This is a genomic window from Bradyrhizobium sp. MI1.10, assembly GCF_055811035.1.
In genome coordinates this window covers 1-54,869 of record NZ_JBVVPN010000029.1, presented here as the reverse complement: position 1 = coordinate 54,869, position 54,869 = coordinate 1, and the positions used below count along the sequence as shown (strand labels likewise).

Sequence of the window (54,869 nt, the reverse complement as noted above, 5' to 3'; positions counted from 1 at the left end):
TCGTGACGCGTTTGCTCGTTGCCGCGCCGGATGCAGACAACAACAGATAGAGCGCAGGTCAAGCCACTACCGGCCACAGACTTTACCCTCCGCGTCCGCGCGCCGACGACTCGGGAAATCTCGGCAACACGCGGAGCGGCATATGCCCATTGCAGTTGCGCGCGCGACAGCCCGCAAGATGGGCACCACGCGAGCGATTCAGGATCGTTCACCAAAGCAGAGATCGCGCGTGAGGATGTGTTGCAAAGCAGCGAGATGATCAGGCATGGTCGTGGCGGACAAAACTTGAAATGCAGAATTCCACCTGCGTCGACCGTCAAAAAGAAGCAAGAATTTGCATAGGAATGCAGGATGGAATTCCTGACGACCAGCGAAGCCGCCGATTATCTTCGGCTCGGCGAACGCAAGCTATACGAACTCGTCACCACCGGTGCGATCCCCTGCACCAAGGTGACCGGAAAGTGGCTCTTCCCGCGGCACGAACTCGACCTCTGGGTGCTGTCCGGACTGGCGCGCCCGGCCGGCATGCTGATCGCGGAGCCGCCGCCGGTCGTCGGCGGCAGCCAGGACGAGCTTCTGGATTGGGGGCTGCGCGAATCCGGCTCGGGCCTGGGCTCGATGAGCGAGGGCAGCGCGCGCGGGCTCGAGCGGTTGCAGCGTGACGAGGTGATGGCCGTGGCAATGCACTTCCACAGCCTCGATGCCGACGGCAATCTTGCCGCCGACGCCAATGCGACGGTGCTGCGAGACGCTCCGGACCTGCATGATGCATTGCTGGTCGCGTTCGTGCGCCGCGAGCAAGGCCTCGTGTTGCCGCCGGGCAATCCCAAGCGGCTGCGCGGCCTTTCCGACGTGCTCGCGCTCGGGGCCAGGATGGCGATGCGGCAACAGGGCACGGGCGCGCAGATGCTGCTCGATGTGCTGCTCAAGCGCGCCGCCGCGTCGACGCGCGATTTGCGCCGGATCGAGACGCCGGCCCTGACCGGGCCGGATCTCGCCGAGATCGTCCGCGCGGGACAAGCCGATTGCGGAATCGCGACGCGTGCGTCCGCGCGCTCGGCCGGCCTCGATTTCGTGCCGCTGGTCTGGGAAAACTTCGACCTCGCGATGCGGCATCGCAGCTATTTCCGGCCCGCGATGCAGGGCCTGATCCGGTTCCTCAGCGAAAAGCGGTTGCTCGAGCGCGCCGCGGAGCTGACCGGCTACGATCCCTCGCCGGCCGGACAAATCCGCTTCGCCGGCTGACGTTGACGCCCGCCCCCAAATAGTTGCAAAAGAAACCAATTCAGCCGGGCCATACCCGGGGCACACCGGCCAACGCGCCGGATCAGGGGAGGACAAGCATGAAGCCAACGAGATTTGGACTGCCGGTTGCTGCCGGCTTTGCAGCGACGTTCGTGGCAGCAACACTGCTGCCGGGCGCCGCAATGGCGCAGGTGTCCGACGACGTCGTCAAGATCGGCGTGCTCACCGACATGAACGGTCCGGCCTCGGCGCCGACCGGCCAGGGCTCGGTGACGGCGGCGCAGATGGCGATCGACGATTTCGGCGGCACCGTGCTCGGCAAGCCGATCAGCATTGTCGTCGGCGACCACCAGCTCAAGGCCGACATCGGCGGCGCGATTGCACGGCGCTGGTACGACGTCGACCAGGTCGATCTGATCGTCGACGTGCCGGTCTCCGCGGTCGGGCTCGCGGTGCAGAACATGGCCAACGAGAAGAAGCGTCTGTTCATCACCCACTCCACCGGCACGGCGGATTTCCACGGCAAGTTCTGCTCGCCTTATGCGATCCAGTGGGTGTTCGACACCCGCGCGCTCGCGGTCGGCACCGCTGACGCGGTGGTCAAGCGCGGCGGCGACAGCTGGTTCTTCATCACCGACGACTACGCCTTCGGCCATTCGCTGGAGCGCGACGCCTCGGCGGTCGTGACCGCCAATGGCGGCAAGGTGCTGGGCTCGGTGAAGCCGCCGCTGGCAACGCCCGACCTCTCTTCCTTCGTGCTGCAGGCGCAAGCCTCCAAGGCCAAGATCATCGGCATCGCGGCGGGTCCGCCGAACAACATGAACGAGATCAAGACCGGCTCCGAGTTCGGCGTGTTCAAGGGCGGCCAACAGATGGCGGCACTGCTTGCGCTGATCACCGACATTCACGGCCTCGGCCTGCAGGCCGCCCAAGGGCTGTTGCTGACGACCTCGTTCTATTGGGACATGGACGACAAGACCCGCGAATGGTCGAAGCGCTACTTCGCCAAGATGAACAAGATGCCGTCGATGTGGCAGGCCGGCGTCTATTCGAGCGTGATGCACTATCTCAACGCCATCAAGGACACCGGCACCGACGATCCGCTCAAGGTCGCAGCCAAGATGCGGGAAAAGCCGATCGAGGATTTCTTCGCCCGCAACGGCAAACTGCGCGAGGACAATCTGATGGTGCACGACCTCTGGCTGGTGCAGGTGAAGACGCCGGAGGAAAGCAAATATCCGTGGGACTATTACAAGATCCTCACGACGATCTCGGGCGACAAGGCGTTCGGTCCGCCGGACCCAGCGTGTGCGATGGTGAAGAAGTGAGGATCGCTTAAAGCGATCCTCATTCCGGGGCGGTGCAAAGCACCGAGCCCGGAATCTCGAGATTCCGGGTTCGGTCCTGCGGACCGCCCCGGAATGACCGCTGCGCGATCACTTCACCACCCCGATCTCGCGAAAATACTTGATCACGCCGGGATGGATCAGCTCGGGCTTCGGCGCGGCGGCGACGGTGTTCGCGGCCGTGGTCTCGCAGGCTTGCGCGAGCTGTTTGCAGAATGTCGGCTCGACGCCGTGAAGCGTCTTCGCCAGGCGATAGGCGACATCGTCGGGCAGATCTTCGCGCGTCAGCACAAAACTCCAGGACCCCAGCGAGGCGATCGGCTCGGACTGGTTCGGATAGCTGCCGGCCGGCACGGTGAGCGGCTTGAGGAACGCATGCTTGGCGCGGATGCGCGCGATCTCCTCGCTGTCAGGCGCGATGAAGCGCGCGCCTGACGCGCTCGAGGCCACCGCGGCAAAACCGGGCCAGCCGATGCCGGCGCCCCAGAGTGCTGCGACACGGCCGTCCTCGACCATCGCGGGGCCGTCGCCGGCGCGGTCGAGATAGATGGCCTTGAAATCCTCGTCCTGCTTCAACCCGAGACCATCCAGCACGTAGCGCGCCAGGATCGGCAGGCCCGAGCCTTTGGCGCCGAATGCGACGGGCTGACCGACCAGATCGCGAATGGTCTTGTACGGACTGTCCGTGCGCACCACGAACATGCCGGGGTTGGAATAGATCGCGGTGAGAATCTTCAACCGTACCGGCGCGCGGCCGATGCCGGCGAAGGCTTCATAGGCCGGCTCGCCCGCGACCAGAGCGAGATCGAGTTCGCCCTTCTCCAGCAGCGGAATGTTCTCGTTGCTGCCCTTGGTGTTGCGCGGGGTGATGATGATTTGCGGATCGGCCGCGTTCATCGCTTGCGCAAAGGCGTTGCCATAGAGCGGAAAGCCGCCGCCGGGCGTCGCGGTGCCCAAGCTGATCGTCAGGCTCGGTGTCGTAGTCGGAATGGCGTTGCCTCCGGTTTGAGCGGCAGCGGGGCTCGAAAGCAGCGCCGCGCCGAGAAGGAAAGGAAAAGCGAATCTCATGGTCGGTCCCGGCGGGGGCGCGTCAACATCGACTTGCGGCGATGTAGGCAGCGCTCCGTTTTTGTGAAAGCATGCAGCCCAACGACAATAGAACAATGGGAGGCGTCATGTTGCGAATTTTGCGTAACAGTGTTTTCGGGCTGGTTTTCCTTGCAACGCTGTTGGGCGCCGCACCTCCCGCCTCCGCCGCTTATCCCGACCGTCCCGTGCACTGGATCATCGGCTTCTCCGCCGGCGGCCCGGTCGACATCGTGGCGCGGATCATGGCGCAGTGGCTGACTGACCGCTTCGGCCAGCAATTCATCGTCGAGAACCGCACCGGCTCGGGCGGCAACATCGCGGCCGCTGCCGCGATCACCTCACCGCCGGACGGCTACACGCTGCTGTTCGTCGCGCCCAACAACGCGATCTCGACCTCGCTCTACAAGAAGCTGCCGTTCGACTTCCTGCGCGACACGGTGCCGGTCGCCAGCATCATGCAGCTCACCAACATGCTGGTCGTCTCCAACGCGTTTCCCGCCAAGACGGTTCAGGAGTTCATCGACTACTGCAAGGCCAATCCCGGCAAGATCTCCTTTGCCTCGTCCGGCAACGGCACCTCGGTGCACATGTCGGCGGAGCTGTTCAAGGTGATGACCAAGTGCGACATGGTGCACGTGCCCTATCGGGGATCTGCGATCGCCTTCCCCGACATCATCTCCAACAAGGTGCAGCTGATCTTCGACAACCTCCCCTCCGCGATGGAGCAGGCCAAGGGCGGCAATGTCCGTGCGCTCGGCGTCACCTCGCCGCAGCGCTGGCCGAGCGTGCCCGATGTGCCCGCGATCGCCGAGACCGTGCCGGGCTTCGAATCGGTCGGCTTCTACGGCATCTCCGCGCCGAAGGGCACGCCGCAGGACGTGATCGAGATCCTCAACAAGGCCGTCAACGAGGCGCTGAAGGACCCGAAGCTGGTCGCGCGCCTCACCGAGACCGGCGGCATCCCCAAGCCGATGACGCCGGCCGAGTTCGGCAAGCTGGTCACCGACGAGACCGAGAAGTGGCGCAAGGTGGTGGAGTTCGCCGGCGTGTCGGTGGACTAGGCCTGCGGAACTGCCGCGCGCCTGCAGCGCGCCGACGCGACATCGGAGGGGATCGGAAGACCCCTCCAAACGAAATGTGCGAAAACAACCCCATGCACAGTAGAAACATCGAGCGATCACAAGGGGTTACAAAATCGAAAAACGGAGCCCCCTGGCGCGATTGCCAAAGGGCGGGGCGAAGGCTCGACGAGGTGGGCTTGCGCCGTCGGGCAAAACAGGACTATAAGGGCATCATCGCCAATTTCGGTTATTCAAAAATTGCAGGCCTTGCCGCGCCGGCGTTTCCATCCGCCAGAGCCAGCATTGCACCCCCGCCTCCGTCCCTGTAAACGAACCGCGCACCGTTGCCGGCCGCGCCTCTCGTGGCCGTCTCGCGGCGGGGCCTGTAGCTCAATGGTTAGAGCCGGCCGCTCATAACGGTCTGGTTGCAGGTTCGAGTCCTGCCGGGCCCACCACCTTGGTTCTTGGGCCTTGTAATCGTTGGAAGTTTTCCTCGAATTGACTAACCGATCTCCTGATTAGTCACTTCGCGTTCGCGTTCTGTCTGACGAGCGCCGCCATACCTTGGCGTGCCATCCGCACCTGATCGGCTGCACGCGTGTACAACTCGATCTCATCAAGTGACCTATGGCCGCTGATTGAAGCGATGATGTTGGCGCTGCATCCAGCTTCCGCGAGACGACGACATGCCGCCTTTCGCAGACCGTGCGCGCTAAATCCCTTCGGCAGTCCGGCCGCATTGCAGGCATCACGAAACCAATTGGTGAAACCAGCACTGCTGAAGCCCCTGCCCTGATGCGTCGTGAGAAACGTCATGTTGTCGGACGCCATCGCATCCAACGCCTCCTGCAAATCGGGGTGCACCGGGATCGCCAGCGATGTACCGGTCTTCTGCTGGCGCACATCGATCAAGGCACCATCCTTGCTCTTGCGCAGATGCTGCCTTCCCATTTTCACGATGTCACTGCGGCGCTGAGCAGTGCAGAGCAACAATTCCAGTGCCAGCCGCTGGCGGCTCCCAACTGAATGGTGCGCGCGAAACGTTGCGATGTGCTCCTCGCTCCACGTCGCGTAACCATCGGTCTTGCCGGATAAATTCTTCACACCAGCGGTCGGGTTTTCGCGCAATGCGCCGTTATCGACCGCGAAGGCCATGAGCACGCGTAAAGTCTTCAGGAAGTTGCGCGCGGCAAAGCGCTTCGTAGACTTGCCGTTGACCAGCGCGATGATGTGCTCGCGCCGCAGCGTCGCCACGCGCTTACTGCCATGCTCCTTAGCGAACCGAAGCAGGATGTTGCGGCGGGTGCGTTGCGTCTCGGTGGCGAGATGGCGGAAAGTACCGGAGTTCAGATATTGATCGACCAGCGTGGCAATAGTGCCCGACTTGCTCCGGTTAACGACTGAAGGTGCGTCGGACATCGCCTCTTGATAGGCGCGCTGGAACTCCTCCGACCATGGCGAACCCGGCAACGGCACGAGCCGTTGGCCGCGACGGCGCAGATAGAAACGCGGCGTGCCGCTTCGGTCGGTGTAGGCATTGACGTATTTCGGTAGCTTCCACCTCATTGCAGCACCTCGTCCCACTCGCTACCCGTCGCGCCATCGCTCTGTGGCGCGGCTTCACCGAATAAAAGCGTAACGCTGCCGTCTGCGTTGACGGTCGCGCTGTTCACCGCAACTCCAGCCTCGCTTGCCTGCCGCATCGCGCGCGCCAGTGTCATCCGGCGCTTCCGCCCACGCTTCTTTTTGGGAGGAAATGTTTCGATGTCCCAACGCTCACGGTCATCGCCGAGTACAAATCCCCGCTTGCTGAACTCAATGAACGCCTGCCAGGCGTCGTCGCGGCTGTCCATGGAGATGGCCTTTCGCTCCTCAATATAGCGTTGGCTTAACTCGACGTACATTGTCGAAAGCCGGTAATGAAGCGGCCTCGCCGACCTTGACCCCCAAAGGACCGACACAGCAGGGAGGTATTGGCTTTCCGTTGTTGGGCTGGCCGCGTCGCCCTCAGTTGCCCTGTGCCGAAGCTCAATAACCTTTCGTCGAGCGCACGACGCCGACAATCGGCGTCGTCGTGCCCATGATCTGCGCAATCTCGCTCTGAAGCGAAGCGATAGCCGCGCGCATCTCCTCGCCGTTCGTATAAGTAATCGAACGACCGTCGTACTCCAGCGAGCGCGTGCCTGAACGGTACGCGCGCTTCAGCACGTCGAGTTGCGCCTGCAATACCGCGAGATCGGCCATCACTTACTGACCCGCATTCGTGACAAGGCCACGCCACTCCACGGCACCGCAACCGTAGTCCAAGCGGACCTTGGTCTGAACGCCATCAACCTCGAAACCCGCGCGGCTCTCAGTCTGCGGACCCGGCGCGCCCGCCAGATAGGCGAATTCGACGCAGGGCAGCAGCGCCGGATCAGCCGACAAGTACCAGCGATGGGTGTCGGTCAAACGCGGCTCGACGATCAGATCGAGGAACGCGAACGGGTTGACGTTGGCGGTCTGCGTCGCCTGCACCGACGTGATCAGCTTCTCGGCGCTGGTCTCCAGCGCGCTCGGCACGATCAGGTAGCGCGGCACAACGCTGATCCCGCCGCCGCCGGGACCGGTCTGATTGCGCATCAACAGACGCGCTTCCGACAAGGTCGTCTCGCTCGGCGCACCGCCCGTGCCGACGTTGCCGTGCGCGGCGTTGAACAGCGCGACGCTGTCACTCATGGTCGGGCCAAGGCCCGAATTCTGCACGATCAGATCAACCAGCTTCTGTCGCTCGAATTCAGCGGCAGCAAGGCCAAGGCGCTGGGTGATGTCGCCGAGGCCGCCGAGATCATCATTGATCAACGCCTGCCGCGAGATCGGAAAGATTTTGCCGTAAGTCGCGATGCTGTAGCTCTCAGCGGTGTCAACAAACGAGCCATACTGATACTCGCCGCTCTCAGACACTGCCGCGAGCTTGAAACCGGAATGATCGAGCTGAATGCGGCTCTTGGCGCGGAAATCATTGGCCGTCGTCTCCCGCGCAATGCGACGGATGCCGCTCGGCGCGATCTGGTAGGCTTCACGCAGCGACTTGTTCATCAGATTGGCGAGCAATGCCGGATAATCCGAGGTGGTCTGCAATGCGCGAGTGATCAGGCTCGGCGCGGCCATGCCCAGCGTCGAGATGCCAGCGCGATGCAGACACTCGCGGGCCATGTCGGCGCAGCTCATGCCGACGTACTGGCGAGCCTGCGGCATCGGCGTGAAGTTCGGCACGATCCGCGTGTACATGGCGTCGGCGGCGGCGCGCTGAAAAACGTCGGGGTTATCGAGCGTCATAACGTTGTGCATATTGGCGGTTCCTGCGCTGCGAACGGTGACAGACCGATCCAGCATGTCATTGAGAAAAGCGCGGCGCGCATCGTCGATGCTCGCGCCGCATTCGATCAGGGCGGTGACGCGGTCCGTCGCAGCACCGGCCCGGCGGCCGAGTTCACGGATGGCGCGGTCACCGTCGGCGGCGCGGGTGCGCGCGGTCGGATCGGCGGGCACGGCGACAAAGCTCGCCTCGCGCACCGACCAGCGGACGGCCGTCATGGTGCGCACGCCATTGGCATCCTTGCCCGCTTTCCACTCGCCGACCTCATAGCCGACAGACAAATTGCGGATGATGCCGTTGCGGATGTCGGTGATGACCGGCGCGATCTCAGGACGCGACGAGAAGCGCAAGCGCGCAATCACTTCGCTGCCGTTGATCCAAACGTCGTCAATCGTGCCAAGCACGTTGTCGATGCCGCCCTGCATGTGGCTGTCGAGCACCGACGCGCCACGGGTGACGCCGAGGTCCAGCCCCGAAGGATCGAGGATTTCCATGAAATCGCCACGCGCATCACGACGCCGAACCGGCGCGGTCGATGCGATGATGGCTTCGATAGTGCCCGCCTCCGGGTCGAAGGTACGCGGTCGCGGGATCGCGTCGCGGCGGGTGAGGTCAACTGCGCTTTCGCGCAGCAAGAGGGCAGTGGAATTACGCATTCTCATTCTCCGTTTCATTTTGGCTCGCGATACCGCCAGCGCTTGCCGACAGATCGTCGGCGGCAAAGGGATCGTTTTCGATTTCGGCATCAACGTCGGTGGGATCGCGCCCGCCTTCGCTGATGATTTCTTGACGCGAACGCAGCTTGGCCGCGACCGCGAGCGTGTCGGCTTTCGCCTTCTTGAGTTCGTCGATGGCGGGCCAGCCCGGAAAGAGGAACGTGGCGGCGTAACGCTCGGGATTGCTCTCATAGTCGGGCGCGCGCATGCGGCCGGACAGCACTTCGAGCAGCACCAACCGATCCCAAATCGGTGTGAGCAGTTGCGCGACCATGTGATTTTGCTGGATCGCCTTCACGCGACGCTGGAACGTCGCCAAACCGAGCTTACCAGCGCTGTAGTTGATTGCGCCGAAGTCCCCGGTTGCCATGAACGCGGGCACGCCAGCGCCCGCGCAAATCAGCCGCTCAATGTGTGACAGCACTTCCGGAACGGTATTCATCTCGGAGGTCGGCGGAAAGCTGACATCCGCGCCGGGCGGCAGACGCAAGGTCGCGCCGGGTTCGAGATAGAGCGACGCGGGGTCGGTGCTCTCATCGAACGCCATTTCACCGTTGGGATCGCGCACGACCATGCCCACGAGGCAAGTCGTTCGCAATTTCACGACCGCCGCGTCGATGCAATTGTCCAGCTCCATCGCCAACGGCGCGACAGAAGTCAGCGAGCTGATGCCGCGCGGGACGCCGGGGTGGTGCGGTTCGAAAACATGCGCAACGTCAAGCGAGGAGACGCGAACGGGAGGCGAGACGCTGGCCCAAGGCGCGTCCGGCGGCGTGGGGAGAACCCAGAAGGCAACGCGGCGGCCGGTGCTGTCGAATTCGACACCGGCCACGATCATGGGAATATCGCCGGTCATGCCGAGCGACGGAATGGTTTTGGAGCTGTCAACCTGATCGGCCGTCAACAGATGCAGCTTCAGCCGCATGGTGGCCGGATCGGTGACAAGCTGAGTGAAGCTCTCGCCATCGACATAGAAGCCGCGAGCCACGCGAGAGAGGTAGCCACCGAGCGACATGCCGCCCTCGACGGTGCAATCTTGAAAAAAGTAATTCCAGGCGCGTTGCAACTTCGCGGCGATCTCGGCGTCAGGATGCGCGGCGCGCACCGTCGGACCGTCGGCGACCACAGCGGTGACCGCGTGCTGAATGATGCTCGCCATCAAGGCGTTGTTTTCGGCTTGATGCGCGATCTTGCGTGACGCCAGCCGACCAGCCGCGAGCTGTTGCGTGATGGGAGACGGCAGCATGTACTGCGTCGGCCAGCGGCCCGAACCGCCGGTGATGTCATAGCCGGAGAATGCGCGGGTGAAGGCGCGGAAGGCGTTACGTGCGCGGGTGATGATACCCATCACGATGACTTCTTGTTCTGCTGTTCGAAGTGATTGAAAACGTGCTCGGCGATAACGGTCAGGTCAAAAACCGTCATGATGCCGCCGCTACGCTCCATCTCGTAGTGGAAGTGTTCAGGGCCAAACAGGCTGAACTCAAACGTTTCGTTCTGGCTCTTGCCCGACCGGATGCTAAGCAAAGTCTGAACGCGATGGGATTTGCTCAAAAGCGCGGCGAACAGCTTGCGCAAGCCCATGGGGTGATTGGCGAGATAAATCGCGTCGCGAGCGCTCAGGCCGTAGTCGGTCAAAACCTTGATGGCGCGAACGACGCAGATATCAGACAGAGAGAAGCGCTTGACTTCCATGCCGCCGGTAACGGTGTTCTCAAGAAACGCATAACGGTTTCGCCACTGACGAAGCGTGGCTTCGGAGCAGCCAGCGGCGGCGGCCACCTTGTCCGACGTGAACACCTCTTCATTGGTGTCGATCTTCATGGGAATTTGCCCTGCTAATTCGAATAGATTGTCACGTAACATAATCTGTATTACGTTTCAAGCTATTCGTAACGAAAAACCCGCCTACGGTTGTCGCACCGGAAGCGGGCTGGAAAGGCAAATCACTAATGGAAGCAGCAGCTTACAGCATCGGCGCAAACGCGTCCACCACCGGGCCGGTGAAGATCGGCGACTACTGGGCGTGTTCAGCCGGGTTTTCGACCGAGGACTTCGGCGACCCGATCCCGGACAATATCCAGCGCAGCCAAGTGGAGATCGTCAAATCCGTGTTTGCTCAGTGTCGCCCGATGCGCACCGTGCAGCCCGATGAGTACCTGACTATCGGTTGGCTCAAACATGAAGTCGAGCGCTTGGGCCGCCGTGGCCACATCTCGCGCGGCGCGGTGCTGGTCGCGGCGTCAGAGATGGGCATCAACATCATCCCCGTGTTCGGTGAAGACGGTCCGGCCGACGAAGGGTTCGCGCCGGTCAGCGCTTACATCGGCGTCAACCGTCGCGACGTTGATCGCTTGCTGCGCGAGGTGCGCGCATGAACGAGATCGTAGAAGCCGAAAAGATGTTCTTGGCGCAACTCAAGCGCCGAACGTCGTTAATCGTGCAATCGAATAACATGGCTCAGGTGATCGAGGAACTGATCCAGGCTAACGAAACCGATCACGACATCCACGCATTCTGCGCATCGTTTCGCCGTCACACCCCGGCCGATATCCGCAAGATGATTGCCGATGCGCGCACGACACTCAAGATTTCGGAGCATATGTCGCGCGGCCAGATGCGCGCAACACCGTATCGCTGGACGCCGCCGGAGCAAATTCCGATGAGGGAGTTTCTTTACGGCAAGCATCTCATCCGTGAATATGTCAGCGCTACGATTGCGCCGGGCGGCCTCGGTAAATCGTCGCTCATCATTAGCGAAATGCTCTCGACGGTGTCGGGTCGGGCGTTGCTCGGCATCGGCTCCGAACAGCTCCGCGTCTGGTACTTCAACCTTGAAGATCCTGCCGTGGAGACGACGCGTCGCATCCAAGCGACTGCCAAATACTTCAAGCTCACGGAAAACGACATCGGCGACCGCTTGTTTATCGACCATGGCCGTGAACGTCCCCTTGTCATCGCCAAGACGGAAGGACGTGATACGGTGATCTGCGCGCCTGTCGTTGACGCCTTGATTGCGGAGATCAAGGCGCGCAGCATCGACGTTGTCATCGTCGATCCGTTTATTTCGTCGCATAAGGTTCCTGAGAACGACAACAACGCCATCGACATGGTGGTGAAGGAATGGGGCAAAGTCGCCGATCAGGGTAACTGCGCGGTCGAGCTCATCCACCACGTTCGGAAGGGCGAACAGGAGGTCACGGTGCAAAGTGCACGTGGCGGCGTCGCGCTGACTGATGGTTGTCGCTCCGTTCGCGTGCTCAATCGCATGACCGAAGCTGAAGCGAAGAAAGCAGGCGTCGATCAGCATCGGTCGTATTTCTCTGCCTATGCCGACAAGGCCAACCTGACCAAGCCAGCCGACAAGCGAGACTGGTTCAAGCTGGTTTCGGTCGATCTCGACAATAACCCGCTGACCCGTCTCAGCGGCAACCCCTTCGGTGATCTGAAGGGCGACGACATCGGCGTTGCGACCCGTTGGGAGTGGCCCGACTTGCTGGCCGGGGTCACCGGATCGGACTTCGAGCGGTGTGCTCAGGCGATTAAGGCAGGCCAATGGCGCGCCGACCAGCGGGCGAATAGCTGGGTCGGCATCGCGATTGCCAAAACATTGGGCCTCAGTCTTGCCGACGAGCACGACCGCGCCAAGGTGCTCGCGCTGATCAAGACATGGCGCAAAACGGGCGCTCTGGTCGAGGTCGAGCGGCCGGATGAGCGCCGCAAGCCGAAGAAATTTATCGAGGTCGCCGACGACGACTGAGCCGGTAATCAGACCTGCTCCAGTTGCTCCAGTTGACTGGAGCAGAAGTGGAGCAACTGGTCGCTCTGATCTGCTCCGCTCCAGTTATATCCCTTTAGGGATAACTGGAAGTGGAGCAAGAGCAGGAAACTCGAACGGACTGGAGCAGATCGGGGGTGTCGGAAATGAAAAAATCAATCTGGGCGGCGCGCGCGTCGTCCGTCGCAACGAAGGAGCCAACCGAATGTATGTGATGCCCACGAACCTGTTCGAGCAGTACTTCCTGCACTTCGCAGGCAAGCTCGCTGATGCGCCCGGCGCGGCGCACCTGACCAACCTGGCTGCGACGGCCAAGGCCATTCCAGTGCCGGTTCTGGCGAGCCTGACGGCGAAGATGGTCCGGCTCAATCCACGCGCGGTCAACTGGACCTTGGCGACGCTTGCCGAGGAGATCGCCGACGGCTGCGCCGACTATGGCGACGCGACCGGCTTCGCGCGTGCGCTGGACCGTGATCTGGACTGGCCGGAGCTGGTGGAGTTGGCGGAAGCCGAGGTGGAGCGCTGGGAGGGTGGCAGCCTACACTAAGGTGTCGGTTTGCACCTACCGCTGGTTTTGTTAGGCTGGACCCTCTACTTTATCTATTTGGAAACCCGACCATGGCTTTGACCATCATCTGCGTGACCGGACCGGGCTCGACTGGCAAGAGCGGCACCATTCGCGAATTCACCTCAAAACACCTCAAATATGTAAAAGCAAAAGGCGACATACTCGGCGTCTTTCCAATGCCGGGACCGCGTTATGCAGTCGGTGTAAGCGGAACCGGAGACCAACTCGATTTCATCATCCAACACCGGAAGTTCCTGACCCGGTACTATGGCCTCAGAGCTATGATTGTCGCCAGCCGATCAGAGGGAAAGACCATTCAAGAGGTCGAGCGCTTTGCAAGCAAAGCAAAGGCTGTTCTCCATCTCATTCGCACGAAGAAGCTCGGCAGCGCACGTGAACAGAATGCCGCTATCAAGGCGAACGTCGCGAAGATCAGACGACTTCTGCCTCGCTGATTACTGACGCAAAGTTGCGGGCTCGACCCTGCCGCGCTCGATCTCGCATGATTGAAAACCAATAAACAGAGAGAAAGAAATGCCCGAAAAACCTCGCGGCGTTACAGTCCACGATGTTGAGCAGTTTGTTTTTTTGCATAAACTTTCAGCGAAGGGACACGCGAGCGACGTGCTGCTGACAGCGGCAATTTTGGATCAGGAATTGCGACGCGCGATCCGGCAGAAAATGAGACCGGAGCTGTCAGAGAAGAAGCAGGAACGCCTCTTCGAAGGTTATGGCCCGCTCGCGGAATTCGGCGACAAGATCGAGGTCGCTTATGCCCTCGGTCAAATCAACGATGATATCTACGGGAAGTTGCGGATTATCAAAGACATCCGCAACAAGTTCGCTCACCTCCCGATAGAGTGTACATTCTGGACGGGCGACATCTCGAAGCTGATCGCCAAATTCGAGTGCAAGGAGAAAGCAACTCACCCGGAGATATTTGGCATGATGGCGGAAGATTGCTTCAGCTATCTCGCCCGAAAAGTTGCCGATACGAAGCGATAACCAAAAGGGGTCCTGTGCCAAACAACAGGTGCGGTTGCGGCGCGCGCGCCTAGGTTCCGTAGAGATGGAATTTTCCAAGGGGGTTGATATTAAATTCCAAATATTTGCATAATTTCGCAATTATGTTGTTGTGGGCCGTGGACATTTCTGGCGCTGGGGGTAGCTGGCGCGCAGCGCGCAACCGCATTCTCTCTTGGGTACAGTACCTGCGTGGGAACTCGCTTTCGGAGAGCGAGCGCCGGAGCGCGTCACGTTGCTGGATTACCTCGGGAAAACGAGCTTTTGGCTGTAACGCTCTCCGGTAGTGTAGGCTACAAATATCAACCGGTTCTGTCGGGGGACACATGGGGCGATGATGGTCGGGCAGGAAGCAATTTGGCATGTGTTGATTGACGACAAGCAGAGGGGTCCGCTGACTAAGGCCGAAGTCCTCGAATACCTCGATGACGGCCTCCTCTCGGCGAGTAACTTCGTCTGGCGTCCGGGCTTCTCCGATTGGAAGTTGGTTAGCGAGATCGGCGAGTTCTGGCAGTCACCACCGCCTATACCTCAGTCGCGAACTTCGGTTCGGTCTGCCCCTGAGCACGCTCACGAACCGGATAGGATTGATACGCCGTCCACGCGTAAACAGTGGAGCCTGTGGAAGAGCGCGAATATCGGACTTCTAATGGGTACCTTGACCCTTCTGCTTCAGATCGGGAACGGTCGAGGGTTCGAGCTTGCCAACTACGCTCACAGCGCCAACGCCGAGACAGTCAGTCGATTAGTCGGCCAAGTCCTCGGCGCACCGCTCATCTTTGTATTGATCGCAGTGGTGCGAAATCTTTTAAATAGGCAGCAACCGAAATCGAGCGTCAATGCGCTTTGGGGTGCACTCACGTTCGCCGGTCTATTTGCGGGGATTATGGGCGGCCTTGTGGTCTACGGCGAAATCTTCTTCTCCAGCACTGAAGCAATCAGCGGAGAGGCCAGAAAATTCGTTATCACTACGATGCACCGCTCATGCGTTCAGAAACAACGGTCGCTCGGTCAGAATATTACCGAAGCTCAAATCGACACGTACTGCACCTGCGCAAGCGAGAAGTTGGCTGACAACACAACGTATCAACAATTGGGCAGGCCACTGAACGTGAGTGCGACTGCCGATCTAAAGCAGAAGGCCGAAGCAGTTGGCTACGCATGCCGCCAATGACCTTTGTTGCTTACAAAAGTCGGTGATCGTGGCACTCGCATGGCCGCCCGTTGGTAGGTTTTTCCACAGCCTCGCAGACGATGCGGTTTGTCGCTGGCCGATGCGCTCTTCAGGTGCGACATATGTCGCACCTAGTGTTACCTAACACTTTTGGGCCAAGTGAGGCGCGCTGCGGGAGTAAACATCCGCACGGGTCCATTCGAGGGGGAATTTTCATCTATGACAATAACGGCGGCGGAAGCCAACCGGATCGTTAACCTATACGATCCGCTGCACAAGGACTTTGGCACTTCGGCGCGCCTAGATAGCGCCCCACCTCTTCTCGCCCACTACACCTCGGTTCAGGTGGCCGAACAGATCATAAAGAACGAGGAGATTTGGTTTTCTCACCCATTCTATATGAACGATCTCGAAGAACTCCGTTATGGAATGAACATCGGAATTCAGCACCTGCCGAGCTATGTGCAAGCTGCGACTGACACGTCAGCTAAGCAAGAAAAGCTGCTAGAGGCGTTCAATCACTACATAGGTCACATGAATGAGACGACCTTGGTCAACACCTACGTTCTGTGCCTATCGGAACACGATAGAGCGGATACTGATGGCGTGCTCTCGATGTGGCGCAGCTACGCAAGCCAAGGTCACGGTGTAGCGCTAATTTTTGACAGCACCAAAATTCCCCACCACAAGCCACAAGCCCCCCTGTGGATTGGAAAAGTAAAGTATTGCACCCCAGATGTCCGCCTAAAGTTTCTTCAAGACAAGCTCGCTGAATGGGCTCGGATCACCGCCGGTCAAAATCTTCCGGATGATCAGCTTTATCTCGCAGCCTACGGTGCATTCTACTTCATCAAAGCTTTTGCGCTGATCACTAAGCACATCGGCTTTCGTGAGGAGAATGAATGGCGGATCATCTACGTGCCGGAAATGGACCCGAATGGCCTGCTCACAAGCCAGTTCGGTTACCACATCAGCCCGCGCGGCGCAGAACCGAAGCTCAAGCTGAAGATTGCGCCAGTGCAGAATTATGACGGCACTGGTCTCCGTTTGTCGCTTGCAAATCTCTTTCATTCAGCTCTGCTAGGTCCCAGCATCTCATCCCCCCTCGCAAAAGAAGCGTTCCGTCGTCTCCTCAGATCGACCAGCCTCAAAGAATTCGAGGATCAAGTACACGCCTCAACAATTCCGTTGCGGCCATCAATAGGCTAGGTGACAATCCGCGTTTGGGATTTTTATGGGCTGTGTCGTTTTTCAAAACACTTTCTAATTTTTAGGGAAACGGTGGGGATAGCTGTGACACGTGCGGGGAAACGCGCGCGGTTGGTTTGCGAAGCCATTCAAAAAAAGGATATCGCAGAATGACTAAATTCCTACTCGCCGCTGCTGGCCTCGCTCTCTCGACCCATTCAGCGGTCGCTGGCATGCCTCATTGTAGTGAGTTCTTTTCGGACATCGATGTCCAGCGCCAGTGTGTTCGGTTTGAGAGGATCACCAAGGACGAAGCGAGTGCTCTTTTGCACACGTGTGAGGCGCTAAAAGCCATCATGGTAGATCATCTTCCTTACCAACTATTTTCTGCATATGACCTATCCTCTTCGAAAGATTTGAACGCATGCAAAAACATTCGGGATGTTATTGAACCAAACCTCCCAGCGCCTTCACCGCGCAATCTTATCGAACCAACCCCCCCACCGCCTTCACCACGCAATGTTATCGAACCGCCCCCTCCACCGCCTTCACCGCGCAATGTTATCCAACCAACTCCGCAGCCGTCCGCTTCGCCATATGAGAAGGGAGTTGCGGCTCTTAAGGAGGGCAACTTTGATGTAGCCATCACAGAATTTAGTACGGTGATAGCTGATGATCCAAAAAATCCCTTTGCGTATATAAGACGAGGGACAGCTTACGAGAAAAAGGGTGATGCTGCTTCGGCGATCAGCGACTATCGCAAGGTCCTGAAGCTTGTTGACGCCGATACCGGCGCCGAATACGCCGCCAAGATACGGAAACTGGAAAAAACAAAAAAATGAGCTGCCGTTCCGCCTCATCGCGCGCACGGGGATGACGCGAAGATGTTCGATGTCGCCGGGGATCAACACTCAGAGATCAGGTCGGAGCTGTTAGTCACCGCGATAAAAACCTTAAGGCGCACAATGACGGCTTAAGGTTCGTTAGTCACAAATCCGTCCATTAATTCAATGCGGTTTCAGTCCTGCCGGGCCCACCAATGAAATCAGTGATGATGACCTGTCGATTACGCCGTCAGAAATTCCAACGGGATCAGGAACGATCTCGACGCAAATAACCAAGTCATCTCAATGGCACCTACGACAAGCGGGCCGTGCGTGACGGTGCGCTTGCAGGTTTGCTCACCCGATCGCCAGCAACGAAAACTGCTGCCGACTGAACAACTGTCTGCCAATTCCTGCGTTGGGTTCTCCGTCAGTGCGGGGCGAAGCTTTCCTCGGTACTTTCGCGCGGGTAGACGAATGTCATGTTTCTCACTTGGGTTGTCATTATTAAAATTTCAGGGTAGCCCGGCTACAGGTCACCTCAAGCAATCTGCAAACCAGCGGCCGGCAACAATTACTTCGGCGCTTCGAAATCGTACGAGATGCGGCCCGCCGGCAGGTAGAACAGGGCAATCACGGCTCCCCCTCTTACCTCGGGATAATGCCGGCTTCCAGGATCCGGCGCGGTCCAACCCGGTCCTTGCCAGCCCTGCAAGCCTTTGAGCTCTGCGCCCTCATCGATCGGAATGACTACATTCAGCTCTCCATAGGGGTGGCCATGATACTGGCCGCGCAGTACGTCGTCGTCGTGCTCGTCCTTGAATCGTTTAGGGTCCTTGCTGTCCATGTAGACGGCCGTGATGCTGAAATGGAAGCTCTCAGGCGATGGCTCCAGTATCCTGCTGCGCCGGTAGTTGGGTCCATCCACTTCCTGATTGGCAGCCCACCCCTCCTTCACGCCGAGCTTTATCAGCCTGGCGAGGTCCTTATAGAGCTCGCTGTTTTCACCGTACTTCTTGTTCAGCCACTTCTCCATGTCTGCGCCCGGGGTCATGTCCTTGACCTCCTGAAGAAATGGAATACTGCGTTGAATTAAGTCTTCCCGGTGTCCCATCGATCCTATCCTTTCGCTCGTGGTCAGTCTTCGAAGCCGATAAACCTTGTGAATTCGCTCACAGCGGCTCTTGGCATCAATCTGCCTGAACTCACCAACTCCTCTTCCGCAAAGCCGATTGAAACGCCGCAGACGACCATTTGCTCGGCAGGGATCGGAAGAAATTCCCTAAGCACAATGTGATACTTCGAGAACGTCTCTTGCGGGCAAGACTGAAGGCCCCGTGCGCCCGCTGCGATCATTACATTTTGGACGAACATTCCCAGGTCGAGCCAACTTCCGACTTGCAGCCGCCTATCGATGGTGACGATCAGCCCAACCGGTGCGCCGAAGAACCCATAGTTCTTCGAGGTTTGACCTGCACGAGCCACCAAGTCCGCCTGCTCGATTCCGAGCGATCCATAGAAGAGACGACCAAACTGATTGCGCCGCGACAGATAAGGCTCAGGCAGCTCCGTGGCGTAGTACTGGTACTCGGACTTATGTTGATCCCTGGCATTCTCGTGGGCTTCAAGTAGCGCCCGCGAGATCTCTTCCTTCTTGTTCCCACCGAGGACGTAAACATTCCAAGGTTGGATATTGGCTCCGCTCGGCGCGAATCTGGCGACGTTGAGAATGTCTTCGATCGTCTGCTTTGGGACCGCTCGGCTCGTAAAGGACCGATTGGCGAAGCGACCCGTTATGATCCTGTCGACAGGCTCCCGCCCTTCGCTGCCGCGCTGCGGGGAGGCCTTGGCGACTACTTCTTGCTTACCAGAGGACATCCACCCTGCTCCTGAGGTTTGAAAGCTTCATTGCCCGGTATTGTTGCCAGAAGCTCATAATAGTCGAACCTGTACTTGGATTCCTCGGGCTTCTTAACCCTGAAGAGATACATGTCTCTGACCAGGCGGCCATCCTCTCGGATCTTGCCGTTCTTGGTCATGAAATCGTTGACGGGAGTCTCGCGCATTTTCGAAGCAATCGTCGGACCGTCAACCGAACTAACGGCCGCCACTGCCTTGAGGTAATGCATAACGGCGCCGTAGGTACCGGCATGAATCATCGTCGGAACTTTGTTGGTCTTGTCGATGAAGCGCTTCGACCAGGCGCGCGTATCGTCATTGAGATCCCAATAGAACGCCGAGCTCAGTATCAACCCCTGGGCACTCGGCAACCCGAGACTGTTGATGTCTGCGATGAACACTAGAAGACCCACCAGCTTCTGAGTCCTAGTCACACCGAATTCACCGGCCTGCTTGACGACGTTGATGAAGTCGCCACCCGCATCGGCCAGCGCGATCGCTTCAGCCTTCGACGATTGAGCCTGCAAGAGGAAGGACGAAAAATCCGGCGTATTAATCGGATGCTTCACAGAGCCGACGACCTTGCCCCCCCTCCGCATCGATGACCTTGCGACTGTCGGCCTCAAGTTGCGCGCCCAACGAGTAATCGGCCGACAGAAAAAACCACGACTTCACACCTAGCTTGGAGACCGCCTTGGTGGTTCCTTGCGAAAGCGCATAGGTGTCGTAGGTCCAATGGATCCCGGTTTGCGAGCATTCATCCCCGGTCAAACGCGAGGTGGCTGCGCCGGTAGCGAGAAACAGTTTCTTCTTCTCACGGGTGATACCCTGGACCGCGAGCGCAACGGCCGAATTAGGCACATCCAATATTGCTTCAATATTTTCATTTTCAATCCAGCGGCGCGCGATCACGCCGCCGACGTCGGCCTTGTTCTGGTGGTCCGCGGCAATGAGTTCGATCTTCCTGCCGAGAACGCTACCACCGAAATCATCGATCGCCATCTGAGCCGCTACGACGGAGCCAGGGCCTCCATTATCCGCGTAGAGCGACGACATGTCCGTCAACACGCCGAGCTTCAAGGGACCTGTCGCCTGAGCGTTCGCCCGATTCAAACCGACAACCGCCACGAGGCACAAAATCGTCGCCCCTAGTCGCTTTCCGCCAACCATGATTCCCTCCGTTTGCCAGTATTGCGATATTGAGCAGAGTGACGAACAGCGGAAGTGAAAGTACTTCAGGGTGAAAATGCGCCTCATTCAGTTGGACGAAACCCAGCCGATACCCTGCTGATTCAGGCAAAAGCAGCCAAAAAGCCCGGTCAGTGCGTTTGTTCGGTCCCGGGGCGTCAAAACGACACCGGTGCCATTCCGAAATCTGCCGGCGGTTTCGGTCTCCCCCTGCAGGTCGCGGCGGCACCTTTCCTGTGCCCCGTTAGGTCTTCCCGAGCCAAGAGATGAAATGCGCTTACATGTTACCGGCAAGCGCATCGCGGCCACCTCTTCGCAACATCGAAGCCCTCAGGACCCCGCTCAATGACACTTGGAAACCTTTACATTCCGGTCTAGCAAGGATGGTTACGCTCGCCGTCACGGGCGAACGAATATCGAACCAACTATTTCGGTTCGGAAATGGCCGATTTTCGATGAAAGCATCTTCAGGGCCCGCGGTGCCGTCCGCTGCCCTTGGCACGGTTCGGACATGATGGGTTCCTTCAATACACTGGACTTGAATCTGCTTCGCGTCTTCGACGCCGTGATGGAGGAACGTAGCGTTCTGCGGGCCAGTCAGAAGGTCTGCCTGAGCCAGTCCGCCGTGAGCCATTCGCTGGCGCGCCTGCGAGAAATGTTGGACGATGAGCTGTTCGTCCGCACGGCGACAGGCATGCAACCAACCGCCAGGGCGGTGGCTATGGCGCCGCTGGTCCGGGAAGCGCTGAAATCCCTCGAACAGGCGATCGAGCTACCCAAGTTCGACCCGGAGACATCGACCAAGAAATTGACGATCGCAGCAAACGACTTCACCACGATGGTTGTCGCTCCCCGCCTTCTCCACATCTTGAGAACCGAAGCGCCACACGTCGATATCGTGATCAAGCCGGTCACACGGATCGATCTCGCGGAGCAGATTGATCTCGGCAGGATTGACGCTGCTGTCGGTACCTTCTCCGCCGTCCCCTCGCGGTTCAAGTCGGGTTTCCTGTTCGAATACGACGACGTCCTTGTCACGCATTCATCGCAGCACCTCGGCCAGCTCACCACCGAGACACTTTCCGAGCTGCCCATCGTTGTCGTCTCGTTTGGAGGCGAACCGGAGGGAGCCATTGACGGATTTATCTCGGAACGCGGCCTGGCGCGTAGATCCGAAATGTACGACCGAGCCTCGTTCGAACGGGCGATGACCGCGTCAGAACGCGTGCCGAGGATTGCCGTCTCCCTCCCCCACTTTCTCGCACTCCCGGCTTTTCTGGACGGTTCGGGGCTTTCCGCCATCGTCCCGCGGCCTCTGGCCAACTCCTTTGCCCTTACGAACCCGATCTCAATTCACGAGCTTCCATATCCGACGACACGCCTCGAAGTCCGGACACTCTGGCACGAGCGCCATGAAGGCGACGCATCGCAAGAGTGGCTGCATGAAGTCATGAGACGGGCAACGGAACACCTCCGCGCCGTCGCCGTTACGTGATGCAGCGGCCTTCGAGGGACGCGAGCAAGCGGTCGATCATGGCCTGAGAGACTCCTTGATAGGTGCCAGGCTCGAAAAGCTCCGCGATCCGGTCCGGATCGAGCTGTGCAGTCACTTTCGGATCGCTCGCCAGCACGCTGCGCAAATGAAGCTTTGCGGCGGCCGCGTTTTTGCGAGCGCGATGTCGACTACGGCGGCAATCGCCCCCGACGTGACGGCGAGAAGCGGCGGCAGGGTTGGCCATTCCGCGTGCCAGGCTCCGGCGCTCCGTTCGTGCTCCTGGACTTGAGCGGCGAAAATCGTCGCAGCCAGGTTCGGAGCCATCGTGGCCGCCGCCAGTGCGCTCGCGGCCGCCACGGGATTGCGTTTATGCGGCATCGTCGGAAGAGCCGCCCCGCCCCTGGCCTGACGGCTCAAAGGACTCCGGGCGAAGGCGGGCTGTAAAATCAATCGCTTGAGCCGTCACCGAATTTTCCGGTGGACCGGCTCATTTTGTTGGTGCCAGACATAGCCGGGATCGCGACACTCCCCGTTGCGACACGCGATGTCCGCGGGCGCATCCAGCGGCGGATGTGGGGCGCCGGTTCGGCCTCTCTCATTCCGGATTGAGACTATGCGAAAGCTTCTGGCGATATTGCTGATCTCGTGCTGGGCCAGCTTGGCTTACGCACAAAAGGCCGACCTCGTTGTCACGAACGCGAAGCTCGTGACGCTGGATCCCGCATCGACGATCGCGCAGGCTCTCGCAGTCCGCGACGGCAAGATCGTCGCAATTGGCGGCAACGATGCCATGGAAGGCCTGACCGGGCCCGCCACGCGCCGTGTCGACGCAGGTGGACGGACCATCATTCCGGGATTGATCGATTCCCATATTCACGCCGTGCGCGCCGGACTGACCTACGCAACCGAGGTCAACTGGATCGGCGCCAAGACGATTCCCGAGGCCATGGAACGCTTGGCCCGGGCGGCACAAGCGCGGCCGGCGTCCTGGATCATCGTGGCCGGTGGCTGGAGCGAATTGCAATTTGCGGAGAAGCGGCGGCCAACGCTCGCCGAGGTGATGGCGGCCGTTCCCGACAATCCGGCTTACATCCAGCTGTTCTATTCGGCGGTGCTGATGACGCCAAAAGCGCAGCAAGCCCTGGGGATGTCCGCGGATCAGTTGCCGGCCGGTATCACGTCTGAGCGCGCCGCATCGGGCGACACCACGGGCTGGCTCAACGGCTCCATTGTCAGTATCTCCGCGCTGTTCGATCGGCTGCCGAGGCCGAATTTCGAAGAGAATGTCGCCGGGACCCGGCAGTTCTTCACGGAGCTCAATCGTCTCGGCGTGACCGGGATCGTGGATCCCGGCGGCTTCAGCATTTATCCCAGCCATTACGCCGCCTTGCAAAAGCTCTGGCGTGAAAAAGCACTTTCGGTTCGGGTTGCCTTCAGCCTGTTCGCCCAGAATGTCGGCGCGGAATTCGATGAGTACAAGACTCTCACGCCGTTCCTGCCGATGGGATTCGGCGACGACATGCTGCGGTTCAACGGACTAGGCGAGCGGATCACCGGCGCCATGTACAACAACAATGCGCCCGACGCGGCCGCCAAGGACAAGTTCCGCGAGATCATTCGCTGGGCGGCCAAACAAGGGCTGACCGTCACCATCCACTGGCAGGAAGACAAATCCGTCCATCACCTCCTGGACCTCTATGATGAGGTCAACAAGGAGACGCCGCTCGCGCCCCTGCGCTGGTCCATCGCCCATCTCGACAACACCTCGCCTGAAACACTGACGCGCATGAAAGCCCTTGGGGTCGGCTGGACCATGCAGGACGCGATGTATCTCGGCGGCGACCGTATCGTGGCGCAGGTCGGCGAAGCTGCGCGCAGCATGCCGCCCATCGTGACGGCGTTACGCATGGGGGTCCATGTCGGGGCCGGCACGGATGCGCATCGGGTCGCGTCCTACAATCCGTTCGTTGCGCTGCAATGGATGCTCGACGGCAAGACCGTCGGCGGACTCTCGACGCGCGGCCCGGGCGAAACACCCAGCCGCGAAGATGCCTTGCGCCTCTACACCATGGGAAGCGCTTGGTTCTGCTTCGACGAGACGCGGCGCGGCACGTTAGAGACCGGCAAGCTCGCCGACTTCGCGATTCTCGATCGGGATTTCATGTCCGTCCCCGTCGAGCAAATTGGCGCCACGGCGTCTCTGCTGACGGTCGTGGGCGGCAAGGTCGTCTACGCAGCGGATGCTTTCTCGAGCGCGAAATAGGAGCTGGAGACCTGGTGTGCGGCGCAGCCTGAACCGGGTGAGAGCAACTAAATCGCCGATCCGGCATTATCCCCGCGAGCCGTTTCGCGGAGGTCTCACGATGGAAGACCAGAATCGGATGACCCTGGTTTTGAGTGCGATCGCCCTCGCCGTTGCCATCGTGGTTGCATCTGCGATCACGATGGAGCGCGTCAACATGCCTGCGGTCAGCAACGACGCAGCTCCCGGAACAGTCGGACTCGCCAGGCCGCACCCACCGCTGGACCGCGCCGCCGGTGAGCCGATCCAGACGGTCGGCGGCCCGTCCGGCGCGAATATTCGCGGACGTCCCTGATCGAACGCCGGATTACGGGGGCAGCACTCTTGATGATTTCTGCCGCTTTCGCGGGGTCAATATCCTATACAAGGCGCCCGTCCCCCCTTCCGCGGCAGGAGCCATCCATGACCAGTGAAAAAGGCCCGAACATCAAGAAGAAGCAGAAATGCAAGAACTGCGAGGGCAAAGGCCTGCTCAAGAAGGGCGACAAGGTGGTGAAGTGCCAGCGCTGCAAGGGCACGGGCGTGCGGTGATATTGGGCTGGCTGCCTCTCCGATGCCGAGGTGGAGGCGGTCAGATTGCGCAAACCTTCAGTCCAGCGCGAACACCAACCTGATGTTCGCCCCGATCAGCCGCCTCGCTCCAACCTCGATTGGCACTTCCTGCGGCAAGGCGCGTTGCGGTCTTTTCAGGGAGGTGCAGATGACCAAGACCGACGCGCAAGGCGTAAGGACCAGGACATCAGGTTTGTAGGAACGACTTTGTAGGAACGACCTGGACCCGTTGCGTATTGGGCCGCGCCGGGTCCTTGCGATTCCGGCAATGGCGGCCTCGGCTCGAAGCCCCGCCCCCGGGCCACAGGCCGGGGCCGCCTGACGGGGATCGGCCCGTCATCTCAGCCCGTCATTTCAGGGCCGTCTTGGAGGACTGCGCGAGAGACCATGGAGGCGCCCACACCAGGGATGCAAAACCCGCTTCGACAGGCGCGGCTCTACGGCTACCTGATCGAACGCGAGGGCGCGCTGTTTCATCCCGGCGGCAGCCACCCGCTGTGCAGCGCAGGCATGACGCGACGCATGATCGAGGCGGGCTGGCTGATGAAAGCCGGCGATCGCTACGAGCTGACGCCGCAAGCACAGGAACGGATCGCCCCGGGCGCGATGAGTTCGGGATGACTTCATCGTCGCTGGTGCCGGATTTGCGCTGCCCCGCAGGAACAGGTGCGTCCCCAAATCTTTGCCTCGGCACGGCATGTGACGACGTCAAGCATAGGAGCGGACATGAAAAAGCTGGTTCTCGCAGGGCTCGTTGCGGCTCTCGCATTTCCCCCTTCCGCATTCGCGCAAGGCGGCACGGGTGCGTCCAGGACCGGGTCGAGCATCGACTCCTCCAGCACCGGCGGCACGACGGGAGCGGGAGCCTCCAGCCTCAACACGTCATCGGACAACAATGGCGGCGGCGCGAACGCACCGGCCAAATCGTCGACGACGCGGCCAGGCGATAACGACACAAGGCAAACGCAAGGAGGCCAGCAGGCCATGCCAGGTTCCGGCTCCACCGGAGCGAACCGCAAATAGGCGCGCCACGAACGATTGACCGATTGCGCTCACGCAGGAAGGCCCGGATGATGGTCCGGGCCTTGTCTTGTCACCACCAGGGATCCCAGTAGGGCGGAGGAGCGTAGGCGTAAGGCACGTAATAGGCGCGCCGCACGACGCGCGGTCCATAGTAGCCGTAGGGCGGGCCATAGTAGCGCGGGCCATAATAGGCATCGGCCGCGAGCCCCGCCGCAAGCGCACCGGCAACAAGACCGAAGCCGATACCCGGGCCTCCCCAATGGCCGTGCCAGCCGCCGCGCCAAGCATGGGCTTCCGCCGGCGACGCCGCCGCCACGAACAGGGCCGAGATCATCGTCAGGACTAAAGCAAGTTTCTTCATGTGCGACTCCCAGAACTTGGAAACCGACCGCAAAACGCCAGACCGGAATTGAAGTTTCCGAGCGTTCCGGAAAATTTTGCAGCGAGCCGACGGACGCGAATGCGGCCGCCGGCAGGACGCGGGCGAGAGAGACGGCTCCCGCCCGCTTCATGCTTTACTTGCCGTTGATCGCGATCCGCTTCACCTTCTCTTGTGCCGCCGGTGACTTCGGCAGGGTGACGGTAAGAACGCCGTTGTTGAAGGAAGCCGCGACCTTGTCCTGGTCGACGTCATCGACCGGAATGCGCCGCTCGAAACGGCCATAGTAACGCTCGCTGAAGAGACGCTCCTTGTCTTCCGTTTCGCTCTTCTTCTCGCCGCTGATCGTCAGCACGCCGTTTGCAAGCTCGACGTTGACATCCTTCTGTTCGAGACCGGGAAGCTCGGCGACAACCTTGACCTCCTTGTCGCTCTCGTCGAGTTCGACGTTCGGCCAGCCCATTGCGGTCGAGGAACCGAACGGGCCGAGATCAAAGCTGCGGAAAGCGTCGTCGAACAGCCGGTTCATCTCGCGGTGAAGCGCAAGCAGCGGATTGCCGGCTTCGCCGCGCTGAGCGGCCATGTTGCGTGAGCCATTGTTCCACGGAATGAGATCACGTAGTGCCATTGTCGTTTCTCCTTATCTCCTGTCTTGGTTGTCGATTGGCGCAGCTCAGCGCGCGGCGAGGGCCACGCACGCGCTGCAAAACCCGGACGATCAACTCGTCAGGCATCTGCTTGTGCTCGATGTTTCGGTCGGGGCTGCCAAAAGAATTAGGAGACGGCGATTTGGTTTCAAGAGCCGGCTGCCAAGCGCCCGCCGATGGCAGCCCGAACCTTTTCGAACGCGCGCATTTCGATCTGCCGCACCCGCTCGCGTGAAACGCCATACCGTGCCGCGAGCTGCTCAAGTCTCAGCGGCGGCTCGGAGAGCCAGCGCGCCTCGAGAATGTCGCGCTCGCGCGGCTTGAGGACGGCCAGCGCGCCGGCGAGGGCGTCACGCCTCCGTCTGGTTTCTTCCCGCTCGGCGTATTCGGCTTCAGGACTGGATGCGGGGTCGACCAGCCAGTCCTGGACTTCGCCGCCGTCGGCGTCGCGCACCAAAGCGTTGAGCGACAGGTCGCCGCCGAGGCGCCGGTTCATCTCGATCACGTCGTTCTCCTGCACGCCGAGCCGCCGCGCGATCTGGCTGGCGTGCTCGGGGCGGAGATCACCATCCTCCAGGGCGGAGATTTCCGCCTTGGTCCGGCGAAGCTTGAAGAACAGCTTCTTCTGCGCGCCGCTGTTGGCGATCTTGACCAGCGACCAGGACCGCAGGATGTATTCCTGGATCGACGCCTTGATCCACCACATCGCGTAGGTCGCAAGCCGAAAGCCGCGCTCCGGCTCGAAGCGCTTGACGGCGTGCATCAGGCCGACGTTTCCTTCGGAAATGATGTCCGCAACCGGCAGGCCGTAGCCGCGATATCCCATCGCAATCCTGGCAACAAGCCGCAGATGGCTTGTGACGAGATGATAGGCTGCCTCGCGGTCGCCGTGCTCGCGCCATCGCTTGGCATAGGCGATTTCCTGGTCGGGCCACAGCATCGGAAACTTGCGAATTTCCGCCAGGTAATGTGCCAATCCGCCCTCAGGCGACAGCATCGGAACAGTTGCAGTGCTTCCCATTGCCCACCTCTTCGAGTTTGTCTGCTTACGCTGCAAAATCGACATGACAAAAAATGGTTTCGGCCGACGACGTTACGACCGGTGGGCCGGCGCGTGGGTGTGCGGCGGCTCCGGCCGCGTCACGAGATAGAGCTCGCCCGCCACCAATAGGAGGGCAGCGACGGCCAGGGCCAACATGCCGAGCACCAGATCGCTGTCATCATCCATGCGCGTTCGAAAGTATGTCGATGTCGAAGATCGGCAGCCATTGCCATTGGCTATCCGCGACATCGAACGTCGACACCGGAATTTTGTTCCGGACTTTCGGCGTCCCGCCGAGACGCGGTCTCACCCTCCCAGCGAATTCCTCGTCGCGCGAAGAATATCGTCCGACAGCTTGGGATCGTCCACGGCGCGGGCGAGCACGAGGGCGCCGACCATGGATGCGGCTGCGGCGAGCGCCTTGTCCTCGCGCTGGCGTGGCTTCAGCGTGGAAGCCATCCGGCTGCTCAGCAGGGCGATCGTGCCGCGCACGCCGGCGGTGAAGCGCTGCCTCAGGCCGCCGCCTTGACGTGACACCTCACAGGCGAGCGCAGCAAAGGGGCAGCCGGCGGCGGGATCGTCGCGATGCCCCGGCGAGAGATATTCCGAAAGATAGTCCTCGAGCGCGAAGGCCTCGGGCAATTCCTGGCCTTTGGCCTTGATCGCATGGGCCACGGCTTCCTCGACCAGCCGCTCCTTGGAGCCGAACTGGCTGTACAGGCTGCCGTGCGTCATCCCGGCCGCCTCGGCGAGCGCGTCGACACCGACGCCGGCGATGCCGCGCTCCCGCAGCAGGCGCGAGGCGGTCTCGAGAATATGCTCGCGATTTTTGGCGGCCTGTTCCTTTGAGACGCGCATGGGACCGATCCTCGGATACGGGGCTTGACTTTTATAATTACGATCGTCATGTATATCAATAGTTACGATCGCAATCAAACGATTTCAGGCCCGGTAGTGGCGTCGGAGAGGCATTATGAACAGGATTACACCGAAGATCGCGCTGGTGACCGGCGCCTCCTCAGGCATCGGCCAGGCCACGGCGGAGCGGCTCGCGAACGCCGGCTATAAGGTGTTCGGCACCAGCAGGCGGGGCGCACAGTCTGGCAAGCAGGCCTTCGAGATGCTGGCCCTCGACGTCACCAGCGATGCGTCGGTGGAAGCCGCCGTCGGCGAGTTGATCCGGCGCGAGGGCCGCATCGACCTGCTGGTGAACAACGCCGGCTTCGGCGTTGCCCCCGCCGGCGCGGAAGAGAGCTCGATGGAGCAGGCGCGCGCGATTTTCGAGACGAACTTCTTCGGCCTGATCCGGATGACGCGCGCCGTCGTGCCGCACATGCGCCGCCAGGGTAATGGCCGCATCATCAATATCGGCTCGGTGCTCGGCTTTCTGCCGATGCCTTACGGCGCGCTCTATGCCGCAACCAAGCACGCGGTGGCGGGCTATTCGGAATCGCTCGACCATGAACTGCGCACGCGGGGCATCCGGGTCTCCGTGGTCGAGCCCGCCTACACCAAGACGCCGTTCGACGCGAACTTCATGGAGCCCGACGCCACGCTCGAGGAATATCGCGAGGCGCGCGCCGGCGTGACCAAGCGGGTGAACGAGGTGATGGCGACGGCCGAACAGCCCGGCGTCGTGGCCGAGACCGTGCTGAAGGCGGCAAGCGCGGCGCGCCCGCAACTCAAATACGCGGCCGGCAGCCTTGCGAAGCGCCTGCGGTTTCTGCGGCGGTTTGCGCCTGCAGCCCTGGTGGATGCCGGGCTTCGAAAGGATTTGCGGCTCGATGCGACTGCGGCGCCGCAGCCCGCCCGCACCGCGCGGGCTTTCTGAGGGCCGCAAGCTTGCCGTTGCGAAGAACCTCCGGACCGAGAGAAAAAATGAAAGCCCTCATCTTCAAGCGCTACGGCAAGCCGGACCAGATCGCGTTCGTCGAGATCCCGCGGCCTACGCCCAAACCGAACGAAATCCTGGTCCAGGTTCACGCTGCGGGCTTGAACCCGATCGACAACATGATTCCGAAAGGGACGTTCAAGCCGATCCTCAAGTTTCAGCTGCCGGCCACGCTGGGCAGCGATCTTGCGGGCGTCGTCGTCGAGGTCGGAAGCCGCGTGACCCGCTTCAAGCCCGGCGATGCCGTCTTTGCCAGCATCTTCGATCTCGGCACCGGCGCTCTCGCCGAATTCGCGATCGTGCCGGAGGATGCCGCCGCGCTCAAACCTGCGAACCTGGACTTCGTGCAGGCGGCCTCGATCCCGATGGTCGGCCTGACATCGTGGCAGGCGCTTAGGGAGCGCGTTCTTCTGAAGCCCGGCCAGAAGGTGTTCATTCCCGCGGGCGCCGGCGGGATCGGCACGTTTGCGATCCAGCTCGCGAAATATCTCGGAGCAAAAGTGGGGACGACGACCAGCACCGGCAATATCGATCTGGTGCGTAGCCTCGGGGCTGACGAGGTGGTCGACTACAAGACGCAGCAATTCGAAGCGGTGCTGCGGGACTACGACGCGGTGCTGGGCACGCTCAGGGGCGACGCAGTCGAGACATCGCTTCGGATCCTGAAGCGGGGGAGCAGGATTGCTTCGCTGGTCGGGCCGCCGGACGCCGCGTTCGCGCGCGCCCGCGGGATGAACTTCGTCATGGTGCTGCTGTTCGGATTGCTGAGCCGCAAGATCATCCGCCAAGCCGGCAAAATCGGCGCGGACTATTCGTTCGTGTTCGTGCACCCGGACGGCAGCCAACTCGCCGAGATCGGCGAGCTTCTCAAGGCGGAGCGTATCCGGCCGGTGATCGACAAGATCTTTCCGTTCGCACAGGCGAAAGAGGCGCTGGCATATCTGGAAAAGGGACGGTCCAAGGGCAAGGTCGTCGTCCAGATGAGATGATCGCGTCTATGCGGCCCCCCCCAATCGCCTCAGCCCTCCACCCGCCACAGCCGCCAGCGCTCCGGCACGCCCTTGAGCTGGTGCACGCCGTGTTCCCTGAGGCGGATCCCGGACTGCGGCGCCAGCAGCTCCTTCACCGCGCTCGACACCAGCACCTCGCCGGCGCGCGCCTTTGCGGCGACGCGGGTGCCGATGTGGAAGGCGAGGCCGACCGCCTCAGTGCCGCTCACGGTGTATTCTCCGGCATGCAGGCCGACCCTGATCTCGAGGCCGAGCGTACGCACGGCCTTCTGAATCGCGGTCGCGCAATTGATTCCGGCAGCCGGCGTCTTGAACGTCGCCAGCACGCCGTCGCCCGTCGTCGTGACTTCCTTGCCGCGCGAGCTCTTCAGCTCCTTGCGGACCGCCGCGTAATAATGGCCCATGATCTTGGTCCAGCGGACATCGCCGAGCTTTGCGGCTTTTGCCGTGGAGCCGACGATATCGACGATCAGGATCGTGGCGAGCGCCCGCTTGAGTTCGGTGCTGCCTGCGGCCGGTCGGCGCCGGAGCACGATCGCGCCGGCCAGCGGTTCATAACGATGGTTGCGGCGTCGCGCGATCGCGGCCTTGGCGTAATCCTGGGCCCGCTGCGCGCTGCCGCAGCGAATTGTCTTCTGCTGCGGCAGACGCGTCCAGTAGACCTTTCGTCCGTCACCGGCGCCCTGGACTTCCACGGCGCCCCATTTCAGGAGGATCGCGGTGCCAACGCGCCGGACACACCACGCCTTCGACGTGTAGCCCGATACATTCGACTGATGGATTCCGATGCGGAGGAATTTTGGCATGAACGTGCGGCCGATCGATGACACGCTTGGACGAAACGCTTGGGCGGCGTCGCACCGAGCGTAGTCACACAATCCCGGGTTGGCAACAGGACTCGAAGCTCGCCCGCTGCTGGGCCGGGGGCCGCCGTCATCTTCAAAACGCAAAAAGCTCGATCGGATCGCTGAAGCCGCGCACCTCATATTTGCCGACATGCTCCAGCTCGAACTCTCGCTCGACCAGCTCGGCGAAATCGCGTGACAGCAGCACTTTCTTTCCCAATTGCTTGGTCAAAGCTTCGAGTCGCGAGGCCATGTTGACGGCGGGACCGATCACGGTGAAGTCGAGCCGGGTGGACGATCCGATATTGCCGTACATGACGTCGCCGACATGGACGCCGATGCCGTAGTTCAGCGGCGCTCGGCCGGTGCCGTCGTTGCGCGCGTTCAACGCGATCATCGCCTGACGGGCTTCGGTCACGGCATGCAGCAGGTTTGCGCAGGCCTTGGGCTCGCTCAGCGGAAAGATGGCGAGCAGGCCGTCACCGATGAATTTCAGGATCTCGCCGCCATGCCGCGCGATCGGCTCCGACATCGCGTCGAAATAATCGTTGAGCAGATCGATGACGTCGTCGCGCGGCCAGTTGTCGGAAATCTTGGTGAAGTCGCGCAGATCGCAGATCATGATCGCGGCGCGCACCGTCGTGCCGGTGCCGCGCCGCGTGGCGCCGGCGAGGATCAGCTCGCCGGCATGTGAGCCGACATAGGTCTCGAGCAGCGTTCGCGCCAGCCGGTTCTTGATGCGAATCTCGCTGACCAGCGCCAGCACCGGCAATAGGTTCTTGAGGGCGGCGACGTGCGCGTCGTCGAACCCGCCGGGCCGGTTGGTCGCGAAGGTGACGAGATGGCGCTTGCCGAGCGTGTGATAGAGCGGCCAGGCCACATAGTCGGTGAGGCCCTGCGCGCGCATCTCGCGATAGAGCGTGTGCTTGCGGCCGAGCGCGGGGTCCTGCTCGAGATTTTCGCGCAACTCGGTCGCGCCGTCGAACATTTCGTTGGCGGGACTGCCGATGAACTCGGACCGCTCGCGGACGTCATGGTCGACCCGTGCAATCTCCGCCTCGCGCATGCCGTCGGACCACATGAAGCGGGCGCCCAGCCATTGCGGGTGCTGGATCAGCACGTGAAGGGTTGAGCGCGCCAGCGGAATGCCGGCCTGCTGAAGCCGGATGCACATCTCGGCAAAGATATTGTCGATGAAGCGCTGGTCGCGCGTGCCGTTGATCAACCAGTCGACGACGCCGTCGGACAGCGTGGCGGGTTTCTTCTCTGGCGTGGTCATATCTGCCCGTTCATATCGTGGCCACCCACGTCGTGCTTTGGGCGGCGGTCTGCATCAGGGCAGATATCGTGCTCCGGCGCGACGGCGTCAACCTAGCCAGTTGCATGGATTGTGCGCAGCGCTCCGGCGGGCGGGAACGCCGTTCAGCCGACGATGTGGATAGAACCCAGCACGGCCAGCCCGGAGACGAGCGCAAGCGTCGACGCCCCCGTCAGTTCGACCTTCAAGGTGTTTTCGTGCGAAATCGCAAAATCCGTGCCGTCGAGACGGATGTCGCAGTCGCCATGCGCCGCGTAGATGAGATGCGTGCCGGCGGGCAATCGCCGGTCACCGGGCGCCCTGAGCGCTTCGAGCTCAAGCGCGACCGCACCGCGCCGGCCCATCAAATTCACGACTTCGACTGGCCCTTCCTGGAGCTCGGTGACGATCTCGAGCTCGCCGGTGAAACGCACCGTGGTGAACGGCTCGCGCTCGTCGAATTCCTGCGTGGGCGACTTCAGCACCAACCCGCGGCCGCCGACCACCATCTGCAAACGGTCGATGCCGGGCATATGGGAGAATGGCCCGGCCGCCACGATCGGCGTGGAAGCAAAGCGCCACAGCAGGCTGTCCCAATCCCTCACGCTGGAATCGGCGCGATGGGCATCCGCGATATCGGTGAAGATGCCGCCGCCGTTCTTCCAGGGCGAGCGGGTATAGTCTTCGGGTTTCAGCAGGGTGGTTTTCATGTCTCGAGGTGGTCCGGGAGCGCAAGAGCGCGGGTGTCAGTTGCGTATCATGCAGACAGGATCGTCGCCAGCTCACTTCCGTCAGCGCGCCAATCTTTCGCGACTACTTCGTCGTCAGTGCCGCGACCGGGCGCCACGCAACATCAGGCGCGCTCTCAACCAACTGCCGACAGCGGTCGCGCATCAGTTCAGCCGGACGATCCGGGCCGCGCATGTTCAGCACGGCTTCGAAATCGGCGAGCGCGGCGGCAAACCGGCGCGCGCGGTAGTTGGCGAGGCCCTGTTCATAGCGGACGATCCAATCTTGCGTCTCGCCGCCGTCCTCTCCGACGAGTCCGACCAACTCGTAGACCGCAAACCCCTCCTCGCGTCCATACACGGCGATGCTGTCGATCTCGCGCGTGACGATGGCGCCGCGTGCGAGACGTTCGGTCGCTTCGCCAATGAGGATTTGCGTGCCGTAGGATTTGTTGGCGCCCTCGAGGCGGCTTGCGACGTTCACGGCATCCCCGATCACGGTGTAGTTCAAGCGCAGTTCCGAGCCGATATTGCCGACCAGCATGCGGCCGGAGTTGATCCCGATCCGGATCTGGAGCGGCTGGCCGAGATCGTCGGCAAGGCCCGACGCCGAGATTGCCCTGCAACAGCCGAGCGCCGCGCGGCAGCAGCGCAGCGCGTGGTCGGCCTGCGGCTGCGGCGCGCCCCAGAACGCCATGACGGCGTCGCCGATGAACTTGTCGATGGTGCCGCCATTCGCGACAACGGCCTCGGAGGCGAGGTCGAGATAGCGCGACAGCAACGGCACCACGCGATCGCCGAGCCGCTCGGACAGCCCGGTGAAGCCGGCGATGTCGACGAACATCACGCTGAGCTCCTGCATGCTGCCACCGGGTCTTGCCTCGACGCCCTGGCGCAACAGCGAGCGGACCAGATCGGCCGGGATGAACTTGCGAAACGCCGACAGGCCGGCCGCCATCTCGGCGATCGCGCCCGACAGGCTCGCGATCTCCTTCAGCCGCGACGGATGGCGGCGGACCTGCTCCAGCGCGAAGGCTTCGACATGACGGAGCTCGCCGACGACACGCGACAGCGGCGCGGCGATGACGGAACGCGCCAGCATCGCCGAGGCCAGCGCTGCGAGCACGGCGCCGATGGCAAGGCCGAGGATCAGGCGGCGCAATGTCGTCTCGACCGGACCGAGAAACTCGGCCTCGGGGATCACGGTCGCCAGCGACCAGCCGGGAAACGGCAGCGGCGTGAGGGCGACCTCGTAAGCCGCACCAGCCGACGTCAGCCGGCTTCGCCAGGCTTCCTTGCGACCATCCTCGCCCGCCTTCACGAGCGCCATCCGCGCCAGCGGTAGCAGCGTCGTATCGCCCTTCGCAACGTGCAGCTCGTCGGCATCCTTGTCGGGCGCCGCGATCAGCTCACCACTGCCGTCGATGATGAAAGCCGTTCCGGTGCGCCCGACCTCGAGCTGCGACAGGAAGCGTGCGAGCCTGGTGTATTCGATGATGACCGCGAGCACGCCTTGCCGCTCCTGGTACACGTCGATAGGTCCGGCAAAGGCAATCGACGGCCGCTCGCCGGTCGGATGGTCCATGACCTTGAACCACTCCGGCTCCCCGGCCGCCAGCCCGGTCTTGAACCAGGTGCGATCGGCGACCCGAAAATCGGTCGGCTCGAAACGGCGATTGGCGAATTCGATGTCGCCGGGCACCACATCGTATTCGTCGATGCGGCGCTGGCCGGCATGATCGGTCAGCGAGATCTCCATCATTTCGAGGCGGCGGTCGCCGAGCTTGTGCGCGGCGAAGAAGGAGCCGTCGGGCCAGCCGAAGGCGACCCAGGAGATCGTCGCCTGCGATTGCAGTTGCGACAGGAACACGAATTCGCGCTTGTCGGCGTCGCGGGTGTCGAGCACGTTCTGCAGGAACAGTGTCCGAATGGCAGTGTGCGCGGCACGCGCCTCGTCCACGATCGCGGCGACCTCCTTGCGGACAGCGGCCACGATTTGCTCGTTGATGGTCGATGCGAGCTGCCGGCTCGCCGCCTCGGCCGTGCGCCACCACAACAGGCTGGAGAGAGCCGCGGTCAAAAGGATCGCGGTCAGGACCAGCGCCGAGACGGCGAGCCGAATGCTGACCGTCAGCTTCGCGATCGCGCGCAGGTGCCGTCCGGGATCAACATTCATCGCTGTTTCCGTTCTCCGGCAAAGCGGCGACTGGCCACCTACTGTTACCGCTCTACGCAGCGCGTATGCATTCGTTACCTGTGGCAGCCATCGCGCCCCGCCGCCAATGCTCTCCGGCTAAGGTCTCGATAGAGACTAGGCATTGGATTGACCGGCCAGTCACCCGCTAATCCGATCCAAGCGCACAGCCCGTGCGCCCATCTAACCGCCTCACGAACTCGTGACCTACTTGATTGGTAACGCGAGCCGGGTGCGGGGCGAACCGAACAAGGCGCTCTTCGCCTGCCAGGCGATGCCATCTCGAACAGGAGAAACTTCAATGTCTGCCAAACTTGCCGTGACCACGCTCGTTCTCGCCGGCGCCATGTCGACCGCACTGGCGACTCTGGCCACTGCTGCTCCGCTGACCAAGGCCGAGGGCGACGCGGCCGTCGCCGCCAAGAAGGAAAAATGCTTCGGCGTCGCCCTCAAGGGCCAGAACGATTGCGCGGCCGGACCAGGCACGACTTGCCAGGGCACCTCGACCGCCGACTTCCAGGGCAATGCCTGGAAATTCGTCCAGGGCGGCACCTGCACCAGCATCGAGCTGCCGGGCGGCAAGAAGGGCTCGCTCAAGCCGGTCTGACGCGCTGCGTCGCGACCACCACAACAGGGAAGAGCGGAGAGAAACCATGACGACGGCAATCGCGCCTGACATGTCTGCGGTGCCCCTCCGCTATTCCGCGTCCCTCGGCGGCGTCGCCGGGACGAGCTTCAAGCCCGAACACCTTCAGGCGATCCTGAGCACGAAACCGCAGCGCGGCTTCTTCGAGGTCCACGCCGAGAACTATATGGGCGCAGGCGGACCGCCGCATCGCGCACTGGAAGCGATCCGCCGCGACCATCCCGTCTCGCTGCATGGCGTGTGCATGTCGATCGGCAGACCGCAGCCGCTCGACAAGGCGCATCTGGCCCGCTTTCGCGGACTGGTGGCGCGTTACCAGCCCGCGCTGGTATCCGAGCATCTCGCCTGGTCGACGCATGAGACCAGCTTCTTCAACGATCTGTTGCCACTGCCCTATACCGCGGCGACGCTCCGAAATGTCTGCGATCACATCGATCAGGTGCAGGACGCGATCCGTCGTCCGCTACTGCTGGAAAACCCGTCGACCTATGTCGCTTTTCGCGAATCGTCCATGAGCGAGACCGATTTCATCCGCACTGTTGCCGAACGCACCGGCTGCGGACTGCTGCTCGATATCAACAATGTCTTCGTATCAGCAACCAATCACGGGTTCTCGGCGCTCGACTGCCTCGCGGACTTTCCGCTGTCCCGCGTCGGAGAGATTCATCTCGCCGGCCATGCCGAGCAGGCCGACGACGAAGGCGACCTGCTGCTGATCGACAGCCATGACGGCCCGGTCGCGGACGCCGTGTGGAAGCTGTACGAGATCGTCATCCAGCGCCGCGCTCCGGTGCCGACGCTGATCGAGTGGGACAGCAAGATCCCGGATTGGCCGGTCCTGCAAGCGGAAGCCGCAGCTGCGCAGGCGATCCTCGATCGTTACCGCCCGGTCGGGCTGACGGGAGATCGTCATGCCGCCTGAGCCTGACCTTTGCTTTGCCGCAGCCTTTGCACCGGCGCTGCTCGACCCGGTGCGCCCTGCGCCTGAGATCGTGGCCGGTCCGAACGGCAAGGCCCCCGGCAAGCGCTACGATGTCTACCGCAACAATGTCACGGTCAGCCTGATCGACGCGCTCGCCGCGATCTATCCGGCGGTGCAGCGCATCACCGGCACCGACTTCTTCCGTGCCATGGCGCGCTTCCATGTTCGCCAGACGCCGCCGATCTCACCGCTGCTGTTCGACTACGGCCGCGACTTCCCCGTCTTCATCGCGCAATATGAACATGCGCAGATGATGCCATGGCTCGCAGATGTCGCACGCATCGAGCGGGCCTGGCTCGATGCCTATCACGCCGCCGACGCAGCACCGCTGTCGCCGGCGCAGCTTGCCGCGGTTGCACCGGAGCGGCTCGGCGATCTCGTTCTCATACCGCACCCGGCGGCGGGAATCGTGCGGTCGCAATTCGCGGCGGTGACGATATTTTCCGCCAACCGCGATACGTCGCCGGTCGGGCGCATCGACGCTGCGACACCGGAGGACGCGTTGGTCACGCGCGCCGAATTCGATGTCGAGGTCCGGCATCTTCCGCCCGGCGGTGCCGCATTCGCGAGCAGCCTGATGTCTGGTCGGCCGCTCGGCGAGGCCGCTGCACGCGCACTGGACGCGGCGGCCGAGTTCGACCTCGCTTCGAACGTCACCGGCCTGATCCAGGCGGGCGCCTTCACCTCAATCACTTTCGGAGACGTCTGATGATCACGGATCAACGCATGCAGGCGGGCGGCGGCCTGCCCGCGCTCGGGCTCCTCGTCGACAAGGCCAATCATCTCGTGCAGACCATCGCGTCGCCGTCGCTCGTTCAGCTCGTGCTCCGCGTCGCGCTGGCGGTGCCGTTCTGGCGTTCCGGCATGCTCAAATGGGCAGGCTTCCTCAGGCTCAACGACACCGCGGTGACGTTGTTCAGCGACGAGTTCATGCTGCATCTGCCGGGCGGGCCCTTTCACTATCCGGCGCCGACGGTGATGGCGTTCCTCTCCGGATGCGGAGAGATCATGTTTCCGATCCTCCTCCTGCTAGGCTTCGGCACGCGGTTTGCGGCGCTCGGACTGCTGTTCATGACCGTCATCGTCGAGCTGACCGTGCCGGACGGCTGGCCCATCCACATCACCTGGGCGTCGATGGCGCTTGGCATCATGGCCTACGGGCCGGGCCGGGTCTCGCTGGACCACCTGATCTGCCGAGCGCGCTCGCCCGAGCCATAGGCGCGAGGCGCCCTCTCACATCCCGCTCAGCCCGCTATCGACCGCGAGCGCCTGCGCGGTGACGTAGACGCTCTCGTCCGAGAGGAAGAACAGCACGGCATAGGCGATCTCCCAGGCGGTAGCCTGGCGGCCGAACGGGATTTGGCCCTTGCCGCGCGAGGGGCGGCCGGCGCCGGCTTCGCGGCCGTTCGGCGTGTCGACGAGGCCGGGATAGACCAAGTTGGCGCGAATGCCGCGGCGCGATCCGAGATGGGCGATGTTGCGCATCAGGCCGCCGAGCGCGGCTTTCGAGGAATCATACACCGCCATCTGCGAGCCGGCCTTCAGCGCGGCGATCGAGGAGATGAAGACGATCGATCCGCCGTCGTCGAATTTCGGCAGGCCCGCGCGGCAGCACAGCATGGGCCCGCGAACGTTGACGTCGTAGATCGCATTCCACTCCTCGGGGCTGACGGCATCGAGCCCGACCTTGCCGAAGGTGCCGATGTTGAGCACCATGCCGTCGAGCCCGCCCATGGCGCGATGCGCCTCCTCGATCATGCGCACGATTTCGGCCTCCGAGGTGACGTCGGCGGCAATCGCAAAGGCTTCGCCGCCTTCGTCGGTGATGCGCTTGACGGTGTGCTCGGCCGAGGTGCGGTTGCGATCGGCGACCGCGACCTTGGCGCCCTCGCGAGCGCAAAGAATGCTCATGGCGCGGCCGTTGCCGATCGGATCGGTGGCGGCGTCGAACACGCGCTGGCCACCGCCGACGATCAGGATGCGGCGCCCCTTAAGGCGCCCCCTGCCCAGCGCTTCGCCCAGCGATTCCGCACTCGGCGGGCGGACGTAGCGGTCCCGCTTGCTATCGGTATCCGTCATCTCAGGCGCCCGGCTTCTTGCCGCCGTCATAGACCGCCATGCCGGCCGCGGGATCGAGATCCGTTTCGGTCGCCTCGGTGACGCGCGCCATCATCATGTAGAAGCCGAGCGCGACGATGGATTCGACGATCTCCTGGTCGCTGAAATGCTCGCGCATGGCGGCGAAGATCGCCTCGGGAACGCGGACGTTCTCGACCACTTCGCGGCCGAATTTCAGCAGCGCGCGCTCGGCCTCGCTCAAGCCGGCGGCATCGTAGTCGGCGCGCTCGACCGCGTCGATCTGTGCTTGCGTGCAGCCGACGCCAAGCGCGATCGGCACGTGCTGGCGCCATTCATAGGCGCCGCCTTCGAGCTGGGCTGCCTGGAGGATCAGGAGCTCGCGATTGACCGCACTGAGCTTCTGTTTGTGCAGGATCGAATTGCCCAGCCGCATCGCCGGGATCATGTTGGCTTCGGCGTGCGCCATCATGCGGAAAATATTCAGCTTGACCGGCATGCGGTCGAACGAGGCGCGGATGTCGCCGCTGGTCGTCTCCGGATCAATCAGGGGCAGCCTTGCCACGATTCTCTCCCTTGGCTTTTCGTTTCTTGTTGTCGTTTGTCCCGCGATCCGCCGCGATCAGCGACAGGAAGAAGGCGAGATAGCGGTCGATCGCCTCGATCACCTTTGGCCGCGGCGACGGTGCCGCGCCCATCACGTAATGCTCAAGACGGATGTAGATCAGCCCGGCCGCGAACAACCGCGCGGTCTCGCGCGGATCCGGCGTCGAGACCAGACCGGCGAGCGCAAAACCGCGGAAATAATCCGTCATCATGCTCTGCTCGCGCGCATAGAAATGATCGGCGAATTTGGCGCGGATGCCGGGCACGCGATTGCGCTCGGCGGTGATGACTTTCTGGAACTGGTGCTCGCGCGGGTCCGACCATTGCTCGACCAGATCTAATGCAAACTGGCGGCAGAACGCGGCGGGCTGGCGCGCGAGCTGCTTGTAGCGCGGTTCTTCCAGCCGACTCGCCGAGCTGGCCGGACCGTGCTCGCTGACGATCGCCTCGAGGATCGCGGCCTTGCCGGCGAAGTGATTGTAGAGGCTGCTCTCGCGAATGCCGACGCGACGCGCGAGCTCGCGCATCGAGGCGCCGCCATAGCCGCTCTGCGCGAACAGATCGAGCGCCTCGGCGAGGATGCGCGCGCGGGTCGTGGGCGCAGCCGCTTCCGCCGCGCTGGTGGTGTGAACAGCCATTCGGCTTGACTAACGAACGATCGTTCGCTAGTCAACCGCTTCAACTCCGCTCTCAAAAGAAGCGGAGAGCAATCTGGGGAGACCAGGTCATGGCGCGCTTCGTCCATTTTCGTCTGCTGCGCGCCGCAACATTGTCATTGGTCGTAACGTCCTCGGCAATGCTGCCTGCGCGCGCCGAGGATCCGGCCGCCTATCCCACCCACAAGATCAGGATGCTGCTGCCTTATGCGGCCGGTGGCGGCGGCGACGTGATCGGGCGGCTGCTCGGCGACAGGATGGGCAAGACGCTCGGACAGAGCGTCTATATCGAGAACCACACCGGGGCCGCCGGCACGCTCGGCACCCAGATGGTCGCGGCGTCGGCGAATGACGGCTACACTATCACCGTCGGCGGCATGACCACGCATGTGCTGGCGCCGGCGATCTATCCGAAACTGCCCTACGATTCGATCAAGGATTTCACCACGATCGGGCGCATCGGCACGTCCTCGATCATGCTGGTGGCGACCAAGGATTTTGCGGCCGACGACATCAAGGGCCTGATCGCGTTGGCCAGGAAGGGCGAGCCGATCCAGTACGGAAGCTGGGGCGTCGGCTCGACCGGACAATTCTGCGCGGAAATCCTGATGCAGCAGACCGGAATCAAGATGGACCACGTGCCGTTCAACGGCATCGCCAAATTGGCCGGCGATTTGCTCGGCGGCCACATCTCGCTGGCGACACTCGACATGGCGACCGCGACTCCGCTGGTGAAGGACGGCTCGATCAAGGCGCTGGCCGCCTGCGGCGAACGCTCGCCGAGCCTGCCGGATGTCGCAAGCTACAAGGAACAGGGCGTGCCGTTCGACCGCAGCCTGTCCTGGGCGATGTATGCGCCTGCGGGCCTTGCCGAACCGATCGCAAGAAAGCTGTCGGCGGCATTGAAGGACGCGCTCGCCGATGCCGAGGTCAAGGAGAAGCTGCTGGGGCTCGGCATCACGCCGCAATTCGTACCCGGCGACGAGCAGCGTGACATCAACGCCCGCGACATCGCGGCCTGGAAGCAGGTTGCCAAGGACGCGGGCATCGAGGTCAAGTGATCAAGCTGACAAGAGGAGCGCTGGCATGAGCCGCATCTTCGGCGCGGTGCGCCAGAACGGATATGTGGTGCGGGACATCCACGCCGCGATGAAGCACTGGATCGAGGTGATGGGCGTCGGTCCCTGGTACTACATGGACCGCGTCAAGACCGACTGGTTTCGCCATCGCGGCGAAAACTCCGCGGTCGAGATGAGCATCGCGCTGGCCAATTCCGGCGACCTCCAGATCGAGCTGATCCAGCAGCGCAACGACGCGCCCTCGCTGTACAGGGAATTCCTCGAGTCCGGCCACGAAGGCCTCCAGCACATGTCCTACTGGAGCCACGACTACCAGGCGCTCTACGACAGGGCGCTCGGGCTCGGCTACAGGATCGGCCATGAGGGCCAGATCGGCGGCGACAAGGGGCGCTTTGCCTATTTCGACACCCAGGCCCATCCGGGCACCGTGATCGAGATCTCCGACATCAGCGGCACCAAGGGGCCGTTCTTCGAGAAGGTCCGGCAGGCGGCTTTGAGCTGGGACGGCACGCGGCCGATCCGCGAGGTCGGCGGGAGCCGATGACGCCGGCGGCCGGCAAGGCGATGCAGCAATCGGCCGGAATTCACCGCGCTGCTGGCGCGGTAGAAATCTATGGTAACGTGAGCTTCGTGTCCGAACCTTCAGCGAGGCAAGCATGTCCAACACTGACAAGGTTTTCGCCGGCTCGATCCCGAAACTCTACGACGAATATCTGGTCCCGCTGATCTTCGCCGTCTACGCCGAGGACATCGCAAGACGTGTCGCGGCCCGGTCTCCCTCCGTGCTGCTCGAGATCGCGGCGGGCACCGGCGCCGTGACGCGCGCGGTCGCGGCGGCGCTGCCGCGCGGCGTCCGTTATGTCGCGACCGACCTCAACGAGCCGATGCTCGCCGTCGCGGCGCAGCGCCAGGCGGATGACGATCGCATCTCGTGGCGTCAGGCCGACGGATCGGCCCTGCCCTTCGACGACGCCGAATTCGACGTGGTGTGCTGCCAGTTCGGCGCCATGTTCTTTCCGGACCGCGTCAAGGCCTACGGGGAAGTGAAGCGCGTCCTCAACGGCAATGGCACGTTCGTGTTCAACGTCTGGGATCGCATCGAAGACAATGTGCTGACGCATGAAGCCACGGTCGCGCTCGAAAAGCTGTTTCCCGACGACCCGCCCCGTTTCATGGCCCGGACGCCGCACGGCTATCACGACAAGGCCGTCATCAGAACCGACCTCGAACGCGCAGGCTTCCGTGACATATCGATCGAAACGCGACCTGAAATAAGCCGCGCGCCATCACCCGAGCACGTCGCGATCGCGCTCTGCCAGGGTACGCCGCTGCGCAGTGAGATCGAGGCACGCGATGCCAGCAAGCTTCAGGCTGCGACCGACATCGTTGCCGAGGCGATCCGGACGCGCCATGGGTCCGGACCGATCGAGGGCAAGATCCAGGCTATCGTGATCGAGGCGCGGCGATAGTGGCGGGCTTCGATCTGCCCGCCTCCTACCAGAAGCCCCGCTGCATCGGCTGTGCCGGCTGATAATATTGATACTGGCCGCGCCGGCGCGGATTGACCGGCTGCGGATTCGGATCGCGCTGGAAGAAGAAGCCGAAACCGTTGCCGCCATTGTCCCAGCCGTCGTCGCTCGCCATGGCCATCGGAGGCGCGGTCGGCTTGCGCGTAATGAAACCGCCCTGGGGCTGGTTGCTCAGCACCGCGACGAACTCGGTGCGGTAGTTGGTCTCGCTGCTCAGCGGCTCGTCCGAGATGATGATCGAGGAGCGCGGCAACGCGGTCGGCGCAATGCGATCGAGCACCTCCTGCGGGATGGTGATGCGATCGAGCGCGTTCCTGGCGTTGTCGCCGTCGTCGATCGTGACCACGCTCCAGCGCAAGCCCGTGTCGTTCTTCGCCATCGCCGTGAAGATATGCGTTCCGAGCGGCTGATCCGGATTGCGGATCGCGACGGGAACCTCGATGCTGGTGTCGAACACCTCGCCGCCGCCGTCCGGTGCCGGCTTGTGCGTGTTCCGCCGCACATAAAGCTTCTGCGTCGCGCGGCTGATGTAGACCGAGACCGGCTCAAGCGCGAGCTTTGCGTCGGTCGCAGCCTTCACGGCGTCGGCCTTCCTGGCTGCTGCCGCCTTGGCCGCCTCTTTCGTGGCCGCGACCGCATCGCGCTTCGGCTGTGCGGCGGCCTTGGCGGCATCGAGCTGCGTCGCCGCGTCGGCGGCCTTGATGGCGGCCTTCTGCTTCAGCTCCTCGGCCTTGGCGCGGGCTTGATCGGTCTTGGCCGCCGCGAGCTGCTTGTCGGCGAAGGCGAGCTCGGCGTCAGCGCGGGTCTTCTGCTGTTCCAGCTTGCGCAGCGAAGCCGGCAGCGATGCCGCCTCTTTCGCGGCCAAAGTCGCGGCCTTCTTGGCCTCGTCGGCCGCCCTTGTCGCCTCCTCGGCCTCGCCGGAGAGCCTGCCGATCCGGCCCGGCGCCGCCGCAATGGCGTCCCGCTTCGGCATGAACAATGCGGGATGAACGATGTCGATCGGCGCCGCGTCGTTCGGCGAGATGATCACCCGCATCCCGATGTTGGTCTTGTCGAACAGACCCTCCGCGAAGCCGAACGGCATCCGCACGCAGCCATGCGAAGCGGCGTAGCCGGGCAGCGGCCCGCCATGCAGCGCGATCCCGTTCCAGGTGATGCGCTGCATGTTCGGCATCCAGGCGTCGTCATACATGGTCGAGTGGTGGTCCTTGTCCTTCTCGACGATGGCGAAGACGCCGGCCGGCGTCTCGCGTCCCGTGGTGCCGGTGGACACCGGCGCGCGGAAAATCCAGCCCTCGGCGTCGTAGAAGGTGACCTGCTGGCTTTTGATCGACACGATCGCCATGATCGGCTCGCCGGCCTCGCGCGGCGCCACCGCCTCGACCGGCTGACGCGCCTGCTTGGCCGCATTGGCCGGGGCCACAGCCGCAAAGGCGAGCATCGCCGCCAAGGTCACAATTCCGGGAGGCCCCCAACGCCGCATCGCCACGGTAGATTGCGCCGTTGTCATCAGGTTTCTCATGCCATCCTCGGTCGAAATGCCAGTCCGCCGGTCATTGATCAGATTGCGATCTTTGAATTAAGAAATTGCAGCCGCCTTACGTTCCGTCTGTGGCGACATTCGGCACGTTCCTGCGATAAATCTCATATACGACGGTTGACGCAGGCGGAAGGGCGGCGCGCGGCCGAAGCTGGCGGTCTATCGCTGCGGCAGAATGTCCGGGGCTTGGGCGACCGCACGCGCGGATTCACGCCATTCGGCGGCCGCGCCGGCGCAGCGTAGCTAAGCTACTGGAGTCAAGGCTGCCTTTTCAAACAAGGCTGCCTTGCCGAACAAGGCCGCCTCTCCAAAGGAGACGAGCCGCTGCCGCTCCTCGTCCCACAAGGTCAGCCGCACGGTCCGCAAACTCTGGAGCAGCGTAATCCGCCCGACACCAGCGAACTGCGGATTGTCGCGCAACACGTCCTGCAAGCGATAGTAGGGAATTCGACTGGACAAATGATGGATGTGGTGGACGCCGATATTTGCCGTGAACCATCGCAGGACGCCCGGCAATTGATAGTGAGAGCTGCCGTGCAGCGCAGCGTCGTGAAAATTCCAGGTCTCGTCGTGGGCCCAATGCGTGTGCTCGAACTGGTGCTGGACGTAGAACAGCCAGACGCCGATCGACGCCGCCAGAACAATGATCGGCAGATGCACGAGCAGGAACGGCCCATAGCCGACCAGCTGGATCATCGTGACGACGAGAACCGCGAGGGCGATGTTCGTGCCCATCGTGCTCAGCCAAGGTTTCCAGCCGCGACCCATCATCCCGACCGGCAATCGGTGCTTCAAGATGAACAAATACGAGGGACCGACGCCAAACATCACCAGGGGATGTCGATACAAACGATATAGCGTCCGACGCCATCGCGACCGCCCGAGAAATTCCCGCGTGGTCAACGTGTCGATGTCGCCTAAGCCCCTTTGATCGAGATTGCCGGAGTTCGCATGATGGCCTGCATGGTTGCGCCGCCAGTAGCCGTATGGCGTCAGTGTCATCACGCCGAGGGCACGGCCGACCCAATCGTTCGCAAGGCGGCCGCGGAAGAAAGAGCCGTGTCCGCAATCGTGCTGGATCATGAAGAGGCGGACCAGCAAACCCGCCGCAGGCACCTCCAGCAGGAGGGCAAACCAATAACCCTGGTCAAGAGCGGCCCAGATCAGAGCCCAGATGACGACGAACGGTATCGCCGTAATCGCCAGTTCGAGGATACCCCGCGCATTGTCGGGCTCGCGATAGCGGGCAAGCAACTGCGCCGATGCGCGGATTTCCGGTATTCCTTGGCTCATATCTGCTCTGCTCCCGACATGCGGCCCAAGAAGCACGGTTATGGCCATGGACGCAACAAAAACGCCCTCCGCCTGGAGCGCTTCCGGTCGGAACCGAGCCATCGCCAAGCCAAGCGGCGCTTTCAGAGCTTCAGACGGTGAGGCCGAGCCTCGTCAGATATTGCGGCTTAAACGCCCAGCGCCTTGCGGTTGAAGGTTCGCAGGAAACGCAGCGACATCGTCCGGACGTTTGCGACGTTCAGCAACCAGCCGGCGGCGGCATAAGCGAGCCCGCCGGCGAGGCTCACGACAATGAGCGGGACGAGGCCGATGCCGTTGACCTGGGATTGTGCCACGAGGATCGCAGCCGCCATCGCCGCGGCGGAGACGGCAAGGCCGGCGAGGCGGTGGAGGTCGAACGGGACGGGATGGGCGCGATGCATCAGGACGACGGCAACGAGGAAGCCGATCGCTTCGGTCGCAAGCGTCGCCAACGCCGCGCCGTAGAGGCCATGGCCGGCCACCAGCACGAACATCAATGCCACGCTGACGACCAGCGTCAGGAACGACTGCGCCGCCAGCATGAACGGTCGCTCGGCGAGCTGGAAGCTGATCTGCACGTAGAATTGATTGGCGATGCCGAACAAGCGCGCGAGCACCAGGGTCGGCAGCAATGTCGAGACCCCGGCGCGGAAGTCGACGCCGACGAGCGTGCCGGCGACCTGGTCGGCCGCAAGCGCAAGCCAGACGGCGACGGGCGCGACCACGACAAGCAGAAGTTCGAGGCTCTCGGTCAGCCGCTGCCGCGTCGTCTCGATGTTTTTGTCCGACAATGACCGGAACACCAGTGGCACGGTCGCCGCGGCGACGCTGGAGGCGATCATGACCATGAACTGTCGCGGCAGATCCGCGGCGACGCCGAAAATGCCGGCGGCGTCCTTGCCGAGCAAATAAGCCACGATGAGGCGGTCGCAGGCCGAGTAGACCGCAACCGACAATCCGGCCAGCGTCAGCGGCAGGCCGTAGCGCGCGAGCTGCACGAACTGGCTGCGCTGAAAGCGCGCGATCCGGGTGCGGTCACCGACTAGGTTCAGGATGATCCCGGCGAGCGAACCCAGCCCGAATGCGGCGAGCAGTCCCAGTCCACCCCAGCCGAACCAGATGCCGAGCAGGCCGAAACCGACGCTCGATACGCTGCGCACGATCGAGATCGCCGCGAATCTGTAAGGGCGCAGTTTGGCGCGCTCGAACTCCTGGCCGACATCGACGGCATTCGCCATGATCGCGACGAACATGCTGGCAAGCAGCAGCCCAACGCTGAGATCGCTGCGGAACAGGAAGACCAGCGGCGTGGTGGCGCAGAGGACGGCAACGGTGAGCGCGAAGGCGACCATTGCAGTGCCTCGAAAATCCACCTCGGCCGACATCGCCTGATAGCGCGACACCGACAGCTTGATCCAGGCGAAGAAGATCGCGCCCACAATGCCGGCCAGGCTGATGCCGACGACATAGACGCCGTACTCCGCCGGCGTCAGCAGCCGGGTGTAGGCCGTGACGGCGAAGAAGCCCACCGCCGCAGGCAGGATGTAGGCGACGAGATAAATCGAGAAATGGCGGTTCAGCATGCGAGCACGGGACCGGCAACGTTATTGCGAGTGTGACGGCCGTTCATCAATTGGACCATGGCGGGGCGAACGAAATGCGCCGCAGCATCTCTCAAGAATGTCACATAAGTCTGGAGATCGGGCGGCGAATGCGGCTTTGAGGCCGCTTTCGCGGGTTAGCGTTAAATTTGCCCTTCCCTGGTGGGGGGCACGACCACTGAAAGGAACCGTCATTCGGAGATGGCAAAGTTAACCCAAGGAGGGAAAACCCCGGCGTTGCAAGGCGTCGCTTGGTACGATGGCGCGTTGGCTCCGATAAGGAATGCCGTGACCAGGCTCGACAGACGCGAATTTCTCCTCGGCAGCGCCGCAGCGCTCACGGCGGCCGCATCGGCGTCCGCAGCGCCGGCGTCGAAACTCGCCCAGCGCCGTCAGGGATTTGGTGCCGCGGCCACGCTCTGGGATCTGCAAGCCGATCCCAGGCTCGGCGAAGCCATCAGCACCTATTGCACGCAGGTGGTTCCGGTGCTCGAGCTGAAATGGCCGATGCTGCGTCCCGACGCGCACACCTTTGCGTTCGAACGCGCCGACGCGATCCTGGATTTCGCCCGACAGAACGACCTGACGATGCGCGGCCACGCGCTCGCCTGGTATCACGACATTCCCGACTGGACCAAGCAGATCAAGGATGCCAAGGGCGTCGAGCGCGCCTATGTCGACCACATCGGCACCGTCGTCTCCTATTACAAGGACAAGCTGACATCGTGGGATGTCGTCAACGAGCCGATCCCGGACAATCCACGCAGCCCGAAAGACCGCCGCGAGTCGTTCTGGACGCAGCATCTGGGCAATCGCTGGATTCCGCTGGCGTTCCGCACGGCGGCCGCGGCCGATCCCTTGGTCAAGCTCGCGATCAACGAATACGACATCGAGTCGGCAAAGGACACGTTCATTGCGAAGCGCGCGGCCTACCGCCATCTCATCATGGACCTGCTCGACCAGGGCGTGCCGTTGCACGCCGTGGGACTGCAATCGCATCTGCATGCCGAGCTCGAGATCGACACCCATGGGCTCGCGGAATTCGTCACCGAGCTGCGCGCATGGGGCCTTGAGGTGTATGTCACCGAGCTCGACGTCGACGATCAGAAGCTGACGGGGACGCCGGCGGAGCGCGATGCCATCGTAGCCAAGCGCGTTAATGACCTCCTGACCGCGATCTCGACCAGCGGACCGGTGCACTCGATCCTGACCTGGGGCCTCTCGGACCGCTATAGCTGGATCAACGGCACATTTGCGCGGGCGGACAAGCAGCCGAACCGTCCTTTGCCGCTCGACGGCGAGTTCAAGCCGAAGCCGTTCATGAACGTGATCAGCAAGTTCACGAGAGACGCGTGAAGGCGCCGGGTCTCAGCGCGTCTTCGGAGCCTCGAACTGAACCTCGTCCCCCATGTCCTCCGGAGACAGGCTCGGACCGCGACGGTCGCGCGAGCTGAGACGGAACACGTCGCGGATGTCGTCGATCGAGGTCGACGAATAGGACTGGATGCACAGCGCCACCTGGTCGGGCGAAGCGGCGCGCATCATCGCTTCGATGGCCGGGCGGTCGAGGCGCGTGTCGTCCCAATGCGAGACCGCGATGCTGTCTTCGGTGACCCGATGGGCGGCCAGATGCGCGGGCGCGTTCGCGACGAAATGGCCGTACATGAGATATTCCGAGAACTTCTTCTTCCGGCACAGTGCCAGAACCCAGTTCAGTCCCGTCGCCGACTTGATCGCCTCAGTCATCGCACGCGCGGTGTCCTTGTCCCAGACCAGCGCGTTGCCGACATAGTCGTCCGCAGGGAAGGACCGGTCCTTGATGCCAAGGAGCTGATCGACGGTGCGGAGCCACAGGACATGCAAGGGGTGGGCGGCGTCGATCCCGTTGCGCGTGACGAACAGCGGCGTCTTCTCGGCGCCGGCATACTGGCCGACGTCGAATTCGCGGAAGAACAGATTGTCCGAATCCAGGATGCAGACGCGCTGCTCCGGCGCGTTGAGGACGCCGGCGATCTTGAGAATCTGCTGAATGTGCCAGCCATGAACAGGTGACGACAGCAGCGACAGCCAGACGCGCCGTTTGCTGATGAACTGCAGAGCCGGCGGCAGCGCCCACAGCCATTTCGGCAAATAGCGCGAGGCCGGAACGATGACGCGCTTGTCGGAAGCGAACCGCGCGAACAGCGGCAGATCCTCATCGTTAACGAGAACATAATGCCGCGTGTAGCCCGTCAACCAGGTGTCGATGCTTTCGCTGAGCAGCGAAAAGCGCTCGATATCCTTGGCGTAGCTGGCGGTCAGCAGGGCAACGGAATGCATGGCGCGCGCTCGTATGGCGATCAGGCCGCAGTCATAGCGGCGCCGAGGCGTGTTGAATACTTACATTCGCAATCAAGGTAAAATGAAACGAAGCATTAGCCATCCGACGGCAGCCCCTGCTCGATGCCGCGAAAACGCAGCGTCGCCAGTGCGGAGGCGCGCTGCCACCAGTCGGCGACGCGGTCGTCGAGCGCGGTCACGCCTCGACCCTGACCGGGGAAGATCCGGATCTGCTGCACCGCCTCGGCTTCGAACCCCTTGCCCTTGCGGGTGATCTTGAGCGCGGCGCCTTCGCGGTCCCGCTGGGTCAGGGGTACAAGAAGCCGGCCGCGCGGACGAAGCGACCGAAGCCACAGCGGATGCGGCTGCGAGAAGCCGGCATGAACGATGATCACGTCCGCGGGCTCGCGGATGTCCTCGCATCCGTCGCCATGGACGACCGCGACGTTGCGATAGGCGCCGAGATAGGTCGCGGCCCGCGCCGCAAGCCGCTCGTCGCATTCGATTGCCTGCACCCTGCCCTTCGGGCCGACGATCTTCGACAGCACGGCCGAGAAATAGCCGAGCCCGCAGCCGATCTGGACCACACGGTCTTTTTCGCCGACGTCGAGCAAATCGATGAAGTGCGCCCACAGGCTCGGCAGTCCGGTGTCGAGCTTGCGGCGCGCATCGATCGCGACCAGCACATTGTCCTGGAGATGAACGGGATCGGCATCCGGCGTCAACCGATAGTTGCGCGCCGCCTCGCTCTTGATGCGCCACGGTCCCTTCGCCAGAAACTTTTCGCGCGGAACAGTGCCGAGGGCTTCGAGCAGGCGCGTTGAAGAGATCCGCTCGCGCCTTGCGATCAGCTCCACGTAACGCGCACGCGCGGCGGCAAGATCGCTCATCTCAGGGATCGGCCTGTTCACGAACAAGCGCGCCCGCGCCGAGCTCGTCGATCAGTTGCATCGCCTGTTTCAGGTCCGGCGTGGAGAAGCCCTCGCTGAACTTGCCGAGGATCGGTACGAGCAGGAGACGAGCGTGCTCGCGCTTGCCGCCTTCGTGCGACAGGCGCGCGAGGCTGACGGCCGTGCGAAGCTCCCAGGACAGCGCGCCCTGTTTGCGCGCGATCTCCAGCGACAGGTTGAACAGGTCCTCGGCCTCCTGCACCGAGGCCGGATTCCCGTCCGACAGGGTGATCTCGCCTTGCAGGCGGTAGACTTCGGCGAGGTAGGAGTGGTCGCCGGTCCGTCTTGCGGTCGCGAGCGCACCGTCCAGCGCGCGCAAGGCGGCATCGCGCATCCCGACCTTGGCGTAGGCCTCCGCAAGCAGGCAGCGAAACCAGCAGCCGGCGAGCCAGGAATCCATCGCTTCGTATTCGTCGAGGCCGAACCGCATCTGGCTGAGGCCTTCGTCGGCCTCGCCGAGCTGCGCCAGCGCCCAGCCGCGCAGGATCGCCGCCTGCTGCTTCCAGTGCAGGAAGTTGTGCTCGGTGGCGATGATCATGGCACGGTTGGCGTGGTCGCGCGTGCCCTCGACATCGCGCAAATGCTGGCAGAGATAGGCGCCGAACACGAGCGCGAAGGCGAGCGTGAAGGGGTGGCGGATCTTCTCGGCGTTCGCGATCGCCTGCTCGCTGTGCTGGCGCGCCGCGTCGGGCCGGCCGAGGAACCACAGCAGATAGCCGAGATAGGACAGCGAGACGACGCCGGGATCGGTGCCGTGCCGCTCCATCAGATCGGAGTGCAGGTCGGGGCTGTAGAGGTCGATGCAGCGGTGCAGATGATGCTGGGACGCGGCAAAGCGCCCGCGATAGAGCATGGTCATCGCGATCGAGCGATGCGCCTCGATCAGATAGCCGGTCTGCTGCGCCGGCTGTGTCCCCTCGTTCAGCCGCTCGCGCTTGGCGAACTTCAACAGCTCGACGCTGAGATCGTGCGCGCGGGTCAGATCGGCGCGGATGAAATGACAGACCCAGAGCCCGCGCGTGGCGGCGAAGGCCTTTTCGTCGTCGTCGAGCTGCTGGCCGAGTTCGAGGGCGCGAACGTAGTTCTCCTCGACCTCCTGCACGGCATAGCCCTTGGCGGCGATCAGCGCGTTGCCGAGCGCGATGCGCAGCTCGAGCTCCATCTCGTCGGCGCCCTGCATGCGCGCATTGGCCTGCACGACGCTGAGGCCGCGGCCCAGATGCCCGATCGCCTCCAGATTGGCGCCACTCTTGGCCGCCTGCTTGCCGGCCTTGAGCCAGAAGCTGGCGGCGCTCTCGCTCTGGCCGGATTCGGTCATATGATGGGCGAGCAGTTCCGGTTCGCGCTCGGTCTTCTCGGGATACATCTCGGCGAGCACCTGGGCGATCCGGGAATGCAGCTTGCGCCGCTCGCTGTGCAGCAGGCTCGCATGTGCGGCGTTCTGGATCATCACGTGCTTGAAGGAGTAGAGCGCGTCGGGCGGATGGCCGCGGCGCATGATCAGCCCGGCCTCCTCCAGATGATTGAGCGCGGCCTCGATCTGTTCGGCGGGCGTGTTGGCGACCGCGTGCAGGGTCTCGTAGGAGAATTCGCGGCCGATAGTGGCGCCGATCTGCGCGATCCGCTTGAACGGCCCCATCCGGTCCAGCCGCGCCATCAGCGAGTCCGTCAGCGTCGCCGGGATCGCAAGCTGCCGCCACGGGCCCGACAGCACGTAGCGCCCGTGCCGTTCGGTCAGGAGGTTGGATTCGAGAACCGTCTTGGTCAGCTCCTCCAGGAACAGCGGCACGCCGTCGGTCTTGACGATGATCTCCTCGATGACTTCCTTGGGAAGCTCGCGTCCCGCCACGCGCTCGACCAGCGTCGCGCGCAACTGCCGGCTCAACCGGCTCAGCACCAGGGTCGTGATATGCGAATGGGCGTTCCAGCTCGGCTGGAATTCGGTGCGCGCGGTGATGATGACCAGGATTGCCCGGTTCTGTGCCCGGTCGACCAGGAGATCGATCACCTCACGGGACGTCGGGTCGATCCAGTGCAGATCCTCGAATGCGATCACCAGCGGCTGCTCGCGCGCAAGGCCGAGGAAATGATTGACCAGCGCCGCGACGGTCGCATCCTTTTGCTGCTGCGGCGACAGCTCCAGCGGCGGATAGCGGTCACCGGTCGGAATGGACAACAGCGCGGCAAGCAGCGGCGCAACCTGCTCGATGTCGCCATGAGCGGCAGCGATCGCGGTCTCCAGGCTCGCCAGCGACTGCACGGACGCATCCTCGCGATCGAGACCGAGAGAGTATTTGAGCTGCTCGGCGAACGGATAGAACGCCGTGGAGGTGTAATAGGGCGAGCACTGGAACGAGACCTGTCCATGGCGGTCACCGGCGATCCGTTCGAAGATTTCCTGGATGATGCGCGACTTGCCGATGCCGGGCTCGCCGAACTTGACCACGACCTGGCCCTCGCCCTCCTTGGCCTGCTGCCAGCGCCCCATCAGCAGCGCAATCTCCTCCTCGCGGTTGACGAGCGGGGTCAGCCGCGTGCCCATCGCGGCGGCGAAGCGGGTCTCCACCCGCGAGGCGCGCATCACGTGCCAAGCCTGGGCCTTCTCCGAGATGCCCTTCAGCGCGTGGACGCCGAGATCGCGGTAGTCGAACTTCCCCTTCAGCAGCGACTGGGTCGACGTGGAAATCACCACGCCGTTGGGCGGCGCCAGACTTTGCAGCCGCGCGGCGAGATTGACGGTTTCTCCGACCGCGGAGTCGCGCTCTTCGGTGCCCTGTCCGACGAGGTCCCCAACCACGACGAGACCGGTCGCGATGCCGATGCGGACGGCGGGTGAGTGGCTGAGCGCACCACGTGGCTCGATCGCGCGGGCGGTCGACAGCACCCGGACGATTTCCAGCCCCGCTCGCACGGCGCGCTCGGCGTCGTCCTCATGTGCGGTCGGATAGCCGAAATAGACCAAAATACCGTCCCCGACGAAGCGGGCGGCAAAACCTTCGTAATGCTTCACCACGCGGACACAGGTTTCGCGGAAGCTCGCGATCATGTCGCGCACGTCTTCCGGATCGAACTGCACCGAAAGCGAGGTGGAATCCACCATGTCGCAGAACATGGTGGTGAGCTGACGCCGCTCGGCGCCGACCTCCGTCCGGACTTGCGGGCGCGCCGTCGCGTCGGGCTTTTCAGCGGTTTCGGCCCGGAACAACGCGGTCATGGCTCGCTGGAGCCGCTTCCGATCGCCGAGCGGCAATCCAAGCTCGACGAGATCGGATTCGGTCAGGTCTCCCATGACGTCGAGATCGAGACGGTGCTGCGCGAAGAGATCGGTATAGTGGCTAAGACCGATACCCTCGAGCCAGCGCTTCAGCCCGCCTTCCGCTCCCGTGCCCGGCTCATTCTCCAGCATGGTGATTCCGCCCGACCAATCACTCCGTCGAAGGGCTTAGGGCCCCGCAACCACAGATTTTGGGGCCAAAACTTCACCTCAGACTGGACGCGTTCCCTAACTTCTTGGAAGAATAGCCCAATCGGATCAAAAGGGAACGGAATTGTCGGACGCCACACGCCCAGCGCCGCAGGAATTGGCCGGCACGACGGCCGAAACGGAGATATTCGCGGATATCGGCGGTCTTCTCGATTTCCATGCCCGCAAGACGCCGGCGGCCCCCCCCCGCCTCGCCCCCCGCCCGCCGGGGCGCCACATCGGCGG

General features: G+C 62.6%; 54 protein-coding genes, 1 tRNA gene and 2 pseudogenes. 28 read left to right on the top strand and 29 right to left on the bottom strand.

Annotated elements, in window-relative coordinates:
* The first annotated feature begins 351 nt into the window (after positions 1–351).
* Together AC0L3K_RS27190 and AC0L3K_RS27185 are read left to right on the top strand one after the other, a co-directional pair.
* Positions 352–1,245: a substrate-binding domain-containing protein gene (locus tag AC0L3K_RS27190; RefSeq protein ID WP_473367237.1), complete on the top strand. Its 894-nt coding sequence runs from the start codon at positions 352–354 to the stop codon at positions 1,243–1,245.
* A 98-nt stretch (positions 1,246–1,343) separates the two neighbouring features.
* Positions 1,344–2,573, top strand: a complete 1,230-nt coding sequence (locus AC0L3K_RS27185) for an ABC transporter substrate-binding protein (RefSeq protein WP_473367236.1) — start codon at positions 1,344–1,346, stop codon at positions 2,571–2,573.
* 108 nt (positions 2,574–2,681) lie between these two features.
* Here AC0L3K_RS27185 and AC0L3K_RS27180 read toward each other — a convergent pair whose 3' ends face one another.
* Positions 2,682–3,659: a TAXI family TRAP transporter solute-binding subunit gene (locus tag AC0L3K_RS27180; protein WP_473367235.1), complete on the bottom strand. Its 978-nt coding sequence runs from the start codon at positions 3,657–3,659 to the stop codon at positions 2,682–2,684.
* A gap of 107 nt (positions 3,660–3,766) precedes the next feature.
* On the opposite strand from AC0L3K_RS27180, the gene AC0L3K_RS27175 reads away from it, so the two are divergent.
* Positions 3,767–4,741, top strand: a complete 975-nt coding sequence (locus AC0L3K_RS27175; protein WP_473367234.1) for a Bug family tripartite tricarboxylate transporter substrate binding protein — start codon at positions 3,767–3,769, stop codon at positions 4,739–4,741.
* Between the two features lie 379 nt (positions 4,742–5,120).
* Positions 5,121–5,196 (top strand) — tRNA-Ile (locus AC0L3K_RS27170).
* Positions 5,197–5,263: 67 nt separating this feature from the next.
* On the opposite strand, the gene AC0L3K_RS27165 is transcribed toward AC0L3K_RS27170, so the two are convergent.
* From AC0L3K_RS27165 to AC0L3K_RS27140, 6 genes are all read right to left on the bottom strand, one after another.
* Positions 5,264–6,307 (bottom strand): tyrosine-type recombinase/integrase, encoded by a 1,044-nt coding sequence (locus AC0L3K_RS27165; RefSeq protein ID WP_473367233.1) that lies wholly within the window; start codon positions 6,305–6,307, stop codon positions 5,264–5,266.
* On the bottom strand, positions 6,304–6,645 hold the full coding sequence (locus AC0L3K_RS27160; RefSeq protein ID WP_473367232.1) for a hypothetical protein: 342 nt from the start codon (positions 6,643–6,645) through the stop codon (positions 6,304–6,306). The genes AC0L3K_RS27165 and AC0L3K_RS27160 overlap by 4 nt, the downstream gene beginning before the upstream one ends.
* 124 nt (positions 6,646–6,769) lie before the next feature.
* Positions 6,770–6,985, bottom strand: coding sequence for a phage head-tail joining protein (locus tag AC0L3K_RS27155; RefSeq protein WP_473367231.1), 216 nt, complete (start codon positions 6,983–6,985; stop codon positions 6,770–6,772).
* Positions 6,986–6,988: 3 nt separating this feature from the next.
* Positions 6,989–8,755 carry a phage major capsid protein gene (locus tag AC0L3K_RS27150; RefSeq protein WP_473367230.1) on the bottom strand — a complete coding sequence of 589 codons (1,767 nt, stop codon included), beginning with the start codon at positions 8,753–8,755 and terminating at the stop codon, positions 6,989–6,991.
* Positions 8,748–10,163, bottom strand: coding sequence for a phage portal protein (locus AC0L3K_RS27145; protein WP_473367229.1), 1,416 nt, complete (start codon positions 10,161–10,163; stop codon positions 8,748–8,750). The genes AC0L3K_RS27150 and AC0L3K_RS27145 overlap by 8 nt, the downstream gene beginning before the upstream one ends.
* Positions 10,163–10,639 carry a MerR family transcriptional regulator gene (locus AC0L3K_RS27140; RefSeq protein WP_473367228.1) on the bottom strand — a complete coding sequence of 159 codons (477 nt, stop codon included), beginning with the start codon at positions 10,637–10,639 and terminating at the stop codon, positions 10,163–10,165. Before AC0L3K_RS27140 ends, AC0L3K_RS27145 begins: the two co-directional genes overlap by 1 nt.
* Positions 10,640–10,767: 128 nt before the next feature.
* On the opposite strand from AC0L3K_RS27140, the gene AC0L3K_RS27135 reads away from it, so the two are divergent.
* From AC0L3K_RS27135 to AC0L3K_RS27100, 8 genes are all read left to right on the top strand, one after another.
* Positions 10,768–11,193, top strand: coding sequence for a hypothetical protein (locus tag AC0L3K_RS27135; RefSeq protein WP_473367227.1), 426 nt, complete (start codon positions 10,768–10,770; stop codon positions 11,191–11,193).
* Entirely contained in the window at positions 11,190–12,575 is a 1,386-nt protein-coding gene (locus tag AC0L3K_RS27130) for an AAA family ATPase (RefSeq protein WP_473367226.1), read from the top strand. Before AC0L3K_RS27135 ends, AC0L3K_RS27130 begins: the two co-directional genes overlap by 4 nt.
* A gap of 223 nt (positions 12,576–12,798) precedes the next feature.
* Positions 12,799–13,140 carry a hypothetical protein gene (locus tag AC0L3K_RS27125; protein ID WP_473367225.1) on the top strand — a complete coding sequence of 114 codons (342 nt, stop codon included), beginning with the start codon at positions 12,799–12,801 and terminating at the stop codon, positions 13,138–13,140.
* Between the two features lie 71 nt (positions 13,141–13,211).
* A complete protein-coding gene (locus AC0L3K_RS27120) occupies positions 13,212–13,616 on the top strand; it encodes a hypothetical protein (protein WP_473367224.1) in 405 nt (134 codons plus the stop codon).
* 79 nt (positions 13,617–13,695) lie between these two features.
* Positions 13,696–14,166, top strand: coding sequence for a hypothetical protein (locus AC0L3K_RS27115; RefSeq protein WP_473367223.1), 471 nt, complete (start codon positions 13,696–13,698; stop codon positions 14,164–14,166).
* 352 nt (positions 14,167–14,518) lie between these two features.
* Entirely contained in the window at positions 14,519–15,358 is an 840-nt protein-coding gene (locus AC0L3K_RS27110) for a DUF4339 domain-containing protein (RefSeq protein WP_473367222.1), read from the top strand.
* 219 nt (positions 15,359–15,577) lie between these two features.
* Positions 15,578–16,567 carry a DUF2971 domain-containing protein gene (locus AC0L3K_RS27105; RefSeq protein WP_473367221.1) on the top strand — a complete coding sequence of 330 codons (990 nt, stop codon included), beginning with the start codon at positions 15,578–15,580 and terminating at the stop codon, positions 16,565–16,567.
* A 149-nt stretch (positions 16,568–16,716) separates the two neighbouring features.
* Complete coding sequence (locus tag AC0L3K_RS27100) at positions 16,717–17,388, top strand: tetratricopeptide repeat protein (RefSeq protein WP_473367220.1); 672 nt, start codon at positions 16,717–16,719, stop codon at positions 17,386–17,388.
* A gap of 556 nt (positions 17,389–17,944) precedes the next feature.
* On the opposite strand, the gene AC0L3K_RS27095 is transcribed toward AC0L3K_RS27100, so the two are convergent.
* The 3 genes and pseudogenes from AC0L3K_RS27095 to AC0L3K_RS27085 form a co-directional block, all read right to left on the bottom strand.
* Complete coding sequence (locus AC0L3K_RS27095) at positions 17,945–18,484, bottom strand: 4-hydroxylaminobenzoate lyase (protein WP_354168840.1); 540 nt, start codon at positions 18,482–18,484, stop codon at positions 17,945–17,947.
* Positions 18,485–18,507: 23 nt separating this feature from the next.
* Complete coding sequence (locus tag AC0L3K_RS27090) at positions 18,508–19,248, bottom strand: nitroreductase (RefSeq protein ID WP_354168843.1); 741 nt, start codon at positions 19,246–19,248, stop codon at positions 18,508–18,510.
* Positions 19,224–20,439 (bottom strand): annotated as a pseudogene (locus AC0L3K_RS27085) (ABC transporter substrate-binding protein). Before AC0L3K_RS27085 ends, AC0L3K_RS27090 begins: the two are co-directional and overlap by 25 nt.
* 529 nt (positions 20,440–20,968) lie before the next feature.
* Here AC0L3K_RS27085 and AC0L3K_RS27080 point away from each other — a divergent pair.
* The gene (locus AC0L3K_RS27080) at positions 20,969–21,952 is read left to right on the top strand and encodes a LysR family transcriptional regulator (protein ID WP_473367219.1); all 984 of its coding nucleotides are present in this window, start codon (positions 20,969–20,971) and stop codon (positions 21,950–21,952) included.
* Here AC0L3K_RS27080 and AC0L3K_RS27075 read toward each other — a convergent pair.
* Positions 21,945–22,376: pseudogene (locus AC0L3K_RS27075) on the bottom strand (3-carboxy-cis,cis-muconate cycloisomerase); the annotation flags it as partial. The gene AC0L3K_RS27080 and the pseudogene AC0L3K_RS27075 overlap by 8 nt on opposite strands.
* Positions 22,377–22,565: 189 nt before the next feature.
* Here AC0L3K_RS27075 and AC0L3K_RS27070 point away from each other — a divergent pair.
* The 5 genes from AC0L3K_RS27070 (at position 22,566) to AC0L3K_RS27050 (ending at position 25,829) form a co-directional block, all read left to right on the top strand.
* Positions 22,566–24,215, top strand: a complete 1,650-nt coding sequence (locus AC0L3K_RS27070) for an amidohydrolase (protein ID WP_473367218.1) — start codon at positions 22,566–22,568, stop codon at positions 24,213–24,215.
* A gap of 100 nt (positions 24,216–24,315) precedes the next feature.
* Complete coding sequence (locus AC0L3K_RS27065; protein ID WP_007600648.1) at positions 24,316–24,549, top strand: hypothetical protein; 234 nt, start codon at positions 24,316–24,318, stop codon at positions 24,547–24,549.
* 107 nt (positions 24,550–24,656) lie between these two features.
* The gene (locus AC0L3K_RS27060) at positions 24,657–24,785 is read left to right on the top strand and encodes a hypothetical protein (protein ID WP_007600646.1); all 129 of its coding nucleotides are present in this window, start codon (positions 24,657–24,659) and stop codon (positions 24,783–24,785) included.
* Between the two features lie 408 nt (positions 24,786–25,193).
* Positions 25,194–25,427: a hypothetical protein gene (locus AC0L3K_RS27055; RefSeq protein WP_473367217.1), complete on the top strand. Its 234-nt coding sequence runs from the start codon at positions 25,194–25,196 to the stop codon at positions 25,425–25,427.
* Between the two features lie 105 nt (positions 25,428–25,532).
* Positions 25,533–25,829, top strand: coding sequence for a hypothetical protein (locus AC0L3K_RS27050; RefSeq protein WP_007600643.1), 297 nt, complete (start codon positions 25,533–25,535; stop codon positions 25,827–25,829).
* Positions 25,830–25,899: 70 nt separating this feature from the next.
* On the opposite strand, the gene AC0L3K_RS27045 is transcribed toward AC0L3K_RS27050, so the two are convergent.
* From AC0L3K_RS27045 to AC0L3K_RS27025, 5 genes are all read right to left on the bottom strand, one after another.
* Positions 25,900–26,190: a hypothetical protein gene (locus tag AC0L3K_RS27045; protein ID WP_007600642.1), complete on the bottom strand. Its 291-nt coding sequence runs from the start codon at positions 26,188–26,190 to the stop codon at positions 25,900–25,902.
* 154 nt (positions 26,191–26,344) lie between these two features.
* Positions 26,345–26,836: an Hsp20/alpha crystallin family protein gene (locus AC0L3K_RS27040; protein WP_473367216.1), complete on the bottom strand. Its 492-nt coding sequence runs from the start codon at positions 26,834–26,836 to the stop codon at positions 26,345–26,347.
* Positions 26,837–27,003: 167 nt separating this feature from the next.
* The gene (gene rpoH, locus AC0L3K_RS27035) at positions 27,004–27,876 is read right to left on the bottom strand and encodes an RNA polymerase sigma factor RpoH (protein WP_473367215.1); all 873 of its coding nucleotides are present in this window, start codon (positions 27,874–27,876) and stop codon (positions 27,004–27,006) included.
* Positions 27,877–27,948: 72 nt separating this feature from the next.
* Positions 27,949–28,083: a hypothetical protein gene (locus AC0L3K_RS27030; protein WP_473367214.1), complete on the bottom strand. Its 135-nt coding sequence runs from the start codon at positions 28,081–28,083 to the stop codon at positions 27,949–27,951.
* A gap of 120 nt (positions 28,084–28,203) precedes the next feature.
* A complete protein-coding gene (locus tag AC0L3K_RS27025) occupies positions 28,204–28,755 on the bottom strand; it encodes a TetR/AcrR family transcriptional regulator (protein ID WP_219685313.1) in 552 nt (183 codons plus the stop codon).
* A gap of 115 nt (positions 28,756–28,870) precedes the next feature.
* On the opposite strand from AC0L3K_RS27025, the gene AC0L3K_RS27020 reads away from it, so the two are divergent.
* Positions 28,871–29,728 (top strand): oxidoreductase, encoded by an 858-nt coding sequence (locus AC0L3K_RS27020; RefSeq protein WP_354128866.1) that lies wholly within the window; start codon positions 28,871–28,873, stop codon positions 29,726–29,728.
* Positions 29,729–29,775: 47 nt separating this feature from the next.
* Complete coding sequence (locus AC0L3K_RS27015) at positions 29,776–30,777, top strand: NADP-dependent oxidoreductase (RefSeq protein WP_473367213.1); 1,002 nt, start codon at positions 29,776–29,778, stop codon at positions 30,775–30,777.
* A gap of 29 nt (positions 30,778–30,806) precedes the next feature.
* Here AC0L3K_RS27015 and AC0L3K_RS27010 read toward each other — a convergent pair whose 3' ends face one another.
* From AC0L3K_RS27010 to AC0L3K_RS26995, 4 genes are all read right to left on the bottom strand, one after another.
* Entirely contained in the window at positions 30,807–31,604 is a 798-nt protein-coding gene (locus AC0L3K_RS27010; RefSeq protein WP_007600635.1) for an adenylate/guanylate cyclase domain-containing protein, read from the bottom strand.
* A gap of 133 nt (positions 31,605–31,737) precedes the next feature.
* Positions 31,738–32,922, bottom strand: coding sequence for an adenylate/guanylate cyclase domain-containing protein (locus tag AC0L3K_RS27005; protein ID WP_473367212.1), 1,185 nt, complete (start codon positions 32,920–32,922; stop codon positions 31,738–31,740).
* A 143-nt stretch (positions 32,923–33,065) separates the two neighbouring features.
* Positions 33,066–33,650: a HutD/Ves family protein gene (locus AC0L3K_RS27000; RefSeq protein ID WP_354201046.1), complete on the bottom strand. Its 585-nt coding sequence runs from the start codon at positions 33,648–33,650 to the stop codon at positions 33,066–33,068.
* A gap of 103 nt (positions 33,651–33,753) precedes the next feature.
* The gene (locus tag AC0L3K_RS26995) at positions 33,754–35,844 is read right to left on the bottom strand and encodes an adenylate/guanylate cyclase domain-containing protein (RefSeq protein WP_473367211.1); all 2,091 of its coding nucleotides are present in this window, start codon (positions 35,842–35,844) and stop codon (positions 33,754–33,756) included.
* 319 nt (positions 35,845–36,163) lie between these two features.
* Between AC0L3K_RS26995 and AC0L3K_RS26990 the strand changes: the two genes are divergently transcribed.
* The 4 genes from AC0L3K_RS26990 to AC0L3K_RS26975 are packed head-to-tail and all read left to right on the top strand — an operon-like array spanning position 36,164 to position 38,708.
* The gene (locus AC0L3K_RS26990) at positions 36,164–36,469 is read left to right on the top strand and encodes a BufA1 family periplasmic bufferin-type metallophore (protein WP_007600627.1); all 306 of its coding nucleotides are present in this window, start codon (positions 36,164–36,166) and stop codon (positions 36,467–36,469) included.
* A gap of 46 nt (positions 36,470–36,515) precedes the next feature.
* Complete coding sequence (gene bufB / locus AC0L3K_RS26985) at positions 36,516–37,430, top strand: MNIO family bufferin maturase (RefSeq protein ID WP_473367210.1); 915 nt, start codon at positions 36,516–36,518, stop codon at positions 37,428–37,430.
* The gene (locus tag AC0L3K_RS26980) at positions 37,420–38,199 is read left to right on the top strand and encodes an HvfC/BufC N-terminal domain-containing protein (protein ID WP_473367209.1); all 780 of its coding nucleotides are present in this window, start codon (positions 37,420–37,422) and stop codon (positions 38,197–38,199) included. Before bufB ends, AC0L3K_RS26980 begins: the two co-directional genes overlap by 11 nt.
* Complete coding sequence (locus AC0L3K_RS26975) at positions 38,199–38,708, top strand: DoxX family protein (RefSeq protein WP_473253802.1); 510 nt, start codon at positions 38,199–38,201, stop codon at positions 38,706–38,708. Before AC0L3K_RS26980 ends, AC0L3K_RS26975 begins: the two co-directional genes overlap by 1 nt.
* A gap of 15 nt (positions 38,709–38,723) precedes the next feature.
* On the opposite strand, the gene AC0L3K_RS26970 is transcribed toward AC0L3K_RS26975, so the two are convergent.
* From AC0L3K_RS26970 to AC0L3K_RS26960, 3 genes are read right to left on the bottom strand one after another with little or no spacing between them, the layout of a single operon-like run.
* Positions 38,724–39,569: an SDR family NAD(P)-dependent oxidoreductase gene (locus tag AC0L3K_RS26970; RefSeq protein ID WP_354128865.1), complete on the bottom strand. Its 846-nt coding sequence runs from the start codon at positions 39,567–39,569 to the stop codon at positions 38,724–38,726.
* Between the two features lies 1 nt (position 39,570).
* A complete protein-coding gene (locus tag AC0L3K_RS26965; RefSeq protein ID WP_219685323.1) occupies positions 39,571–40,131 on the bottom strand; it encodes a carboxymuconolactone decarboxylase family protein in 561 nt (186 codons plus the stop codon).
* A complete protein-coding gene (locus AC0L3K_RS26960) occupies positions 40,109–40,810 on the bottom strand; it encodes a TetR/AcrR family transcriptional regulator (protein WP_354201041.1) in 702 nt (233 codons plus the stop codon). Before AC0L3K_RS26960 ends, AC0L3K_RS26965 begins: the two co-directional genes overlap by 23 nt.
* 89 nt (positions 40,811–40,899) lie before the next feature.
* On the opposite strand from AC0L3K_RS26960, the gene AC0L3K_RS26955 reads away from it, so the two are divergent.
* From AC0L3K_RS26955 to AC0L3K_RS26945, 3 genes are all read left to right on the top strand, one after another.
* A complete protein-coding gene (locus AC0L3K_RS26955; protein ID WP_007600616.1) occupies positions 40,900–41,889 on the top strand; it encodes a Bug family tripartite tricarboxylate transporter substrate binding protein in 990 nt (329 codons plus the stop codon).
* Positions 41,890–41,914: 25 nt separating this feature from the next.
* Positions 41,915–42,451 carry a VOC family protein gene (locus tag AC0L3K_RS26950; protein ID WP_219685325.1) on the top strand — a complete coding sequence of 179 codons (537 nt, stop codon included), beginning with the start codon at positions 41,915–41,917 and terminating at the stop codon, positions 42,449–42,451.
* Positions 42,452–42,563: 112 nt separating this feature from the next.
* Positions 42,564–43,376, top strand: coding sequence for a class I SAM-dependent methyltransferase (locus AC0L3K_RS26945; RefSeq protein ID WP_473367208.1), 813 nt, complete (start codon positions 42,564–42,566; stop codon positions 43,374–43,376).
* Positions 43,377–43,401: 25 nt separating this feature from the next.
* On the opposite strand, the gene AC0L3K_RS26940 is transcribed toward AC0L3K_RS26945, so the two are convergent.
* The 3 genes from AC0L3K_RS26940 to AC0L3K_RS26930 form a co-directional block, all read right to left on the bottom strand.
* Positions 43,402–44,958 carry a L,D-transpeptidase family protein gene (locus AC0L3K_RS26940; protein WP_473367207.1) on the bottom strand — a complete coding sequence of 519 codons (1,557 nt, stop codon included), beginning with the start codon at positions 44,956–44,958 and terminating at the stop codon, positions 43,402–43,404.
* 261 nt (positions 44,959–45,219) lie between these two features.
* Positions 45,220–46,269 (bottom strand): fatty acid desaturase, encoded by a 1,050-nt coding sequence (locus AC0L3K_RS26935; protein ID WP_473367206.1) that lies wholly within the window; start codon positions 46,267–46,269, stop codon positions 45,220–45,222.
* A 167-nt stretch (positions 46,270–46,436) separates the two neighbouring features.
* Positions 46,437–47,873 (bottom strand): lipopolysaccharide biosynthesis protein, encoded by a 1,437-nt coding sequence (locus AC0L3K_RS26930; RefSeq protein ID WP_473367205.1) that lies wholly within the window; start codon positions 47,871–47,873, stop codon positions 46,437–46,439.
* 306 nt (positions 47,874–48,179) lie between these two features.
* On the opposite strand from AC0L3K_RS26930, the gene AC0L3K_RS26925 reads away from it, so the two are divergent.
* On the top strand, positions 48,180–49,247 hold the full coding sequence (locus AC0L3K_RS26925; RefSeq protein WP_473367204.1) for an endo-1,4-beta-xylanase: 1,068 nt from the start codon (positions 48,180–48,182) through the stop codon (positions 49,245–49,247).
* A gap of 12 nt (positions 49,248–49,259) precedes the next feature.
* On the opposite strand, the gene AC0L3K_RS26920 is transcribed toward AC0L3K_RS26925, so the two are convergent.
* The 3 genes from AC0L3K_RS26920 to AC0L3K_RS26910 form a co-directional block, all read right to left on the bottom strand.
* Positions 49,260–50,210, bottom strand: a complete 951-nt coding sequence (locus AC0L3K_RS26920; RefSeq protein ID WP_354128863.1) for a DUF6492 family protein — start codon at positions 50,208–50,210, stop codon at positions 49,260–49,262.
* A 95-nt stretch (positions 50,211–50,305) separates the two neighbouring features.
* Positions 50,306–51,100, bottom strand: coding sequence for a protein-L-isoaspartate O-methyltransferase family protein (locus AC0L3K_RS26915; RefSeq protein ID WP_473367203.1), 795 nt, complete (start codon positions 51,098–51,100; stop codon positions 50,306–50,308).
* Position 51,101: 1 nt separating this feature from the next.
* Entirely contained in the window at positions 51,102–54,566 is a 3,465-nt protein-coding gene (locus tag AC0L3K_RS26910; RefSeq protein ID WP_007600601.1) for an ATP-binding protein, read from the bottom strand.
* Positions 54,567–54,869: the final 303 nt, after the last annotated feature.

Bases quoted from the DNA above. Each gene is read 5' to 3' on its own strand.
- AC0L3K_RS26930 (WP_473367205.1), bottom strand. From the start codon at position 47,873: ATGCTGAACCGCCATTTCTCGATTTATCTCGTCGCCTACATCCTGCCT.
- AC0L3K_RS27070 (WP_473367218.1), top strand. From the start codon at position 22,566: ATGCGAAAGCTTCTGGCGATATTGCTGATCTCGTGCTGGGCCAGCTTG.
- AC0L3K_RS27080 (WP_473367219.1), top strand. From the start codon at position 20,969: ATGATGGGTTCCTTCAATACACTGGACTTGAATCTGCTTCGCGTCTTC.
- rpoH (WP_473367215.1), bottom strand. From the start codon at position 27,876: ATGGGAAGCACTGCAACTGTTCCGATGCTGTCGCCTGAGGGCGGATTG.
- AC0L3K_RS26920 (WP_354128863.1), bottom strand. From the start codon at position 50,210: ATGCATTCCGTTGCCCTGCTGACCGCCAGCTACGCCAAGGATATCGAG.
- AC0L3K_RS27150 (WP_473367230.1), bottom strand. From the start codon at position 8,755: ATGCGTAATTCCACTGCCCTCTTGCTGCGCGAAAGCGCAGTTGACCTC.
- AC0L3K_RS27055 (WP_473367217.1), top strand. From the start codon at position 25,194: ATGGAGGCGCCCACACCAGGGATGCAAAACCCGCTTCGACAGGCGCGG.
- AC0L3K_RS27175 (WP_473367234.1), top strand. From the start codon at position 3,767: ATGTTGCGAATTTTGCGTAACAGTGTTTTCGGGCTGGTTTTCCTTGCA.
- AC0L3K_RS27140 (WP_473367228.1), bottom strand. From the start codon at position 10,639: ATGAAGATCGACACCAATGAAGAGGTGTTCACGTCGGACAAGGTGGCC.
- AC0L3K_RS26980 (WP_473367209.1), top strand. From the start codon at position 37,420: ATGCCGCCTGAGCCTGACCTTTGCTTTGCCGCAGCCTTTGCACCGGCG.
- AC0L3K_RS27160 (WP_473367232.1), bottom strand. From the start codon at position 6,645: ATGTACGTCGAGTTAAGCCAACGCTATATTGAGGAGCGAAAGGCCATC.
- AC0L3K_RS27040 (WP_473367216.1), bottom strand. From the start codon at position 26,836: ATGGCACTACGTGATCTCATTCCGTGGAACAATGGCTCACGCAACATG.
- AC0L3K_RS27025 (WP_219685313.1), bottom strand. From the start codon at position 28,755: ATGCGCGTCTCAAAGGAACAGGCCGCCAAAAATCGCGAGCATATTCTC.
- AC0L3K_RS27165 (WP_473367233.1), bottom strand. From the start codon at position 6,307: ATGAGGTGGAAGCTACCGAAATACGTCAATGCCTACACCGACCGAAGC.
- AC0L3K_RS26940 (WP_473367207.1), bottom strand. From the start codon at position 44,958: ATGAGAAACCTGATGACAACGGCGCAATCTACCGTGGCGATGCGGCGT.
- AC0L3K_RS26950 (WP_219685325.1), top strand. From the start codon at position 41,915: ATGAGCCGCATCTTCGGCGCGGTGCGCCAGAACGGATATGTGGTGCGG.
- AC0L3K_RS27135 (WP_473367227.1), top strand. From the start codon at position 10,768: ATGGAAGCAGCAGCTTACAGCATCGGCGCAAACGCGTCCACCACCGGG.
- AC0L3K_RS26935 (WP_473367206.1), bottom strand. From the start codon at position 46,269: ATGAGCCAAGGAATACCGGAAATCCGCGCATCGGCGCAGTTGCTTGCC.
- AC0L3K_RS27125 (WP_473367225.1), top strand. From the start codon at position 12,799: ATGTATGTGATGCCCACGAACCTGTTCGAGCAGTACTTCCTGCACTTC.
- AC0L3K_RS27065 (WP_007600648.1), top strand. From the start codon at position 24,316: ATGGAAGACCAGAATCGGATGACCCTGGTTTTGAGTGCGATCGCCCTC.
- AC0L3K_RS27095 (WP_354168840.1), bottom strand. From the start codon at position 18,484: ATGGGACACCGGGAAGACTTAATTCAACGCAGTATTCCATTTCTTCAG.
- AC0L3K_RS27145 (WP_473367229.1), bottom strand. From the start codon at position 10,163: ATGGGTATCATCACCCGCGCACGTAACGCCTTCCGCGCCTTCACCCGC.
- AC0L3K_RS27050 (WP_007600643.1), top strand. From the start codon at position 25,533: ATGAAAAAGCTGGTTCTCGCAGGGCTCGTTGCGGCTCTCGCATTTCCC.
- AC0L3K_RS27090 (WP_354168843.1), bottom strand. From the start codon at position 19,248: ATGTCCTCTGGTAAGCAAGAAGTAGTCGCCAAGGCCTCCCCGCAGCGC.
- AC0L3K_RS27100 (WP_473367220.1), top strand. From the start codon at position 16,717: ATGACTAAATTCCTACTCGCCGCTGCTGGCCTCGCTCTCTCGACCCAT.
- AC0L3K_RS26975 (WP_473253802.1), top strand. From the start codon at position 38,199: ATGATCACGGATCAACGCATGCAGGCGGGCGGCGGCCTGCCCGCGCTC.
- AC0L3K_RS27155 (WP_473367231.1), bottom strand. From the start codon at position 6,985: ATGGCCGATCTCGCGGTATTGCAGGCGCAACTCGACGTGCTGAAGCGC.
- AC0L3K_RS26995 (WP_473367211.1), bottom strand. From the start codon at position 35,844: ATGAATGTTGATCCCGGACGGCACCTGCGCGCGATCGCGAAGCTGACG.
- AC0L3K_RS27120 (WP_473367224.1), top strand. From the start codon at position 13,212: ATGGCTTTGACCATCATCTGCGTGACCGGACCGGGCTCGACTGGCAAG.
- AC0L3K_RS27105 (WP_473367221.1), top strand. From the start codon at position 15,578: ATGACAATAACGGCGGCGGAAGCCAACCGGATCGTTAACCTATACGAT.
- AC0L3K_RS27015 (WP_473367213.1), top strand. From the start codon at position 29,776: ATGAAAGCCCTCATCTTCAAGCGCTACGGCAAGCCGGACCAGATCGCG.
- AC0L3K_RS27020 (WP_354128866.1), top strand. From the start codon at position 28,871: ATGAACAGGATTACACCGAAGATCGCGCTGGTGACCGGCGCCTCCTCA.
- AC0L3K_RS27010 (WP_007600635.1), bottom strand. From the start codon at position 31,604: ATGCCAAAATTCCTCCGCATCGGAATCCATCAGTCGAATGTATCGGGC.
- AC0L3K_RS26970 (WP_354128865.1), bottom strand. From the start codon at position 39,569: ATGACGGATACCGATAGCAAGCGGGACCGCTACGTCCGCCCGCCGAGT.
- bufB (WP_473367210.1), top strand. From the start codon at position 36,516: ATGACGACGGCAATCGCGCCTGACATGTCTGCGGTGCCCCTCCGCTAT.
- AC0L3K_RS26915 (WP_473367203.1), bottom strand. From the start codon at position 51,100: ATGAGCGATCTTGCCGCCGCGCGTGCGCGTTACGTGGAGCTGATCGCA.
- AC0L3K_RS26945 (WP_473367208.1), top strand. From the start codon at position 42,564: ATGTCCAACACTGACAAGGTTTTCGCCGGCTCGATCCCGAAACTCTAC.
- AC0L3K_RS27030 (WP_473367214.1), bottom strand. From the start codon at position 28,083: ATGGATGATGACAGCGATCTGGTGCTCGGCATGTTGGCCCTGGCCGTC.
- AC0L3K_RS27130 (WP_473367226.1), top strand. From the start codon at position 11,190: ATGAACGAGATCGTAGAAGCCGAAAAGATGTTCTTGGCGCAACTCAAG.
- AC0L3K_RS27045 (WP_007600642.1), bottom strand. From the start codon at position 26,190: ATGAAGAAACTTGCTTTAGTCCTGACGATGATCTCGGCCCTGTTCGTG.
- AC0L3K_RS26910 (WP_007600601.1), bottom strand. From the start codon at position 54,566: ATGCTGGAGAATGAGCCGGGCACGGGAGCGGAAGGCGGGCTGAAGCGC.
- AC0L3K_RS27190 (WP_473367237.1), top strand. From the start codon at position 352: ATGGAATTCCTGACGACCAGCGAAGCCGCCGATTATCTTCGGCTCGGC.
- AC0L3K_RS27180 (WP_473367235.1), bottom strand. From the start codon at position 3,659: ATGAGATTCGCTTTTCCTTTCCTTCTCGGCGCGGCGCTGCTTTCGAGC.
- AC0L3K_RS27000 (WP_354201046.1), bottom strand. From the start codon at position 33,650: ATGAAAACCACCCTGCTGAAACCCGAAGACTATACCCGCTCGCCCTGG.
- AC0L3K_RS26960 (WP_354201041.1), bottom strand. From the start codon at position 40,810: ATGGCTGTTCACACCACCAGCGCGGCGGAAGCGGCTGCGCCCACGACC.
- AC0L3K_RS26990 (WP_007600627.1), top strand. From the start codon at position 36,164: ATGTCTGCCAAACTTGCCGTGACCACGCTCGTTCTCGCCGGCGCCATG.
- AC0L3K_RS27115 (WP_473367223.1), top strand. From the start codon at position 13,696: ATGCCCGAAAAACCTCGCGGCGTTACAGTCCACGATGTTGAGCAGTTT.
- AC0L3K_RS27005 (WP_473367212.1), bottom strand. From the start codon at position 32,922: ATGACCACGCCAGAGAAGAAACCCGCCACGCTGTCCGACGGCGTCGTC.
- AC0L3K_RS27110 (WP_473367222.1), top strand. From the start codon at position 14,519: ATGATGGTCGGGCAGGAAGCAATTTGGCATGTGTTGATTGACGACAAG.
- AC0L3K_RS27185 (WP_473367236.1), top strand. From the start codon at position 1,344: ATGAAGCCAACGAGATTTGGACTGCCGGTTGCTGCCGGCTTTGCAGCG.
- AC0L3K_RS27060 (WP_007600646.1), top strand. From the start codon at position 24,657: ATGACCAGTGAAAAAGGCCCGAACATCAAGAAGAAGCAGAAATGCAAG.
- AC0L3K_RS26955 (WP_007600616.1), top strand. From the start codon at position 40,900: ATGGCGCGCTTCGTCCATTTTCGTCTGCTGCGCGCCGCAACATTGTCA.